A 55,500-nucleotide genomic window follows, 5' to 3' on the forward strand; every position below is an offset into this window, starting at 1 on the left:
GAACAAAAGGGACCCGCCGTAAGGGCGGAAGGGGCCAACAGCGGCGCCACACCGAATGGATAAGCCCGCAACCCAACCCAAGAATCATAGCCCCCGGGATTCCGTGAAGAACCTTTTTTTTACCTGCGCGAATCAGGTAGCAACCGCCCGCATCGGCTGGGTCAGGCGCTTGTTGAAGTCCAGCCAGGCGCCGAGCAGGGCCATGATCGCGACGCCCACCAGGGCGGTGAATATCTGCATGGCAAAGGCATCGCCAGCCATCGCATTGATCATGTCTGCCAAAGGCGCCAGCAGCACCCCCAGGCAGAATACTTCAAGCGAATAACGACCCATGCGCCCGGTTTGCTGCGCCAGCCAGTTCCGCGTCCAGCCATGGCCCGGCAGCAGCTTGGCGGTGACGTAGGCCAGGGCCAGGAAGTGCACCAGGCGCACCGGCGACAGGTCGGTCTTGCTGATCGGGTACAGCAGGTTGCTGAGGCTCGCCGGCATCCACGCATCGTGAATCTCGGGCCAGCGCCAGGACAGGGTGAGGATACCGGCTGCCAGCGAATAGGCGGCTGCGACGAGGAACAACGGCTGACGGCTCAACGGCCGGGTTTGTGCTGGCCGCGGTTGCTGCCCGTACAGGGCAGCGGCACCACCGAGAATGAAGAGGAACTGCCAGGTGACCGGGTTGAAGTACCACACGCCATCGGAAAAATTCGCCAGGTTCCAGCCCAGGCCCGGCGCCACCAGATACACCGCCATCGACACCCCGACCACCGCCAGGGTGTTGCGCATCAGCAGCGGCAGCACCAGCGGCAGGCCGGCCAGCAGCACGATGTACAGCGGCAGCGGGTCCATCAGGTTGGGTTTGAAGCGCAACAGCAGCTCGTCGGTCAGGGCTTGCTGAGGGTTGGTGATGAAGTGGGTAAGGCCCATTTCCTGGACCAGGTCGCGGGTCTCTACGTGGCTGTTGGCGAAGAACACGATGCCCATCAGCATCGCCAGCAGGAAGATGTGCACCACATAGAGTACCCAGGTACGGCGCAGGATTTTCACGCAGGCGATCAGGTAGCCGTCGCGTTGCAGCACCTTGCCGTAGGCCAGGATCGCGGCGTAGCCAGCGAGAAAGACGAAGATTTCCGCAGCATCGCTGAAGCCGATGTTACGCAGGGTGATCTGGCCTAAGGGGGTGTGGGGGACGTGATCCCAGAAAATGAAGATCAACGCCAGGCCTCGAAAGAAATCGATGCGCGGGTCGCGTCCGTTAAGCATGGCAGCGGGCTCTTGAACAGTGGGTTTAATAGTGACAGGTGGACGCCGGCAAACGCTCGCGCCGCACGTCGGGCGGGGGGCAGGGTGGCGGTATTCGCGCGCAAATGCAAAAGTTGCTTATTTCCGAATGTCTCACTTTTCCCCTGGGCAGAAGACCGTCGGTCGCAAAACCCCAACAGCTGTTATTTCTAGCAGTGGACGAATTGCTGGCGACGTGGCCTGCTGAACCCAGGCGCAAGGTTCAGCGAGGCGTAACAGGCAATGGCCAATATCTGGAAGGGATTTTCCACTTACAGCGTGATCGGCATCGCCAATGCCCTGGTCCATTGGCAGCTTTTTTTCGTCCTGCGGGTAGCATTCGATCTAAGTCAGGCCCTGAGTAATTTGCTGGCATTCTGTGTTGCCGCGACTCTTTCCTTTTATGTAAACGCCCTCTACACCTTTGCCGGGCCGCCCTCGATCGGCCGCTACTTGCTGTTCATGCTGTGCCTGGGCGCCGTCAGCCTGGCCGTGGGCTGGCTGGGCGATCATTGGCGGTTGCACGGGATGATCACGGTCGCGAGCTTTTCTCTGATCAGCCTGACCTGCGGCTTCTTGCTGGCCAAATGGGTGGTGTTTCGCAGGTCGGAGCCATGAACGTCTCGCTGATTGTGCCGTTGTTCAACGAGGAACGCGGTGCTGATCCTCAGGCCGCTGCCACCTCCTGCGGCTCGAAACTGTCCGCCCGCGCCATCTGCCACATCCGCGAGTAGAACTCGCCATTGACCTCACCGCTGAGCAATTCACCCGGCTTGAGGAACACATGCATCTGCGAAAACAGCTTGATCTCGGTGGCCGAGATGCGCCGTACCAGGTGCTTGGCTTGCAGTTGCGAAGGGTGATCGAGGCCGGCGGCGGCGAGCATTTCGGCCAGTGCCTTGAGGGTGTTGTGGTGGAAGTTGAATACTCGCTGGGCTTTGTCCGGCACTACCAGGGCGCGCTGGCGCAGCGGGTCCTGGGTGGCAACGCCAGTCGGGCACTTGTTGGTGTGGCAGCTTTGCGACTGGATGCAGCCGATAGCGAACATGAAGCCGCGCGCCGAGTTGGCCCAGTCGGCGCCGATGGCCAGGACGCTGGCGATGTCGAAGGCGCTGACGATCTTGCCGCTGGCGCCCAGTTTGATCTTGTCGCGCAGGTTCAGGCCCACCAGGGTGTTGTGCACGAACAGCAGGCCTTCGCGCAGCGGCACGCCGATATGGTCGGTGAATTCCACTGGCGCCGCACCCGTGCCGCCTTCCTTGCCGTCGACGACGATGAAGTCGGGCAGGATGCCGGTTTCCAGCATGGCCTTGGCAATGCCCATGAATTCCCACGGGTGACCGAGGCAGAACTTGAAACCCACCGGCTTGCCGCCAGACAGCTCCCGCAACTGGGCGATGAACTGCATCATTTCGATCGGGGTGGAGAACGCGCTGTGGCGTGACGGCGAGATGCAGTCTTCGCCCATCATCACCCCACGGGTTTCGGCGATTTCGCGGGTGACCTTGTGCTTGGGCAGGATGCCGCCGTGGCCGGGCTTGGCGCCTTGGCTCATCTTGATCTCGATCATCCGCACCTGCGGATTGCGCGCTTGTTCGGCAAAGCGCTCGGGGTCGAAGCGCCCGTCCGAGGTGCGGCAGCCAAAGTAGCCGCTGCCCAGCTCCCAGGTCAGGTCGCCACCGTGTTCGCGGTGGTAGGGGCTGATGCTGCCTTCACCGGTGTCGTGGGCAAAATTGCCCAGCTTGGCGCCCTGGTTCAGGGCGCGGATGGCGTTGGCGCTGAGCGATCCGAAGCTCATGGCCGAGATGTTGAACACCGACGCCGAGTACGGCTGGGTGCACTGCGGGCCACCGACGATTACCCGAAAGCTCGACGGGTCGCTGAGCGGCGCCGGGCGCATGGAGTGGCCGATGAACTCGAAACCGGACTGGTACACGTCGATCAGGGTGCCGAAGGGCTTGTCCGAGGCTTCGTTCTTGGCCCGCGCATACACCAGCGAGCGCTGCGCCCGGGAAAACGGCAGGGCGTCGCTGTCGGCTTCGAGCAGGTACTGGCGGATTTCCGGGCGAATGCCTTCGACCAGGTAGCGGATATTGCCGAGGATCGGGTAGTTGCGGCGCACTGCGTGACGGCTTTGCAGCAGGTCGCCCAGGCCGATCAGGCTGAGCACGGCGGTCACCAGGGTGAACGGCCACAGCCATTCGTGGTGGAGGAACGGCAGGCTGGCCAGGGTGAACAACACACAGGCAGCGAAGAAGGCGTAGCGGCTGAGAAGTGACAGGCTCATACGGTTTCCTTGCGATGGCACGGTCAGGCTCAGGGCCTGGACAAACCCCGACCTTAGCCCGGTTGGGGTTTAAAGCGCCAGCCCGCAGCGCGCAAGGGCTGCAAGCTTCATCTTGGAAGTGAAAACCATTTGTATTTGCGGATAGATGATATGTTATATAGTATCAATTAATCTTCGTTCATTTTCCCAAGAGGCTTGGCCATGAAACCCGGCATTCACCCCGATTATCGCCCTGTGCTGTTCCACGACACTGCCGCCGATGTGTACTTTCTGATCGGCTCGACCGTCGACACCGACCGCAGCCACACCCATAGCGACGGCAAAACCTACCCCTACGTGGCCCTGGATGTTTCCAGCGCTTCGCATCCGATCTATACCGGCCAGCAACGCAAGACCACGGTTGAAGGCCGGGTGGCTGGCTTTAACAAGCGTTTTGCCGGGTTTGCCGCGCCGCAGGTCAAGTGACCAGGGCGGCGTCGCGAATCAGGCGCTCGCGCCACTCGCCGTGCGCCGCCAGTTCATCGTCCCGGTTGAACTGGACCTTGCCGGCAATCAGCGTCGCCACCGGCGCGCCATCCAGATAAAGCAGGCGATTGCCGCTGACCGCTGGAACCTTGTTGCCGGGCAGCAGGGTGCCGACCAGGTTCAGCGGATCGCTGGCGCTGATCGCCACCAGGCTGCCGTCGAGCGGGCGCCGGCGCACTTCACGTAGCAGCGCCACGGCCTCGGGCAGGGCGAACTGCTCGCCGGCCAGGCCGCTGATAAAGCGCCCGCCACGGATTTCGCCACGGGCTTCCAGGCGGTGGTAACAGCGCAGCAGTTCGCGCCAGCTGGGCAGCCAGTCGGCTTCGCGTTCAAGCAAGCGCCAGCACATCACGCCATAGCGACGCAGCAAGGTGCGGGCGATGTGTTCAAGGTCCTCCTCTCGCTTGGCGCTGGGCTTGCGCAACAGCGCCCAGCGCCCGGCGTCTTCCATACCGCCGAACAATGGCCCGCGACCGCGGCGATGGCTGCGGCCCTGGCGTTTGCTCGCCGGGGTGATCAGCGCGCGCAGGCCGGCAAAGCTGTCGGCGCTGATCAAACCGGCGGCCACCAGTTCCTGCAGGGCGTTTTCCAGTTCGCTGGGCAAAAGGTGGGCGTCGTGCACCAGTTCGTCGAAGAACAACGCGCCGTGTTCGCTCAACACCGTGTGCACGCGTTGGGTGCGCAGGCTCAGTTCACTGCTGTCCAGCGCCGGGCTCAGGGCTCGCCACAAGCCCAGCCGGGCCCGCGGCAACAGCACCAGCGGCGTGCTGCGCAGGGTGCTGGCCGCGGCGCTCGGGGCCAGGCGCGCCCAGGCGTATTTGCCGGCGCGGCAGGCTTCGTCGAGCCAGCGCGGGCTGTAGTCCTTGAGCCGGGTTGGCAGCAGGTCGCTTTCCCAGGCGCCCGCCGCTGCCGGGTAACCTTCGAACTGATCGAGCACGGCGCTCAGCGCGGCCTGGCCTTGCAATCGCGAGCCGGGCGCCAGGTGCTGCCAGTCGAACAGAAAACGCATGAAGTCCTGCAGGCTGACCGGCTCGATTTCCCGGCGCAGGCGTTTGATGGTGTAGCGATGAATGCGCGCCAGCAGGTGTCGTTCGCACCATTGCAGCGGCTGCTGGCCGGGTTGCTGGTTCGGTTGATGATTTGGTTGAAAGTAGTACCCACGCATCACATAGCCTTCGCCTTCAAGGCGGGCCAGGGCCTGCTCGATGGCACTGACTGGCAGTTGCAGCGGTGCGGCAATCTGCGCGCTGGTCAGCGGGCCGAAACCGCTCAGGCGTGCACGCAGCAGTTCTACCAGCGCCGCATCGGCGTCGATGGCCTGATCGAAGCCGGGCAGGGCCGTGACCTCGGGTGTCAGGGGCGCGTGCGGGTACAGGGTGCGCAACAGCATCAGGCGTTCGCGGGCCAGCCACAATGCTTGATCATCAGCGAGTTCCAGACGGCAGGCACGGCCTTGCTCGCCCAACGCCGCCAGCCACTCTTTCCAGCCGTCATTGGCCTCGGCTTCGGCCTGGCTGATACAGGCCAGGCTCATCAAGGCCTCATGCATTTCATCGCTGCGAGTGGGCGTCGGCCAGGCTTCGCTTTGCACGGCGGTGATGGCTTGCGGGTCGAGCGCGCCGAGGTCATCGCTGCTCTGCGCCTCGTTCCAGCGACGATTGAGCACGGCCTGGGTGCGCCGTTCTTCCAGCGGTGCGTCATCCAGGAAGGTATAGGGCCGGGCGTTGAGAATGGCCGAAGCCCGCGGCGAAGGTGCCGGCAGGTCGCGGGCAACCAGCGTGATCTGGCCCTGCTCGATACGCCGCAGCAGCGCCAGCCAGCCTTCGCTGTCCATTGCTTCGTGCAGGCAGTCGTCGAGGGTTTGCTCGACCAAAGGGTGGTCGGGAATCTGCCGCTCGCCGGCGAGGTTTTCCAGGCAGGCAATCTGGTCGGGGAACACCGCGGCAATCAGGTCTTCGCTTTTCATCCGCTGGATTTGCGGCGCCACCTTGCGTCCGCCGACAAAACGCGGCAGGGCCAGCGCAGTGCCGGCATTCCAGCGCCAGCGCACGCCGAACAGCGGCGCATCGAGCAGGGCCTGGATCAGCACCGCCTCGGCGCTGTTGCTGTGCAGGTAACGCCAGACCTCTTCCAGAGCAAAACTGTGGCTGGCCGACAGCGACAGGACAATCGCATCTTCACTGGCCGCAGCCTGCAGTTCGAAGTTGAAGGTGCGGCAGAAGCGCTTGCGCAAGGCCAGGCCCCAGGCGCGGTTGATGCGGCTGCCGAACGGCGAATGGATGATCAGCTGGGTGCCGCCGGACTCGTCGAAAAATCGCTCCATCACCAGGGTTTGCTGCGAGGGCAGGGCGCCGAGCACCTGGCGGGTGTGGGCCAGGTACTCAAGCAGTTGTTCGGCGCTGTCCAGGCCCAGGCCCAGCTCGGCCGTCAGCCAGTCGAGCAGCGGTTGCAACTGGCCGTCGGCATCGGCCAGGCGCTGGTCGATCTCGCCTTGCAAGCGCGCCACGCCTGCAGACAACTCGTCACTGCGCCCCGGCGCTTCACCGAGCCAGAACGGGATGCTTGGCGGCAGGCCGTGGGCGTCCTCGACCCGCACCCGGCCGCTTTCCACGCGCAGGATGCGGTAGGAGGCGTTGCCCAGCTGGAAGATATCGCCGGCGATGCTTTCTACCGCGAAGTCTTCGTTGACGGTGCCGATGTTCAGGCTCTGGGGTTCGAGCACCACGGTGTAGTCGGCGTTATCGGGGATGGTGCCGCCGCTGGTCAAGGCTGTCAGCTGGCTGCCCCGCCGCCCGTGCAAGGTGCCGTTGACCGCATCGCGGTGCAGGTAGGCGCTGCGCACGCCCTGGCGGCCATTGAAGCCCTCGCCGAGCATGCGTAACAGCGCCTGGTAATGGCCCTGGTCCAGATCGGCATAGGGCATGGCCCGGCGCAGGCAGTCGTACAGCGCCTGTTCGTGCCACTCCTGGCTGCTGACTTCGGCGACGATCTGTTGCGCCAACACATCCAGCGGTGCCTGCGGCACGTGCAAGCGATCGAGCTCGCCGCGGCGCACGCAATCAAGTAATGCTGCGCATTCGATCAGGTCATCGCGCGACAAGGGGAACAACCGGCCCTTTGGCGTGCCCTCGACCTGGTGCCCGGAGCGCCCGACCCTTTGTAAAAACGCGGCAATCGAGCCGGGCGAGCCGATTTGACACACCAGCTCGACCTCACCGATATCAATGCCCAGCTCCAGCGATGCGGTGGCCACCAGGACCTGCAGCTCACCGCGCTTGAGCCTTTGCTCGGCATCCAGGCGGTATTCCTTGGCCATGCTGCCGTGGTGCGCGGCCACCGCATCGCGGCCCAGGCGCTCACTCAAATGGCGGGTCAGGCGCTCAGCCAGGCGCCGGGTGTTGACGAACACCAGGGTGGTGCGGTGCTCGCGGGCCAGGGCCGCCAGGCGGTCGTAGACCAGGCCCCAGACATCCGTGGCCATCACCGCGCCAAGCGGCACCGGCGGTACTTCAAGGCCCAGGTCGCGGGGGCGGGCATGGCCGATATCGACGATGGCGCACTCACGACCCTGGCCCACCAGAAACTGCGCCACCCGCTCGACCGGGCGCTGCGTGGCCGACAGGCCGATGCGCCGCAGCGGCCGCCCGCACAGCGCTTCAAGGCGCTCCAGGCTCAGGGCCAGATGGCTGCCGCGCTTGTTGCCGGCCAGGGCATGAATCTCGTCGATGATCACCGTGTGCACGCTGGCCAGGCCCTGGCGCCCGGAGGCCGAGCCGAGCAGCACATACAGCGATTCGGGGGTGGTCACCAGAATATGCGGCGCCTGGTGGCGCATGGCCGTGCGTTCTTTCTGCGGGGTATCGCCGCTACGAACCGCCGTACGGATCTCCAGCGGCTCCAGGCCTTGTTCGGCCAGCACCGCGTTGATCCCGGCCAGCGGTGCCTGCAGGTTGATCTGGATATCGTTGGACAGCGCTTTGAGGGGCGATACGTAGACCACCTGGGTCTGGTCCGGCAGTTGGCCGGCGTCCAGGCCCTGTGCGAACAGCTCGTCGAGGATTGACAGGAAGGCCGTGAGGGTTTTGCCCGAGCCGGTGGGCGCTGCCACCAGCAAGGACTGCCCGCTGCCAATCAACGGCCAGGCCCGGGCCTGGGCGGCGGTTACCGTCGGGAACTGGCGCTGGAACCAGGTGCGGACCGCAGGGTGGAAGGCGTCCAGTTCCGGGTGCTTGCGGGCGGGCAGGTTCATGCACTGTTTATGCGGCCTATGGCGCGGGGTTGCAAGGGGCATTCGTCAGCCCGTGCCAACATTGAAACGCCTCCACCAACATGTGATCCTTGCGCGCTTTCCCGTTCACGAGCATCCCATGAGCAAAACCATCCGCATCGCCGCTGCCCTCCTGCTTGACCCGCAAGGCCGTACCCTGCTGGTGCGCAAGCGCGGTACCCAGGCGTTCATGCAGCCTGGCGGCAAGATCGAGGCCGACGAGCAGCCGGTCAGCGCCCTGGCCCGCGAACTGTTCGAAGAGCTGGGCCTGGCGATCGAGCCGCACGACGCCGAGTATCTGGGCCAGTTCAGCGCCCCGGCCGCCAACGAGCCGGGTTTTGTTGTCCAGGCCGAGATTTTCAAGGTGCACACCGCCATGCCGGTCGAGCCCGCGGCGGAAATCGAAGAGGTGGTGTGGGTCTCGGCGCGCAAGCAGCTGACCCTGGAGCTGGCGCCGCTGACCCGGGACTTGATTCTGCCCCTGTATCGGCAGTTAACTACAGCACCCGCCTGATCTCACTTGCAAAGGAATGCCGATGATCCCCACCCATGAATGGCTGCTGTTTATTGGCGCCGCGCTGCTGATGGTCCTGACCCCGGGGCCGAACATGATCTACCTGATTTCCCGCTCGATCTGTCAGGGCCGCGTGGCCGGGGTGACGTCGTTGCTGGGGGTGGTCGGCGGTTTTCTGGTGCACATGACGGCCGCGGCCATTGGCCTGACTGCCTTGTTCATGGCCGTGCCGCTGGCCTACGACCTGCTCAAGTGGGCCGGTGCCGGTTACCTGCTGTGGCTGGCCTGGCAGGCGGTCAAGCCGGGTGCCCGTTCGCCGTTCGAACCTCGCGAGCTGGCCCCTGACTCACCGCGCAAGCTGGTGCTCATGGGCTTTTTGACCAGCGTGCTCAACCCCAAGGTAGCGGTGTTCTACCTCTCGGTACTGCCGCAGTTCGTCTCGCCGGAAAACGGCTCGGTGCTGATCCAGAGCCTGGCCCTGGGCCTGACCCAGATTGCCGTGAGCTTCTCGGTCAACCTGCTGATCGCCCTGTTCGCCGCCGGCATTGCCGGCTGGTTCGTGCGCTACCCGTTGTGGCTGATGCTGCAGCGCTACGTGATGGGCTTCGTCCTGGCCGGCCTGGCGCTGCGCCTGGTGCAGGAACAACGCCGGGCGGTGTGAGGCTCAACGTACTGCGCTGACACCGTCGAGGGTGGAGAAGGACGTGTCCTTGGCGGTCAGCAAAAAGTCGCGCATGTATGGCGCATCGAGCATGTCGCTGCGCACCGCCGCGTACAGCGTGGCGAACAGGCCTTTCTCACCCAGGCGCTTGGCCTTCACGTAACCGCGCGAGCTGTACTCGTGCAGGGCCCAGTGCGGCATGCCGCAGACCCCGCGGCCGCTGGCCACCAGTTGCATCATCATCACCGTCAGCTCCGCCGTACGCACTTGCGCCGGCTCGACATCGGCCGGCTCCAGGAAGCGGGTGAAGATGTCCAGGCGGTCGCGCTCCACCGGGTAGGTGATCAGGGTTTCCGTGGCCAGGTCTTCCGGCACCATGTACGGCTTGTGTGCCAGCGGGTGCTGGTTGGCCACGGCGAGCATGGCTTCGTAGGTGAACAGTGGCACGTAGGTAATGCCGCTGAGCTCCAGCGGGTCGGAGGTCACCACCAGGTCCAGATCGCCACGGGCCAGGGCCGGCAGCGGGGCGAAGGCAAAGCCCGAGGCCAGGTCGAGCTCGACCTCCGGCCAGGCATCGCGGAACTGGTCGATGGTTGGCATCAGCCACTGAAAACAGCTGTGGCACTCGATGGCCATGTGCAGGCGTCCGGCGGTGCCGCCGGCCAGGCGGGCGATGTCACGCTCGGCGCCGCGCAGCAACGGCAGGGTGGCATCGGCCAGCTGCAGCAGGCGCAGGCCGGCGCTGGTGAAGCGCAGCGGCTTGGTCTTGCGCATGAACAGCGGCATGCCCAGGCGCTCCTCGAGCTCCTTGAACTGATGGGACAGCGCCGATTGGGTCAGGTGCAGGCGTTCAGCAGCCTCGACCAGGCTGTCGGCTTCGCGCAAGGCGTGCAGGGTTTTCAGGTGGCGAATTTCCAGCACCGAGGGGCTCCATGAGTAAACTTTGAGATGAACACGAATTTATTGAGTTTGTCTCATGTTGCTCTGGCTGTCGACAATAGCGTCATCTTTTACAGGGAGGACGTTTTCTCATGGCATTGGCCCACAACCTTGGTTTCCCGCGCATCGGCGCTGACCGCGAACTGAAAAAAGCCCAGGAAGCCTACTGGAAGGGCGACCTTGATCAGGCCGGCCTCGAAGCGGTTGGCCGCGAACTGCGCGCCCGTCACTGGCAGTTGCAGAAAGACGCCGGGATCGAGCTGCTGCCAGTTGGCGACTTCGCCTGGTACGACCAGGTGCTGACCCACTCGCTGACCTTCGGTGCGATCCCCGAGCGCTTCGCCCAGGTTACCGGTGATAGCGGTCTGCCGACCCTCGACACCCTGTTCGCCATGGCCCGCGGCGCCAGCACCTGCTGCGGTGCCAGCCACGGCCAGACCCAATATGCGCAAGAGCTGACCAAGTGGTTCGACACCAACTACCACTACCTGGTCCCGGAATTCAGCGCTGACCAGCGCTTTCTGCTCAGCTGGGAGCAGTTGTTCGAAGAAGTCGCCGAAGCCCAGGCCCTCGGTCATGCGGTCAAGCCGGTACTGATCGGCCCGCTGACCTACCTGTGGCTGGGCAAGGCCAAGGGTGGCGAGTTCGACAAGCTCGACCTGCTTGAGCGCCTGCTGCCGGTGTACGGCGAAATCCTCAGCCGCCTGGCGCGCCAGGGTGTGGAGTGGGTGCAGATCGACGAGCCGATCCTTGGCCTGGACCTGCCGCAGGAATGGAAGAACGCCTTCGAACGTGCCTACCACATCCTCCAGTACTCGCCCCTGAAGAAACTGGTCGCCACCTACTTCAGCGGCCTGGAAGACAACCTCGGCCTGGCCGTCGGCCTGCCGGTGGATGGCCTGCACATTGACCTGGTGCGCGCCCCGGAACAACTGCCGGCCGTGCTCGATCGCCTGCCAACCTACAAGGTACTGTCGCTGGGTGTAGTCAACGGCCGCAACGTCTGGCGCTGCGATCTGGACAAGGCCCTGGAGCAGCTGCAACAGGCCCAGCAACGCTTTGGTGCCAACCTCTGGGTCGCCGGCTCCTGCTCGCTGCTGCACAGTCCCGTGGACCTGTCCCGTGAAGACAAGCTCGATGCCGAGCTGAAAAGCTGGCTGGCCTTCGCCGTGCAAAAGTGTGAAGAAATCGCTGAGCTGGCCAAGGCCCTGGATACCCCGCACCTGCCAGCGGTACAAAACGCCCTGAGCCACAGCCGCGCGGTACAGAAGAGCCGAGCCGAGTCGCCACGCATTCACAAGCCGCAGGTCCAGGCGCGTCTGGCCGCCGTCACCGCTGCCGACAGCCGGCGTCAGTCGGCCTTCGCCCAGCGTATCGAAACCCAGCGTCAGCGCCTGCAATTGCCGGCGTTCCCGACCACCACCATCGGCTCTTTCCCGCAGACTTCGGCGATCCGCCTGGCGCGTCAGGCCTACAAGCAGGGCAAGCTCTCGGCCAACGACTACACCGACGCCATGCACAGCGAGATTCGCCATGCCGTGCAAGTGCAGGAGCGCTTGGGCCTGGACGTGCTGGTGCACGGTGAAGCCGAGCGCAACGACATGGTCGAGTACTTTGCCGAGCAACTGGACGGCTACGCCTTCACCCGCTTTGGCTGGGTGCAGAGCTACGGCTCGCGTTGCGTAAAGCCTGCGATCATCTACGGCGACCTTAGCCGTCCGCAGGCCATGACCGTGGCCTGGATCGAATACGCCCAGCGCCTGACCAGCAAGGTCATGAAAGGCATGCTGACGGGCCCGGTGACCATGCTGATGTGGTCGTTCCCGCGTGAAGATGTGTCGCGCAAGGTTCAGGCCGAGCAACTGGCCCTGGCCATTCGTGACGAAGTGCAGGACCTGGAGGCCGCCGGTATCAAGATCGTGCAGATCGACGAAGCGGCGTTCCGTGAAGGCTTGCCGCTGCGCCGGGCGCAATGGCAGGAATACCTGGGCTGGGCGGTGGAAGCCTTCCGCCTGTGCTCAAGCGGCGTGCGCGATGAAACCCAGATCCACACCCACATGTGCTACAGCGAGTTCAATGATGTGATCGAGGCCATCGCGGCCATGGACGCTGACGTCATCACCATCGAAACCTCGCGTTCGGACATGGAACTGCTGGAGGCCTTCGAAGCCTTCGACTACCCCAACGACATCGGCCCGGGCGTTTATGACATCCACTCGCCACGGGTGCCGGACACGGCCGAGATGGTCAAATTGATGAGCAAAGCGGTCAAGCGCATCCCGGCCGAGCGCCTGTGGATCAACCCGGACTGCGGCCTGAAGACCCGCGCCTGGCCGGAGACGGAAGCGGCCCTGGTCAACATGGTGGCCGCCGCCCGCCAGTTGCGTAGCGAACTGGCCTGAGGCCCGCTGATCGACCCTCGTCGGGCCTACCGCTCGGCGAGTGTCATCAAATGGTCACGGTTTTGTGGCAGCGCGCCCGCATGAAGTTCATCAGACTCCGGTTCTACTGGGGATTTGCATTCTGGTGTTTCGCTCATGCGGGCTTTTGTTTTTTTGCTGGCGCTGATGTGCGCCATTCCTTCTATTGCAGCGTCTAGTTGCGACGTCAATGTGCCCACCGAACGGGTCGAGCTGGCGCAGGTCAGCCTGGCCTACCAGAGCATCGGCCGTGATTCGGACCCGGCCTTGCTGCTGGTGATGGGGCTGGGCGGGCAACTGATCCACTGGCCCGATGAAGTGGTGGTGGCCTTGTGTCAGCAGGGTTTTCGGGTGATCCGCTACGACAACCGCGATGTCGGCCTGTCCAGCTGGAACCAGGCCCCCAACGGCGCCAACCTGACCTTTGAGCTTTTGCGCTACAAGCTTGGCCTGCCGGTAGCCGCGCCTTACACCCTGAGCGACATGGCCGAAGACGGCCTGGGGCTGATGGATGCCCTGCAGGTCGAGCGCTTTCATGTCATCGGCGTGAGCATGGGCGGCATGATCGCCCAGCACCTGGCGGCGCTGGCGCCGCAGCGGGTCGAGAGCCTGACCCTGATCATGTCCAGTTCCGGTGCCCAGGGCTTGCCGGCGCCTAGCCCGGCACTGGTGCAGTTGCTGGCCCGGCGTGGCGCACCGAATCGCGAGGTGGCACTTGAACAGCAGGCCGACCTGCTGGCCGCCCTCGGCAGCCCCGAGGTCGAGGATGATCGCCAGGTGTTGCTTGAGCAGGCAGCGATCGCCTACGACCGCGCCTTCAATCCTGAAGGGGTCAAGCGCCAGATCATGGCGATCCTCGCCGAACAGAGCCGGGTCGAACTGCTCAACAGCCTGCGCCTGCCAACCCTGGTGGTGCATGGCACTGCCGACCCGTTGCTGCCGGTAATGCACGGCGTGCACTTGGCCGCGCACATCAAGGGCAGTCAGCTAAGGCTGATCCCCGGCCTGGCTCATCGCTTTCAGGAGCAGTTCAAGGAACCGTTGCTGGGCGCGGTTTTGCCGTACCTGAAGACGCAGCGGCTGGCCGATACCCATGTGGCGGTGTACTGATCGCAGGTGCAGGAGCGGGCTTGCCCGCGATGAAGTCAGCCTGTCAATGCAACCTCACCCAGACACTCACCAGCACCGTCGCCGCCACCAGCCAGGCCACGGCCGCAAGGGCCAGCGAAGCCTCCAGGCGCAGGCGATCGACCAGCAGGTACAGTGCTACCAGGTAGACGAAGTAGGGAATGATCGACCACATGCCGAACAGGATGGTGGTCTTCAGGTCATCCAGTGAGCGGCCTTTGCCGACAATATAGTGAGCGATCAACGCGAAAGTCGGGAACAGCGGCACCAGGCCGGCAATGTAGTAGTTGCGGGTCTTGGCCAGAGCGGCAAGGATCAGCACCACGGCCGCACCCAGGCAGGCTTTGAGTATCAGGTCCACGACTTGCCCCGTTTCTGCGGCCGGTCAGCCCAGGCCATACTTTTTCACTTTGTCGAACAGCGTGGTCTTGGCCATGCCCAGCTCCTGGCTGGCCTGGCTGAGGTTGCCGCCGGTGCGCTGCAGGGCATCGCCGAGCAGGTTGCGCTCGAAGGCCTCGACCGCTTCGGCAAAGCCCAGGCCCTGGTTGGCGCTGGCACCGGCCTTTTTGAATGCCGGCAGACCCAGGGCATAGCGCTCGGCGACGTTGCGCAGTTCGCGCACGTTCCCCGGCCAGTCATGGGCCATCAGCCGCGACAGGGTCTGGCTGTCCAGTTGCGGAACCTCCCGGTCGAAGCGCAAGGACGATTGCTGCAGGAAGTGTTCGAACAGTTGCAGGATGTCTTCGCGACGCTCGCGCAGTGGCGGCAGTTCCAGGGTCACCACGTTCAGGCGGTAATACAGGTCGCTGCGGAACTGCCCGCTCTGGCCGAGGGCGTCGAGGTCGGACTTGGTCGCGGCGATCACCCGGCAGTCCACGGCAATGCTCTGGTTCGAGCCCAGGCGCTCCAGGGTGCGCTCCTGCAGCACGCGCAGCAGCTTGATCTGCAGGTTCAGCGGCATGCTTTCAACCTCGTCGAGAAACAAGGTGCCGCCGTTGGCGTGTTCGATCTTGCCGATCCGGCGCTTGCCGGCGCCGGTAAAGGCATTGGCCTCGTGGCCGAAAATCTCGCTCTCGAACAGGTTCTCCGGCAGGCCGCCGCAGTTCAGGGCCACGAACGGCGCGCCCTGGCGGCGGCTGAAATCATGCAGGCAACGGGCGACCAGTTCCTTGCCGGTGCCGGTCTCGCCTTCGATCAGCACATTGGCCGAGGTATCGGCAACGTTGGCGATCAGTTCGCGCAGGTTCTGCATGGCCGACGAACGGCCGATGATCCTTCCTTCAAGGGTGCTTTGCCCGGCCAGTTGCCGGCGCAGGGCAAACACTTCGCGGGACAGCCCGCGTTGTTCCAGGGCCCGGCGCACCACTTCGACCAGGCGTTCAGGGGCGAAAGGTTTTTCCATGAAGTCGTAGGCGCCGTTGCGCATGGCGCCGACCGCCATGTCGATGTCGCCGTGGCCGGTGATCAGCACCACCGGCAGGCTACGGTCGCGGGCCTTGAGGCGGCTGAGCAGTTCCAGGCCATCGATGCCGGGCAGGCGGATATCGCTGACTACGATGCCGGCAAAATCATCGCCGATACGCTGCAGTGCTTCTTCGGCGCTGCCGACGCCTTCACAAGCGATGTCTTCCAGGGCCAGCGCCTGCTGGCAGCCGAGCAGCACATGCGGGTCGTCTTCGACGATCAGGACAGTAAGGGGCGCTTGGTTCATAGGGACTCGGCTGGTTCTGTGGGGGCATTGACCAGTGGCAGGCTGAGCACGAACGCAGTGCCGCCGCTGGCGGGGTGTTCGACGCTGAGGCTGCCCTTGGCGGCGGCGGCGAGGCTGGCAGACAAGGTCAGGCCCAGGCCCAGGCCGTGCTCTCCCGGTTTGGTGGTGAAAAACGGTTCAAACAGGTGCTTGCGCGCTTCGTCATCGATGCCGTGACCGTTGTCGCGCACGCGCAGGCGGTACTTGTCGCCCTGCAGCTCGCCTTCCAGCCACAACTGCGGCATGGGTTGCGCGGCCATGGCATCGAGGGCGTTGCCGATCAGGTTGACCAGGATCTGCTCCAGGCGGGTCTGGTCGATGGCCAGCTTCTGGTCTTCGTAGTTGCTATGCAACTGCAGGTGACAGCCGGCGATGCGGTTGCCCAGCACCTGCAGGCTGGCCTCGACGGCTTTGCCCAGCGAGGCCTTGCCGCTGTCTTCGCCGCGGCGGGCAAAGGAGCGCAGGCTGGCGGTGATGCGGCCCATGCGGTCGATCAGGTCGTTCATGGTGCGCAGGTTGGTGCTGACGGTTTCCAGCGCGCCACGTTCGAGGAAGCGCACGCTGTTGCCCGATAAAGTGCGCAGGGCGGCCAGCGGCTGGTTCAGCTCGTGGGCGATGCTGGTCGACATCTGGCCGATGGCGGCCAGCTTGCCGGCCTGGACCAGTTCGTCCTGGGCGTGGCGCAGGGTCTGTTCGGCATGCCGGCGTTCGCGGATCTGGCCCTTGAGCCGTTCGTTGCTGGCGCGCAGGTCGGCAGTGCGCTCGGCGATCTTGCGTTCCAGCTGGCTGTTGGCTTCTTCCAGCGCTTCACGGGCGGCCAGGCGGGTGGCAATAACCTTGCGCCGCTCGTTCCAGGCAATCAGCAAAATCGCCAGCAGGGCAAAGGCGACGCCGACCAGGATGCCCTGGACCATGGATTCGCGGCGCAAGTCCTGCAAGGGAGTAAGCAAGGTGAAGTGCCAGGGCGTGTCGCTCAGGCGCCGGGTTTGCGCCAGGTACGCTACTTCGCGGCGACCGTCACCGAGTTCGGCATTGGCCGGGAAGCTCAGCTTCTCGACACCGTCGGCGATTTTCTCCCGCGACAGCGGTTGCAGTTCATTCAGCGGCCACCAGTAATACTGCAGGCTGCGCGCCAGGCGCTCCTTGATTTCCGGGGTCAGCGGGCGTACCGACTTGAGCCGCCGCGCCGGGTCGCTGGAAAGGATGATGATACCGTTCTCGTCGCTGACGAACGCCTCCAGGCGCGCCCGTTGCCAGCGTTCTTCCATGGCCTCAAGGCGCACCTTGATCACCGCCACGCCAATGATCTTGCCGTGTTCTTCCAGGCCATGGGCGAGGAAGTAGCCTGGCTCACCGGTGGTGCTGCCGATGCCGTAGAAGCGCCCTGGCTGCCCGCGCACGGCGTCCTGGAAATAGGCGCGAAACGACAGGTCTTCGCCGAGGAAGCTGTCGACATCGCGCCAGTTGCTGGTGGCCTGGACCCGGCCGCTGGTGTCGAGGACGAAGATCGCCCGGCTGCGGCTGCGGCGGTTCAGGCCTTCGAGGTATTCGTTGACCGCCTGGCGGTGTTCGCCATCGGCTTCGGTGAGCAGGCTGGAAACGCTGTTTTCAAGCTCCAGCAGGCTCGGCAGGTAGGTGTATTTGCTGATCTCGCTCTCGACCGCGCGCGCGTGCAACTCGAGCTGGCGCTCGCCGTTCTCGCTCAAGGTGCGGATGCCGTTGTGTTCGCTGATCATGAAACCGGCCACGCCCAGGCCGATCATCAGCAGGATGATCAGTGGCGGTAACAGCAGCTGGCGAATCAGACGGGGTTTCACGGCAAGGGCAGGCTTGGCAGGGCGAAAGAGCGTAGGGTCGCATTTCATCACAGTAGCCTTGGTACGGCCAGCACGCTCTGCCGGCGTACACCGGACAGAGCGTGATGATCACCTCAGTGTTGCAGGATCTTGCTGAGGAAGTGCTGGGTACGCTCGTCGCGCACGCTCTGGTCACCAAAGAACTCTTCCTTGGTGCAGTCTTCGATGATGTTGCCCTTGTCCATGAAGATCACCCGGTTGGCGACCTTGCGGGCAAAGCCCATTTCGTGGGTCACGCACATCATGGTCATGCCTTCGTTGGCCAGCTGGACCATGACGTCCAGCACTTCGCTGACCATTTCCGGGTCCAGTGCCGAGGTCGGTTCGTCGAACAGCATGACGATCGGGTCCATGGCCAGGGCGCGGGCAATGGCCACGCGCTGCTGCTGGCCACCGGACAGCTGCCCCGGGTGCTTCTTGGCGTGGGCGCTGAGGCCGACGCGCTCGAGCAGGGCCAGGCCCTTCTTGGTCGCTTCAGCTTCGCTGCGGCCCAATACCTTGCGCTGGGCAATGGTCAGGTTTTCGGTGATGGTCAGGTGCGGGAACAGCTCGAAGTGCTGGAACACCATGCCGACCCGCGAGCGCAGCTTGGGCAGGTTGGTCTTGGGATCGGCAATCGAGGTACCGTCGACCACGATGTCACCCTTCTGGAAGGGTTCCAGGGCATTGACGCACTTGATCAGGGTCGATTTGCCCGAGCCCGACGGACCGCAGACGACAACCACCTCGCCTTTCTTGACCTCGGTGTTGCAGTCGGTCAGAACCTGGAAGTCCCCGTACCACTTGTTGACGTTCTTGATGGAGATCATACGGTTATCCTTTTCTGCAGACGCTTGACCAGGAAGGAAGCGGAGAAGCTGATGACGAAGTACACGGCGCCGGCAAATACCAGGAACTCGTTGGAGCGCCCGATGATGTCGCCACTGGCCCGTGCCGAGTTGAGGAAGTCGACCAGGCCGACGGTGTAGACCAGCGAGGTGTCCTGGAACAGGATGATGCTCTGTTGCAGCAGCAGCGGGGTCATCTTGCGAAACGCCTGGGGCAGGATGATCAGGCGCATGGTCTGGCCGTAGGTCATGCCCAGAGCCTGGGCGGCGCCCATCTGGCCCTTGGAGATCGACTGTACGCCGGCGCGGACGATTTCACAGAAATACGCCGCCTCGAACATCATGAACGCCACGACGCAGGAGGTGAACGCCCCGATCGGAGTGTCTTCGCCGGTGATCCAGCGCAGTACGAACGGCACCGCCAGGTAGAACCAGGTGATCACCAGCAGCAGCGGGATGGAACGGAAGTAGTTGACATAGGCACCGGCTACATTCGCCAGCAGCTTGCTCGACGACAGGCGCATCAGGGCGAGGATGGTGCCCAGCACGATACCGCCGACAATGCCCATGACCATCAGTTGCAGGGTCATGACCATGCCGTTCCACAGGCCCGGCAGGGCAGGGATGATTCCACTGAAGTCCATTATTTACCCCCCACGGAGATCAGGCCCGGCACGGCGACTTTCTTCTCGACCAGGCGCATCAGCAACATCAGGCCCATGTTCAGGGTGAAGTAGATCAGGGTCGCCAGGGTGAAGGCTTCAAACAGGTTGGCCGAGAACTCGGCGGTCTGTTTGGTTTGTGCCAGCAGTTCCATCAGGCCGATCAGCGAGGCCACCGAGGAGTTCTTGAACACGTTCAGGAATTCCGAGGTCAGCGGCGGAATGATGATCCGGTAGGCTTGCGGCAGCAGCACGTTCCAGTACACCTGCGGCAGGCTGAAACCCATGGCGCGGGCAGCGGCTTCCTGGCCGCGGGGCAGCGCCTGGATACCGGTACGCACCTGCTCGCAAACACGGGCGGCGGTGAACAGGCCCAGGCAGACGATCACGCTGATCAGCGCCGAGGTGGTCGGGTTGAGGTCCTGCTTGTACCACTCCTGCAGGTTCTCTGGCAGCAGGTCGGGCACCAGGAAGTACCAGATGAACAGCTGCACCAGCAGCGGTACGTTACGAAAGAGTTCCACGTAGGCCGTGGCAATGCCCGATACCAGACGGTTCGGCACGGTACGCATGACGCCGAGTATCGAACCCAGCAGCAAGGCAATGATCCAGGCGGCGATGGCAATGGCGATGGTCCAGCCCAGGCCGGTGATGTACCAGTCCAGATAGGTTTCGCTGCCCACGCCAGTGGACTTGAAGAATACGCCCCAGTCCCAGTTGTAATTCATCGGGGTCTCCCCTCAGATCGGTTGTTTCACGGGCACCTTCGAGCATCCGGGGGTGCGCAAGGCACCCTCGGATGAAAGGTTAGACACTAACTAGCTGGGGATCAGGACTTCTTTTCGTCTGCAGCTTTGTCGGTAGGATTGGCGATCAGCGCCTTGAGCTCGTCGCTCATCGGGAACTGCAGGTTCAGGCCTTTAGGAGGGACTGGCTGGTTGAACCACTTGTCGTAGATCTTGTTGATCTCGCCCGACTTGTAGAGGCCGACGATGGCATCGTCGACGGCTTTCTTGAACGCCGGGTCGTCCTTGCGGACCATGCAGCCGTAGATTTCATAGGACTGCGGCGTGCCGGTCACTACCCAGTCGGCCGGTTTCTTGGCCTTGGCCATTTCGCCTGCGAGCAATGCGTCATCCATCATGAAGGCTACGGCGCGACCGGACTCCAGCATCTGGAACGACTCGCCATGGTCCTTGGCCGAGATGACATTCATCTTCATCTGCTTGTCGGCGTTCATCGCTTTGAGGATGCGCTCCGAAGTGGTACCGGCGGTGGTTACCACGTTCTTGCCAGCCAGATCCGGGAAGTCTTTGTAGACGGGTTGGCCGTCCTTGACCTTGGTCAGCAGGCGGGTGCCCACCTCGAAGATACCGACCGAGAAGGCGACCTGCTGCTGGCGCTCGACGTTGTTGGTGGTCGAGCCACACTCGACGTCAACGGTGCCGTTCTGGACCAGCGGGATACGGGTCTGGGAGGTTACGAGGTTGTATTTGACCTTCAGGTCCGGCTTGTTCAGGTCCTTTTTCAGGGCCTCGACGATTGCCAGCTGGATGTCATGGGAGTAACCGACGGGTTTGCCCGAAGCGTCGGCGATGTAGGAGAACGGAATGGAAGCGTCGCGGTGCCCCAGGGTAATGGTGCCCGACTCGTTGATCTTTTTCAGGGTGCCGGTCAGTTCGGCAGCGAAGGCTGGCGCGCTGATCAAAGCGGCCGCAATAGCGGCGCCCAACAGATGGGGAACGATACGCATCAAAATTTCCTCGACGTTGTTTTTTTTATGGAGCCGTTGGCGGGCTCTTTCGTTCAGCGAACACTGCAGTGAAGCGTTTTGCGCATTCGGGTACTGAGTGTAGAGCATGACTCGTGCCAAGCCCTGATTTCGATCATAACGCCATGAAAAATCGGGGGATTAATCTTTTTTGACGATTTGCGCGAGGTAGGATTCGTCCGGATGGCCGAATGAGGTGAGGTTTAGTGTTCGGAAATCCGAATGGATGGTCGCATCGCGGGGCAGGTCCCCGCGATACTATTCAGCTATCAGGCCGCTTGAACCCGCGCGCGATTCAGCTCCAGGCGCTGAAGATAGTCCTGCAAAGCCTGTTGTTCAGCCGCAGTAGTGAACAGCCCCAGCTTGCTTCGGCGCCAGAGGATGTCGTCGGCATTCACCGCCCATTCCTCGCTGCACAGGTAATCCACCTCACGGGTGAACAAGCCGCCGCCAATCGCCTCACCCAGGTCTTCCGGGCCCTGTACGCCTTCGAGCAGGCGCCACACGCGGCTGCCGTAGGTGCGCGCCCAGCGCTTGGCGATTTCGGCCGGCAACCAGCCACAGCGGGCCAGAATGGCATCTACCAGCGCCTGCGGGGTGCTCATGTCTTCACCGCCCGGCAGGGGAGCGCTGGCGGTCCAGCTGCCGCGCATCTGGGTGAAGAACGGCGCCAGTTCGCTCATGGCCGATTCGGCCAGTTTGCGGTAGGTAGTCAGCTTGCCGCCGAACACCGACAGCAGCGGGGCCTCACCGGTGCTGGCCGACAGCGCCAGGGTGTAATCGCGGGTAACGGCCGAGGGGTTGTCGGACTCGTCGTTGCACAGCGGGCGAACACCGGCATAGGTGTGGAGGATATCGGTGCGGCTGAGCTGGTGGTTGAAGTGCTCGTTGACCACTTTCAGCAGGTAGTCGGTCTCGCCCTCGGTGATAGCTACCTTGGCCGGATCGCCGGTGTATTCGCGGTCGGTGGTACCGATCAGGGTGAAGCGCTCCAGGTACGGAATGGCGAAGACGATGCGCTGGTCTTCGTTCTGCAGGATGTAGGCATGTTCGCCGTCGTACAGCTTCGGCACGATCAGGTGGCTGCCCTGGATCAGGCGGATGCCGTACGGCGCGTCGAGCTTGAGGTCGTCCTGGATGAACTTGGCCACCCACGGGCCTGCGGCATTGACCAGCGCGCGGGCCTGGATCGACTGCTGGCTGCCGTCGGCGTTTTCCAGCTGCACGTTCCACACGCCATCGACCCGGCGGGCGCTGATGCAGCGCGTGCGGGTACGGATATCGGCGCCTTTTTCACGGGCGGCCATGGCGTTGAGCACTACCAGGCGGGCGTCATCGACGGCGCAGTCGGCGTATTCGAAACCGCGGGTGATCGCCGGCTTGAGCGGGTTGCCCGGGCGGAAGCGCAGGCTGTTGGAGGCGCCGAGCTGCTTGCGCTTGCCCAGGTGATCGTAAAGGAACAGGCCGGCGCGGATCATCCACGCCGGGCGCAGGTGCGGGCGGTGCGGCAGCACGAAGCGCATCGGCTTGACGATGTGCGGTGCCTTGGCCAACAGCACTTCGCGTTCGGCCAGGGCTTCGCGCACCAGGCGGAATTCGTAATGTTCGAGATAGCGCAGGCCGCCATGGATTAGCTTGCTGCTGGCCGAGGAGGTGTGGCTGGCCAGGTCGTCCTTTTCGCAAAGGAACACCGAAAGACCGCGTCCGGCTGCATCGGCGGCAATCCCCACACCGTTGATGCCGCCGCCGATTACGGCGAGGTCATAGATTTCGGCAAGGGCGGGCGATGGCAAGCTGGAGTGGGACACGGGTGGCCTCCTGAAGGTCTTTCCGACATCGAATCTGAACATTGATGTTCACTTTCGAAAATACTAGCGCAATGAAATGCCGCTCGCCAGTCACTTCCCATAGAAAATACTGATCAGATGACAAATAAATGAAAAATAACGAACATTCGAGCTGCCATCATTGCGATGGCAGCTTGCGCCGGGTCAGACCACTTCGAGACGGATCTTGTACTGGTTGAGCAATTGGGTAAGGGCCGGTACCGGCGCCTGGTCGGTCACCAGGCAGTCGATCAGGCTGATCGAACCCAGGCGTACCATGGCGTTACGGCCGAACTTGCTCGAGTCGGCGGCCAGGATCACCTGCCGGGCATTGGCGATGATCGCCTGGGATACCCGAACTTCCTGGTAGTCGAAATCCAGCAGGCTGCCGTCTTCATCGATGCCGCTGATGCCAACCAGAGCGAAATCGACCTTGAACTGGTTGATGAAGTCGACACTGGCCTGGCCGACTACACCGCCGTCGCGGCGCACATTGCCGCCGGCCAGCAACACTTCGAAATCGTCCTTGGCACTGAGGATTGACGCCACGTGCAGGTTGTTGGTGATGATCTTCAGGTGGTTGTGGTTGAGCAGGGCGCGGGCGATGGATTCGGTAGTGGTACCGATATTGATGAACAGCGAGGCGTGATCGGGAATCTGCGCGGCAATCGCTTCGGCGATGCGCTGTTTTTCATCGCGCATCTGGTCGGCGCGCATGGCATAGGCGGTGTTTTCGATGCTGGAGTCGTAGGCCGCGCCACCGTGGTAACGGCGTAGCAGGTTGACCTCCGCCAGCTGGTTGATATCACGGCGAATGGTTTGCGGGGTTACGACGAACAGCTGCGCCATTTCTTCGATACTGACATAGCCGCGTTCGCGGACCAGTTCGAGGATTTGTTGTTGGCGAGGGGGCAGATTCATGGGCGGTCCTTTGGGGCAGCCGGGCAAATTGCGCCATGAAAACAGCTCAAGCTACAAGCTGCAAGCCACAAGATGATTCGCGTCTTACACGCTTGCAGCTTGTGGCTTACAGCTTGCTTCTACTGCTTACTCTTCGTGCGGTTCCCAATCGCGGGTGCGATCCACGGCCTTCAGCCAACCGGCATACAGCTTCTCTTTGGCTACTTCATCCAGTTGCGGGCTGAACTCGCGCTCGATGATCGCCTTGCCGCGCAGTTCATCCAGGCCGCTCCAGAAACCGCAAGCCAGGCCCGCCAGGTAGGCAGCGCCGAGGGCGGTGGTTTCGCGCATTTGCGGGCGCTCGACGCAGGTGCCGAGGATGTCGGCCTGGAACTGCATGAGGAAATTGTTGGCGACAGCGCCGCCATCGACCCGCAGTTCGCTCAGGCGCTGGCCGCAGTCTTGCTGCATGGCGTCGAGCACGTCACGGGTCTGGTAGGCAATCGACTCCAGTGCGGCGCGGATGATGTGGTCGACCTTGACCCCACGGGTCAGGCCGAACAGTGCGCCACGGGCGTAAGGGTCCCAGTACGGAGCGCCCAGGCCGGTGAAGGCCGGCACCAGGTACACGCCGTTGCTGTCCTTGACCTTGCTGGCGAAGTACTCGGTGTCGTGGGCATCGTTGACGATCTTCAGCTCGTCACGCAGCCACTGCACGGTAGAGCCGCCGTTGAACACCGCGCCTTCCAGGGCGTAGGCCACTTCGCCGCGCGGGCCGCAGGCGATGGTGGTGAGCAGGCCGTGGGAAGAGGTAACGGCCTTGTCGCCGGTGTTCATCAGCAGGAAGCAGCCAGTGCCGTAGGTGTTCTTGGCCTGGCCGGGCTCCACGCACATCTGGCCGAACAGCGCGGCCTGCTGGTCGCCGGCGATACCGGCAATGGCGATACCGCTCTTGGTGCGGCCGTAGACCTCCGAAGAGCTGCGTACCTCGGGCAGCATCTGCCGAGGGATGTTCAGCACCTCGAGCATCTTCTCGTCCCACTGCAGGGTGTGGATGTTGAAGAGCATGGTGCGCGAGGCGTTGGTGTAGTCGGTGACGTGCACCTTGCCGCCGGAGAATTTCCAGATCAGCCAGCTATCGACGGTGCCGAACAGCAGGTCGCCACGCTCGGCGCGCTCGCGGGCGCCTTCGACGTTGTCGAGGATCCACTTGAGCTTGGTGCCAGAGAAGTATGGGTCGGTGACCAGGCCCGTGGTTTCGCGGATGTATTCCTGCAGGCCGTCACGCTTGAGCTGTTCGCAGATCTCGGTGCTGCGCCGGCATTGCCAGACGATGGCGTTGTACACCGGGCGGCCGGTTTCCTTGTCCCAGACCACGGTGGTTTCGCGCTGGTTGGTGATACCGATGGCGGCAACCTGGTCGTGGCTCAGGCCGGCCTGGGCCAGGGCCTCGACCATGGTCGCGCTCTGGGTGGCGAAGATTTCCATCGGGTCGTGCTCGACCCAGCCGGCTTGGGGGTAATGCTGTGCGAATTCGCGCTGCGAAGTGCCAACCACGTTGGCATCACGGTCGAAAATGATGGCCCGCGAACTGGTCGTGCCCTGGTCCAGGGCAATGATGTAGTTCTTGTTCTGGGTGTCTGTCATGTCGTTGGCCTTGCACTAAATAGGGTGGAGATCAGGGCGGGGCGAGCCTGGCTCGCCACTGCAGGCATCAGGATGCCTGGGTCTTGCCCTGAGGGTTGGCGTCGGTCTGGGCACTTTCGCTCTCGGCAACCGGCAGGTTGCGGGCGATCACACCGCGGTACAGGGCGGCCCCAAGGCTCGCTCCTATGATCGGCGCAAAAATTGGAATCAGGAAATAGGGAATATCACGACCGCCAGTAAAGGCGACTTCGCCCCAGCCAGCGAGGAAGGTCATCAGCTTGGGCCCGAAGTCCCGCGCCGGGTTCATTGCAAAGCCGGTCAGCGGGCCCATGGCGCTACCGATCACGGCAATCAGCAGGCCGATCAGCAGGGGTGCCATGGCGCCGCGAGGCAAGCCGTTGTTGTCATCGGTCAGGGCCATGATCACCGCCATCAGTACGGCGGTGATGATCACTTCAACCAAAAAAGCCTGGCCGGTGGACAGCGCCGGGTGCGGGTAGGTGGAGAACACCGAGGCCAATTCAAGGCTGGCCTGGCTACCGCGGATCATTTCGTGGGCCTGTTCGAAATCGAAGAACAGGTTGCTGTACAGCGTGTAAACCAACGCAGCGCCACAGAAGGCGCCGGCGATCTGGGCAACGATGTAGAACGCCAGTTTGTGCTTCTCGAAACCGGCGAACAGGCACAGGGCGATGCTCACGGCCGGGTTCAGGTGCGCGCCGGAAACCCCGGCGGTGAGGTAGATCGCCATGCTCACGCCGACGCCCCAGATGATGCTGATTTCCCACAGGCCGAAGCTGGCACCCGCCACCTTGAGCGCAGCGACGCAGCCAGTGCCGAAAAAGATCAGTAGCGCGGTGCCGAGAAATTCGGCCATGCACTGGCTTGAAAGTGTTGGTTGTCGCAGAGCAGTCGTCATTCGTTACCTCGGTTCTTGTTGTTGTGAGGCGCACTGAGCGCTCGACAAAAACCCGACAGAAATCCCCATTTCGGTCGGGCAACGGCAGGAAATGCACCTTAACGGGGCATAGCTATATTCAGAATCGAAAAAATATAGACAAGAAACGCTTATGTCAAAGGTCGAAAGTGAACCACCATTCACAATCTGACTATTGGTGGCGGTGATGGGCGTTGGTTGCGCTTGGGGTTTTGCCCTAAAGTAGCCAGCGAAATGGCATTCACCCCTCTGCTTGGAGTCCTGCATGACCCCCGCCCTGGATCTGCTGAAAAAGCTTCGCGCCGAACACCGCATCCACAGTTACGAACATGACCCCAAGGCTGCTTCCTATGGCCTCGAAGCGGCGGAGAAGCTCAACCTTGAGCCTGCGCGGGTGTTCAAGACCTTGCTTGCCAGTAGTGAAAAGGGTGAGTTGCTGGTGGCGGTTGTGCCGGTGGTCGGTAGCCTGGATCTGAAGGGCCTGGCTCATGCCGCGGGGGTGAAAAAGTGTGAAATGGCCGATCCGGCGGCGGCCCAGCGCTCGACTGGTTACCTGCTGGGCGGGATCAGCCCGCTGGGGCAGAAAAAACGCCTGCGCACCTTCATTGATGAAACTGCTCAATCCTTCGAAACAATTTTCGTCAGTGCTGGCCGCCGGGGTCTGGAAGTCGAGCTTGCCGCGGCAGTACTGGCCGAGCATACCCTGGGCAAATTCGCCGCCATCGGCCGCGACTGAATCTGTATGCTGAAAATCACTTGATTCTGTCTCTGTCGGTCTTCGCTGTCTGGCGGGCATGCTCTATGCCCGCCACTGAGAGATTCGCCTCATGCAGCTTGAATTCCATCAGGTCGATGCCTTCAGCGACCGTCCTTTTTCCGGCAACCCGGCCATGGTCTATCGCCTGGACAGCTGGCTCACCGACGAGCTGATGCAGCAGATTGCCGCCGAACACAACCTGGCCGAAACCGCGTTTGTTGTCCCCCATGCCGAAGGCTGGCAGATTCGCTGGTTCACCCCGACCACCGAAGTGCCGCTGTGTGGCCATGCGACCCTGGCCAGCGCTCACGTGCTGCTGGAGGTTTATAAAGCGTCGGCAGATCGGCTGCTGTTCCAGAGTAAATCCGGCCCGTTGAGCGTCAGCCGCGACGGCGGGCGTTTACAGCTGGATTTCCCGCGGGTCGAGCCGCAACCCTTGCATGCAACAGTGCCGGTTGCCGAGGCCCTGGGCTGCCCGGTGCTGGAGGTGTGGAAAACCAGCGAACTGCTGGTTCGGGTCGAATCCGAGCAGGTGTTGCGTGCCTGTACCCCGGACATGGCGGCGCTGGCGCAGTTGCCGGGGCTGGGAGTGATCGTTACTGCGCCGGGTAACGAGCATGACTTTGTTTCGCGCTACTTTGCGCCGGGTATTGGCATTCCTGAAGACCCGGTGACCGGCTCCACCCACTGCAGCCTGATCCCGTACTGGGCACAGCGCCTGGGCAAGAACGAACTACACGCCTTTCAGTGCTCCAGCCGCGGAGGCGAGCTGTTCTGCCGGCTGGAGGGGGACCGGGTGAAAATTGGCGGGTATGCCAAACGGGTTGCCAGTGGGGTTTTGACGCTGGACTGACAAGGCCCACTCCCGCAGGTGGAAACGCAGACCTTGTGGGAGCCGGCTTTGCCGGCGATGGGCTGCAAAGCAGCCCCGCTGTCGAGCGCCGAGCTATACCGCCGAGCTATATCGCCGAACACCGTTCTCCGCCACCGGCAGTTGCGCCGCCACGCTGCCAGGCACGGCAAACACCACCAGGTGATCCGCCGCCACTTCGATCCCCACTTCGCTACCGACCTGATGGTCGTTGTGGCTTGGGAAGATCGCTTCCAGCTGGCTGCCGGTTGGCAGTTGCAGGCGATAGAGGGTCGAAGCGCCAAGGAAACTCTTGCCGACGATCAGGGCTTTGAGTTCGCTGTGCGGGGCATGGATGATGTCATCCGGGCGCAACAGCACATCCACGGCGCTGCCGGGCGTCAGGGTATAGGCACGGTTGCCGCGCAGCTCGCCGAGCTCGGTGCGTACCGATTCCGGGCTGGTCAGCTGGCCGCGAATGAAATAGCCCTGGCCAATGAAGCTGGCCACGAACGGTGTCAGCGGTTCGTGGTAGAGGTTGTAGGGGGTATCCCATTGCTCCAGGCGACCTTCCTTGAACACGCCCACATGATCGCTGACAGCGAAAGCTTCTTCCTGGTCGTGGGTGACCAGAATTGCGCTGGTGCCGCGGCTTTTGAGGATGTCGCGCACTTCGTGGCTAAGGCGCCGGCGCAGCTCGACGTCAAGGTTGGAGAACGGCTCGTCGAGCAGCAGCAGTTGCGGCTCGGGTGCCAGCGCGCGGGCCAGGGCCACACGTTGCTGCTGGCCGCCGGAAAGCTCGTGCGGGTAGCGTTTGCCCAGGCCGCCGAGCTTGACCAGCTCGAGCATCTCGTCGACCACCTGGCGCTGCTGCGGGTGCTTGCCGATACCGAAGGCAATGTTCTCGGCCACGGTCAGGTGCGGGAACAGCGCGTAGTCCTGGAACACCATGCCGATCCGGCGTTTCTCCGGTGCCAGGGTGAATCCGGCCTTGGAGATGACCTCGCCGCCCAGCTGGATCTCGCCTTCGTGCACCGGCTCGAAGCCGGCGATGGCGCGCAGGGTGGTGGTCTTGCCGCAGCCTGAGGAACCCAGCAGGCAACCGATGTCGCCGGCGTTCAGGTGCAGGTTGAGGTTCTGGACGATGCGCTGCTCGCCATAGCCACAGGCGAGCTCGCGCAGGTTAAGCAGTAAAGGTTGACTCATGCGTGGTGATAGGCCGGTTCAACAAGAAATTCGAGAAGCGCCTTCTGTGCATGCAAGCGGTTTTCGGCCTGGTCCCAGGCGACCGAGCGGGGGTCGTCGAGCAGGTCCAGGCTGATTTCCTCGCCGCGATGAGCGGGCAGGCAGTGCATGAACAGGGCATCGGGTGCTGCCAGGTCGAGCAGTTCGCGGGTTACCTGGTAAGGCGCGAACAAGGCCAGGCGCCGTGCAGTTTCCTCTTCCTGACCCATGGAAGTCCAGACATCGGTGCTCACCAGGTGGGCACCCTGCAATGCATCCTTGGGGTCACGGAAGATATGCACGCGGTCACCAGCCTGGGCCAGGAACTGTGGATTGGGCTCGAATTCGGCCGGGCAGGCGATGCGCAACTGGAAGTCGAACTGAATGGCTGCTTCTATATAGCTGTTGCACATGTTGTTGCCGTCGCCAATCCAGGCCACGGTCTTGCCCTGGATGGCGCCGCGGTGTTCAAGGAAGGTTTGCATGTCGGCCAGCAACTGGCACGGGTGCAGGTCGTCGGACAGGCCGTTGATCACTGGTACCCGCGAGTTGGCGGCGAACTCGGTCAGGGTGCTGTGGGCAAAGGTGCGGATCATCACCGCATCGAGCATGCGCGACATGACGATGGCGCAGTCGCCGATCGGCTCGCCACGGCCCAACTGGGTGTCCCGTGGCGAGAGGAAGATGGCCTGGCCGCCGAGCTGGATCATGCCGGCTTCGAACGACAGGCGGGTGCGGGTCGAGGACTTTTCGAAGATCATCCCCAGCACGCGGTTTTTCAGCGGTTCGAACAGTACGCCGCGGTTACGCAGGTCCTTCAGCTCGATACCTCGACGGATCACACTGAGCAGTTCTTCGGGTGTGAAATCCATCAGGGAGAGAAAGTGCCTAGCGCTCATGTTTGACTACCTTTTTGCAACAGACCGCAGATCAGCCATACCGGTTTTTCAAAACAACGGAGGTGACCTGCGGCGAAAGCCGCACGGGGCGACGAATTAGGGGAAGACGCAATACTATAATTAAATGTCGCGTCATACCAAGAGGGGGTTTCGTCGCCGATGTTTCAGGCAGTGTCGTAACCCATTGGATAGAAGCTTTTTTTATACGTTACACAAGGGTTTTACACTGCCTGCCAGCGCCTTGGCAAACCCGGCAGCGGGCCCATAGCGAATCGCTGCGCTTGATGGCTGAAGATTCACGCGACAAACCTCGCTGGTCGCCACGCCGGGTCAGGCTCATAGTCAGGTGATCCCAGACACCCGAGCAAGAGGTGGCCATGAACAAGACCCAGCATCACCGTGCCTGTCATCTATGTGAAGCGATCTGCGGCTTGACCCTGGAAATCACCCATGAGGACGATGCTACCGCGCGCATCACTTCGATCAAGGGCGACCCCGAGGACAGCTTCAGCCGCGGTCACATCTGCCCCAAGGCGGTGGCCTTGCAGGATATCCAGAACGATCCGGACCGGTTGCGTGCGCCGCACAGGCGAGTCGGCGACAGCTGGCAGGCAATCAGCTGGGAGGAGGCATTCGAGCTGGCCGCGCAAAAGCTCTGGGCCATCCAGCAGGCTCACGGGCAGAACGCCGTGGCCGTCTATCAGGGCAACCCCAGCGTGCACAACTACGGGCTGATGACCCACAGCAACTACTTTCTCGGCCTGCTCAAGACCCGTAACCGCTTTTCGGCAACCTCGGTGGACCAGTTGCCGCACCACCTGACCAGCTACCTGATGTACGGCCATGGCCTGCTGCTGCCGATTCCGGACATCGATAACACCGAGTTCATGCTGATCCTTGGCGGCAACCCGCTGGCCTCCAACGGCAGCATCATGACCGTGCCGGATGTCGAGAAACGCCTCAAGGCGATCCAGGCCCGTGGCGGCAAGCTGGTAGTGGTCGATCCGCGCCGCAGCGAAACGGCGGCAATGGCCAACCAGCATGTGTTCATTCGACCCGGTGGTGATGCGGCGCTGCTGTGTGGGTTGCTCAACACCCTGTTTGCCGAGGGCTTGACCCGTCCGTCGGCGTTACCGGTCGATGGCCTGGACGAGGTGCAAACGGCCATTGCGCCGTTCACCGCCGAGGCAATGAGCCCGCTGTGCGGTGTCGACGCCACGGTCATTCGCCAGTTGGCCCGGGACTTTGCCGCTGCTGACAAAGCAGTGTGTTACGGGCGTATGGGCGTCTCGACCCAGGCCTTCGGCACCTTGTGCCATTGGCTGGTGCAATTGATCAACCTGGTCAGCGGTAACCTCGACCGGGTGGGTGGCGCATTGTGTACCGAGCCTGCGGTGGACCTGGTGGCAAGTACCTCGGGCGGGCACTTCAATGTCTGGCAGAGCCGGGTCTCGGGGCTGCCCGAGTATGGCGGCGAATTGCCGGTGGCGGCCCTGGCCGAAGAGATGCTGGTCGAAGGCCAGGGACAGGTTCGCGCACTGGTGACGGTGGCAGGCAACCCGGTGCTGTCCACGCCCAACGGCCAGCAGCTGGAGCGCGCGCTGGACGGTCTTGAGTTCATGCTCAGCATCGACCTGTACATCAACGAGACCACCCGCTACGCCGACCTGATCCTGCCGTCCACCTCGGCACTGGAGAACGATCATTACGACACCACCTTCAACCTGTTCGCGGTGCGTAATGTCAGCCGCTTCAACCGGGCCATCCTGCCCAAGCCCGAAGGCGCCTTGCATGACTGGGAGATCTTCGTCGGCCTGGCCAAGGCTTTTGCCGCCCTCAGTGACAAACCGCTGAAGCCGACCTTGCCCCCGGCGCAAATGATCGACATCGGCCTGCGCCAGGGCCGTTATGGCGACGCCTCGACGTTCAAACTATCGCTGGAGACCCTGGACCAGCACCCTCATGGCGTCGATCTGGGGCCGCTGCAGCCCAACCTTGCTGCGCGCCTGAAGACGGCCAACCAACGGATTCAGGCCGCACCCCAGGAGATTCTCGGCGACTTGCAGCGCTTGGCCGGGCAGCCGCCGCTGGCGGCGGATCAACTGCTGCTGATCGGGCGCCGTCATGTGCGCAGCAATAATTCCTGGATGCACAACTACCATCGTCTGGTGAAAGGCAAACCCCGTCATCAGTTGTTGATGCACCCGGACGACCTGGCCGGCCGCCAGTTGCAGGATGGCCAGCGCGTGCGCGTCAGTTCACGGGTCGGCGAAATCGAGGTCGAGGTACAGGCCAGCAGCGACATGATGCCGGGGGTGGTCAGCCTGCCCCATGGCTTTGGCCACGCCCGTGCCGGGGTGCGCATGGAGATCGCCCGGGGCCAGCCCGGCGCCAGCGCCAATGACCTCACCGATGAGCGCCAGCTGGATGCGGTGTCGGGCAATGCGGCGCTCAACGGCGTGCCGGTACAGGTGGTTGCGGCCTGATATCGGCAAGGCCGAGCGTCCTGCTCGGCTTTCCGATACAATGCGTCACCGTGCCGACAACCAGGTCGGAAAGTTCAGCCGCGAGGTGCTTCATGGATATCATCGAAACAATCAAAGAGCAGATTGCCAACAACACCATTCTGCTTTACATGAAAGGCTCGCCGAATGCCCCGCAGTGCGGTTTTTCGGCCAAGGCGGCGCAAGCCGTGATGGGTTGCGGCGAGAAATTCGCTTACGTGGATATCCTGCAGAACCCGGAAATCCGCGCCAACCTGCCAAAATACGCCAACTGGCCAACCTTCCCACAGCTGTGGGTTGCCGGTGAGCTGGTCGGCGGTTCGGACATCATGACCGAGATGGCTGCCAACGGCGAACTGCAGACCCTGATCAAGGAAGCAGCAGCCAAGGCTAAATCTGCCGAGGCTTGATTCCAGGATATTGGTCATAAAAAAGCCCCGCAGTGCGGGGCTTTTTTGTGCCTGTAGGGCAGGGCTATGAACTTATTCGCCCATCTGCGACTGCAGGTAGTTCTCCAGGGAGACCTTGTCGATCAGGCTCAGCTGGGTTTCCAGCCAGTCGATGTGCTCTTCCTCGGCTTCGAGGATGTCTTCGAGCAGTTCACGGCTGCCGAAGTCGCCGACGGTTTCGCAGTGGGCGATGGCGGCCTTGAGGTCAACCAGGCCTTTTTGCTCGATCTTCAGGTCGCACTCGAGCATTTCCTTGGTGTGTTCACCAATCAGCAACTTGCCCAGGTCCTGGACGTTGGGGATGCCTTCGAGGAACAGAATACGCTTGATCAGTTTGTCAGCGTGTTTCATCTCTTCGATGGATTCTTTGTACTCGTGCTTGCCGAGCTTCTCCAGACCCCAGTCTTCGTACATGCGCGCATGCAGGAAGTATTGGTTGATTGCGACCAGCTCGTTTCCGAGGATCTTGTTGAGATGCTGGATGACGCTAACGTCGCCTTTCATGATGGGGTCCTGCCCTGTAAGTGTGTCTATAAAGGCAAGTCTGAGCCCCGCAACTTCCAGTGTCAAACCTAAGTTATTGAATAATAAATGAAAATTAATCGGAATAAGAATGTTTGTGTTCCGCGTTAGACCCCTAACTACTTGAATTACAGGCATAAAAAAACCGGACACTGGGTCCGGTTCTTGGAATTTGCTGAATTATGCTGCAGTAAATTCTACAGGATAGGGCAGGGCAGCCTGGCTGACCTGAAGCTCGGTGAGGGTTTCGCGCACCACCTGCTTGGCCAGGCAGGCACATTTGCCACACTGGCTCGCCACATTGGTGGCGCTTCTGACTTCCTTGTAGCTGCAGCATCCTTCATAGATCGCATCGCGGATCTGTCCGTCGGTCACACCAACACAAAGACACACATACATAGGGCTGACCATCGCTGGTTAAGGCTCAATGCGAAGAAGCTTAATGTTAATGAGAATGCTTGTCAAAACTCTTTCTGTAATGGGCGGACTAGAGCGACCGACGGCATATTGTCGAGCATTCGGACTGAAATTCGGCGAGCAGCGCCGGGCGGTGTATGATGGTCGGCCATTTCGATGCCGGGCCAGTGCATGCTGGCCTGTGCAAGATGATTCCACCCCATCAGGAGATATCGCATGAGCGTACTCGTTGGCAAAAATGCCCCGGACTTCACCGTTCCAGCTGTTCTGGGCAACGGCGAAATCGTCGACAGCTTCAACCTGGCTTCGGCTATCAAGGGCAAGTACGGCCTGGTGTTCTTCTACCCGCTGGACTTTACCTTTGTCTGCCCGTCCGAGCTGATCGCCCTGGACCACCGCATGGCTGAATTCAAGGCGCGCAACGTTGAAGTGATCGCGGTGTCGATCGACTCGCACTTCACCCACAACGCCTGGCGCAACACCCCGATCAATGCCGGCGGCATTGGTCAGGTCCAGTACATCATGGCTGCTGACATGAAGCACGACATCGCCAAGGCCTACGACGTAGAGTCCGAAGGTGGCGTAGCTTTCCGTGGCGCCTTCCTGATCGACGACAAGGGCGTTGTCCGCTCGCAGATCGTCAACGACCTGCCACTGGGCCGTAACATGGACGAGCTGCTGCGTCTGGTCGACGCCCTGCAATTCCACGAAGAGCACGGCGAAGTCTGCCCTGCCAACTGGAAAAAAGGCGACAAGGGCATGACCGCTTCGCCAGAAGGCGTTGCTGCTTACCTGAGCGAGAACGCTGGCAAGCTGTAATTTGCCAGGCATAAAAAAACCGGCCTTGATGGCCGGTTTTTTTATGCACGGTGCACAGGCTTCAGTCGTTGAAGTCCTGCCAGCCGCCCATTTCTTTCCAGCGGTTGACGATCCCGCAGAACAGCTCGGCAGTCTTCTCGGTGTCGTAACGCGCCGAGTGCGCCTCACGGCCATCGAAGTCGATGTCGGCGCTCTGGCAGGCACGCGCCAGCACGGTCTGGCCATAGGCAAGGCCGGCAAGAGTCGCGGTGTCGAAGCTTGAGAACGGATGAAACGGGTTGCGTTTCATGTCGTGGCGGGCCACGGCGGCGTTGAGGAAGCCCAGGTCGAAGCTGCTGTTGTGGCCGACCAGGATCGCCCGTTTGCAGCCATTGGCCTTGAGCGCCTTGCGTACGCCACGGAAGATATCGGTCAGCGCCGACTCTTCGCTCACCGCCATGCGCAGCGGATGGTCGAGCTTGATCCCGGTGAACTCCAGGGCCGCTTGCTCGATGTTGGCGCCTTCGAACGGCTCGACGCGGAAGAAATAGGTGTGTTCCGGGAACAGGAAGCCTTTTTCATCCATGCCGATGGTGACTGCGGCGATCTCCAGCAGGGCATCGGTGGCGCTGTTGAAACCGCCGGTCTCGACGTCGACCACTACCGGCAGGTAACCGCGAAAGCGTTCAGCCATCGGATGGCGCGGACCGCCGCCATGACCTTCCTGGTCGTCTTCGTACTGATCTTCGCTCACGCAGTTTCCTCCAGCAGGCGCCAGCGCAGTTGCTCACCGGCGCGCAGCGGGATAACGGTCTGCTCACCGAACGGCAAGCTGTTTGGGGCGGTCCAGCTGTCGCGGACCAGGGTAATGCTATCGGTGTTTGCCGGCAGGCCGTAGAAGGCCGGGCCGTGCAGGCTGGCGAAGCCTTCGAGCTTGTCCAGCGCGTTGCGCTGCTCGAATGCCTCGGCGTACAGCTCGATCGCGGCATAGGCGGTGTAGCAACCGGCACAGCCACAGGCGGCTTCCTTGGCGTGCTGGGCATGCGGCGCCGAGTCGGTACCGAGGAAGAACTTGCTGCTGACGCTGGTGGCGGCGTCCAGCAAGGCCACCTGGTGGGTGTTGCGCTTGAGGATCGGCAGGCAATAGAAGTGCGGACGAATACCGCCCACCAGCATGTGGTTGCGGTTGTACAGCAGGTGCTGGGCGGTGATGGTCGCGCCGACGTTGGCCGGGGCCTCGTTGACGAACTGCACGGCTTCGCTGGTGGTGATGTGTTCGAACACCACCTTGAGGGTCGGGAAGCGTTCGACCACACGGCGCAGGTGCTCGTCGATAAACAGCTTCTCGCGGTCGAACACGTCGATCTCGGGGCGCGTGACTTCACCGTGCACCAGCAGTGGCATGCCGACCTCGGCCATGGCTTCGAGCACCGGGAAGATCTTGTCGACACTGGTCACGCCGGAATCGGAGTTGGTTGTCGCGCCGGCCGGATACATCTTGGCGGCATGGACAAAACCGGTGGCCTTGGCCGCGCGGATTTCCTCGGGCTGGGTGCGGTCGGTGAGGTACAGCACCATCAGCGGCTCGAAACGGCTGCCGGCAGGGCGTGCAGCGAGGATGCGCTCGCGGTAGGCACCGGCTTGGGCGGCGTTGCGCACCGGTGGTACCAGGTTGGGCATGATGATTGCGCGGGCAAAGGTGCGCGCAACGTCACCGACGGTATGCGGCAATACAGCGCCATCACGAAGATGGATGTGCCAGTCGTCGGGACGCAGGAGGGTCAGGCGGTCGGACATTGGGGATTCCAGGCGGGTCGAACTCAAGGTGAATGCTACCGGAAAAGCCGGTTACGAGCACTCGCTATCAAGTTTTGCCACGCCCGACCGATAGCGTGCAGGTATACCGTGAAAATCTGTGGAGCCGCCCGTGCGCCAGCGTTATCTAGCCCTGCTCAGTGTGTTTGCCAGCATGCCCGCCATGGCACTCACTTTCCAGACCCGTCTGGAGAACGTCGAGTGGAAGGTCGAAGGCGATCAGTTCGAATGTCGGCTGGTTCAACCTATTGCCGATTTCGGCAGCGGCGAGTTCGTTCGTCGTGCCGGCGAGCAGCCAACCTTCCAGCTGCGTTCAAGCAGCAATGTACTGGGTGCCGGTTCTGCCACCCTGCTGGCGGCAGCTGCGCCGTGGCAGCCCGGACGTGGCGACATCAACCTGGGGGCGGTGCGCATGGCTCGCAGTGGCGTGCTCTTCACCAGCTCCCAGGGCCAGGCCAGCCGCCTGATCAACGGTTTGCTCGATGGCCGCAGCACCGTGGTGCGCAATTTTGCCGGTGAAGCCGGGCGGACCATGGAAGTACGGGTATTGCCGGTCAAATTCAGCAAGGCCTATGGCGATTACCAGGCCTGTGCGGCAAAACTGTTGCCGATGAACTATGACCAGGTGCGTCAGGCGCGGGTCGGCTTCCCGGGGGGCGGCATTGACCTGGATGCCGATGCCCGGGCACGCCTGGACGTGATCCTCGACTTTCTCAAGGCCGACCCGACCGTCAACCATATCGAGCTCGACGGTCACTCCGACAACAGCGGCAACCGCCTGACCAATCGCGACCTGTCGCGGCGCCGGGCGCTGGCGGTGATGGAGTACCTCAAGGCCCACGGCATTCCCGAAGAGCAGATCACCGTGCGCTTCCATGGCGAGCGCTATCCGCTGGCGCGCAACAACAGCGCAGCCAATCGTGCGCGCAACCGCCGGGTGAACATTCAGCTCGATCGGGTCGCGCCTGTCGAGAAGCCGGTAGAAAAACCCGTTGAGCCTGCGCCCAAACCGACCGCCGCCCCTGCTGGCGCAGTCGACTCCGGGAAGCCCGTAGCCAAGTCTTGAGGTGCGACCGTCCGTCGCGCTCTCGACAGTTCCTGTCGCTTTGTCGTCACAAGCTGTCGCCCCACTGTAAATTTTGTCGCAAGGCCGGTAGAATCGACGGCTTTCCGTACAACCCCGTGGAGTGATGGCATGGCGGACGTAAAAAAGGTCGTACTGGCGTATTCCGGCGGCCTTGATACTTCGGTGATTCTCAAGTGGCTGCAGGATACCTACAACTGTGAAGTGGTGACCTTCACCGCTGACCTTGGACAAGGCGAAGAGGTCGAACCGGCCCGCGCCAAGGCCCAGGCCATGGGCGTCAAGGAAATCTACATCGATGACCTGCGCGAAGAATTCGTACGCGACTTCGTGTTCCCGATGTTCCGCGCCAACACCGTCTACGAAGGCGAGTACCTGCTGGGTACTTCCATCGCTCGTCCGCTGATCGCCAAGCGCCTGATCGAAATTGCCAACGAAACCGGCGCCGATGCCATTTCCCATGGCGCCACCGGTAAAGGCAACGACCAGGTCCGTTTCGAGCTGGGTGCCTACGCGCTCAAGCCAGGCGTCAAGGTCATCGCGCCATGGCGTGAATGGGACCTGCTGTCCCGTGAAAAACTGATGGACTACGCCGAGAAGCACGGCATCCCGATCGAGCGTCACGGCAAGAAGAAGTCGCCGTACTCGATGGACGCCAACCTGCTGCACATCTCGTATGAAGGCGGCGTGCTGGAAGATACCTGGACCGAGCACGAAGAAGACATGTGGCGCTGGACCAAGTCGCCAGAATCCGCCCCGGACGTTCCGACCTACCTGGAGCTGACCTACCGCAACGGCGACATCGTTGCCCTGGACGGCGTTGAAATGTCGCCGGCCACCGTACTGGCCACCCTCAACCGCATCGGCGGCGAGAACGGCATCGGTCGCCTGGACATCGTCGAAAACCGTTACGTCGGCATGAAGTCCCGCGGCTGCTACGAAACCCCGGGCGGCACCATCATGTTGCGTGCCCACCGGGCGATCGAGTCGATCACCCTGGACCGTGAAGTCGCTCACCTCAAAGATGAGCTGATGGCCAAGTACGCCAGCCTGATCTACACCGGGTACTGGTGGAGCCCTGAGCGTCTGATGCTGCAACAGATGATCGACGCTTCGCAGGTCAACGTGAACGGCGTGGTACGCCTGAAATTGTACAAAGGCAACGTTATCGTTACCGGCCGCAAGTCGGACGACTCGCTGTTCGACGCCAACATCGCCACCTTCGAAGAAGATGGCGGCGCGTACAACCAGGCGGACGCAGCGGGCTTCATCAAGCTCAATGCCCTGCGCATGCGTATTGCTGCGAACAAGGGCCGCAAGCTGGTCTGAGGTTTGTTGTGCAGAAAAGCCCCGGCAAGCGCCGGGGTTTTTTTTGCCCGTAATTTTATTGAACAGGGGGCGATGGGGCGTTCAACGGCCGCGTCAGCAAGACGGTTTGCGAGCCGGTGTCGAGATTGCACAAGATCCATTTGCTGTTCGGCGCGGGCGAGGATTTGAGTGCATGCAAGGCGAAATATTTTATTAACACGGCCGCGGCTGGCCCGCGCAGAGAAATGGTGATGACCGTGCCAGCGCTAACACTTTCAGGCGCTTGTAGTGTTTTCATTGTTTCTGCGGGCGCTGCTGTCGGTGTATCTGCCGGGTTGAAAGTAACCGTGTCGGGTGCAGCGGGCGCAATAGCTGTCTTTGAGTCGATGGCGACAGGCGTTGGAATATTGCTCGGCTCCGGCTTGCTCACTTCGGGTGAGTAAAGGGATTTGTAATTGAAGTTCAGGGTCAGGAAGAACAACACCGTAAGGAAAAATGGGAATCCCACCAGAAACCAGGTGTAGATGCCCTGGCTGTCTTCCCCCAGAAATGGCAGCGAGGCCAATGCCGAGGCTTCGATGATGCCCGCGAAAATCGCAATGATCGTCAAAGGGCTTTTCGGCTCGATTTTGCTCATCCAGGGTTCCTTGTGCCTAACGAGGCAAATTCGCGGTGGATGCGAGGTTTATCATGCGCTGTGGGATGCAGGGCAGCATGTTGAGTTTCTCAGTCGGGCCATATGTCCAACGCGGATATGTAACGATCACACACAAATTGTAATATTGTTTTTTATCAAACAAGCCTATAGGACATTTCCTTCAAGTATTAAGGCTAAGTTTCATAGGCTGTTTCAATATCTGGTGCTAACGTGATTGAGGAAGTGTAGGGCGTTCTGCGATTATCGATTATTGTTAGTTCCGTTAGGAATTATTGGTTTGGTTAGTTTGTAGGATAATTCTTTAATGGCTGTAGGTTGTGTCTTTGTATGCATTTGCTTGTTAATGGCGCAATACAATATGTCATGCAACTAGGCTATTGTGCTGGCTCAAAAAAATAGAACAGCAAAAAATTGGATTTTGCCCATGAATAAAGTCCTGATCGTGGATGATCATCCGGTCATTCGCCTGGCTGTACGCATGTTGATGGAGCGGCATGGTTATGAAGTCATTGCCGAGACGGATAACGGCGTGGACGCATTGCAGCTGGCACGCGAGCATGGTCCGGATATCGTCATCCTGGATATTGGCATCCCCAAACTTGACGGTCTCGAGGTAATCGCCCGGCTGACCGCCAACAATGCCAGCATCAAGGTGCTGGTACTGACCTCGCAGGCGCCCGGGCATTTTTCCATGCGCTGCGTGCAGGCTGGGGCTGCGGGATATGTCTGCAAGCAGCAGGACCTGACCGAGTTGCTCAGTGCCATCAAGGCGGTGCTTTCCGGGTATAGCTACTTTCCCAACCAGGCGCTGCATTCGGTACGCTCGAACCTGGGGGGCGCCAGCGAGGCGGATATGGTTGAGCGCTTGTCAGGCCGGGAGATGATGGTTTTGCAGCAGCTGGCCCGTGGAAAAACCAACAAGGAGATTGCCGATGGCATGTTCCTGAGCAACAAGACGGTGAGTACCTACAAGACACGGTTACTGCTCAAGCTCAATGCTCGTTCGTTGGTCGACCTGATCGAACTGGCCCAGCGCAACGGGCTCGTTTGAAACGACCAGAAACAACAAAGCCTCCATCAAGGAGGCTTTTGTGATCTGTCGATATCGATCCTTCAGAGGTCGAAGTCGTAATCGGCCAGCTGTTTCTGCAGGCGACGCTCTTCTAGCAGGTTGTCGATGGTGCGGCGTTTGCTCAGGTTGGTTTTTGCCACTTCAACAACCGGATCTTCGTCTGCATCGTCAGTGACGATGTCATCTTCTACAAGCAGGTCTTCTTTATCGGTGCTCATAAGTCACTCCAAGCCAAGAGGGCCATTGGCGCACCTTATAGCGAGAATTTCTGAGCGGGTAAAAAAGATTTTTTCAATCGATAGAGCAGGTTTTCACTATCTTCTCAATCGTCCGAGGTTTTCTGCTTGTACTCGCACAGATCTTCGATCCGACAACTACCGCAACGCGGCTTGCGTGCCTGGCATACATAGCGACCATGCAGGATCAGCCAGTGGTGGGCATCCAGCAGAAAAGGCTTGGGCACGAACTTCATCAAGGCCTTTTCAACCTCCAGAACGGTCTTGCCCGGGGCAAGCCCGGTGCGATTGCTGACCCGGAATATATGCGTATCCACGGCCATGGCCATCTGCCTGAAGGCGGTGTTGAGCACTACGTTGGCGGTCTTGCGGCCAACCCCGGGCAGGGCTTCCAGTGCTTCGCGGGTTTGCGGTACCTGGCTGCCATGCTGCTCTATCAGCAGGCGACAGGTTTCGATGACGTTTTTCGCCTTGCTGTTGTACAGGCCGATGGTCTTGATGTACTCCGACAAGCCTTCGATGCCCAAGGCATGGATCGCTTCGGGGGTATTGGCGACCGGATACAGTTTAGCCGTGGCCTTGTTCACGCTGACGTCGGTCGCCTGCGCCGAGAGGATGACCGCAATCAGCAGTTCAAAAGGGTTGGTGTAGGCCAGCTCGGTTTTCGGCTCGGGGTTGTCTTCATGCAGCCTGCGAAAGATTTCCAGGCGTTTGGCGGCATTCATGGGGTCAAAGCTTTCCTTGACGACGTGAAGGGGTTCGCCGTTGGCAAACCCGGTTATACAGGGCCAGTATCAGGCCCAGAAGAATCAGGGCGCCGGGCAACAAGCTGACCAGACGCAGGTTGACCAATTCGCCGAGCAATTGGCGCGTCAGTCCCAAGGCTACGCACAGCGCGGCAAAGCCTGCCAGTGTGGTCGCAGTAGTTCGCCAGCGGGCATCGTGACCCAGGGCAACCTCGAACACCAGGCATTGTACGGTGATCAACGCCGGATAGGGGGCCAGGGCCAGTGCCAACGGCAGGGCCCAGGCGCGTAAGGCCAGCTCCAGGCAGGTGACCAGCAGGGCGGCCAGCAGCACACTGGCGATAAGCTTGGCATTGCCGTCCAGCCGTTCGCGCAGGGGCGTCATGCACAGGCGGTGCACGCCGATGATCAACACGCTCAACAGCGCAATGGCACTGGCCTGCAGCAAGGTCTGGGTGGCGCCCAGCAGGGGGGCCAGGCTTACGGCCGCAAGGCACTGCCTATTCATTGGGGCCTCCAGGGAACAGCTGTTGGCGATGCTCGTCGAAATAGCGCAGGGCATCGTGAGTCGCCTGAATCACTGCGCGCGAGGTGACGGTGGCGCCGGCCAGCTGATCGAACTTACCGCTGTCGCGCTTGAGTGCCCAGGCAGCATCCGGCAGGGTTTGCCGGCTACTGCCGAGAAAGCCTTGCAACCAGTTATTGCCGGGCTCAACCATCTGGCCGCCCAAGCCTGGGGTTTCCTGCTGCTGCAACACCTTGAGGCCGATCATACGACCACTGTCATCAATAGCAATCAGCAGGTCCAGCGGGCCGCCGTAGCCCCGGGCCTGGCTATGCAGCACGACAGCGCGGGGTTGGCCTTTCAAGGTCGCCAGATAACCGGCAAGCAGGCGGCTGTGATCCAGGATGGCATCCGCCAGGCGCAGGGGTTGTTGCAGTGGTTGGTTGTCGTAGCTCTGTTCTGGCAGCACGCTCAGCCAGCGCTGGGCCTTGAGCTGTTGTGCGGCGACGGTGATACGCGGGGCGGTGAACTGCTGCCAGAGTACCGTGGCACCGATGGTCAGCACGGCAAGGGTCAGTACTAGCAGCGTGGAGCGTTGCGCTGAAGTATTCATGGCGTCTGTCCACGTTCTGCCCAGCGCTCCAGCGCAGGGACGCAGAGGTTCATCAGCAGTACTGCGAACGCGGCGCCATCCGGATAGCTGCCCCAGGTCCGAATCAGATAGATGAGCAAGCCGGCGCCGACGCCAAACAGCAGCTTGGCTTTCGGGCTTTTCGGCCCTGATACCGGCTCGGTGACAATGAAGAACGCCGCCAGCATGGTCGAGCCTGACAGCAGGTGCAGCAGCGGCGAGCCGTTGGAGTCCGAGCCCGAGCCGTTCCAGCACACCAGGCTGATCACGAACAAGCTGGCAAGCAAGCCGACCGGGGCATGCCAGCTGATCACCTTGCGTTGCAACAACAGCAAGCCACCGAGCAAAAACGCCAGGTTGACCGCTTCGCTGCCTCGGCCGCCAAACTGACCGAAGCCTGGATGATTGGCGAACAGCTCATTGATGGTCAGGCTGCGGTTGTTGCGCAGTCCGTCCAGTACCGTGGCTTGCGCCCAGGCATCCGGCTGATTGCCAAGATCCAGACCGAACACTTGTTGCAGCGTGTCTGCCAGGTCCAGTACCTGGGTGACTGGCCACTGAGTCATGTGCTGCGCAAACGACAGCAACACCAGTGCGTAGCCTACCATCGCCGGGTTGAACAGGTTCTTGCCGACGCCGCCGTACAGCTGCTTGCCCAGGGCAATGGCACCGAAGGCGGCAATCATCGGTAGCCACCAGGGGGCGTAGACGGGCAGTGCGGCCGCCAGCAGCACGGCAGTCACCAGGGCACTACCGTCGTTCAGGGTCGGCAGGCTCGGTCGCTGCTGCAGTTTCAGCAGCGCAGCTTCGGTGGCCAGCGCTGCACTGGCACACAGCAGCAGGTTCAGTAGTAGCCCCCATCCGTGCAGCCACAACAGGGTCAGCAGCCCTGGCGCACAGGCCAGTAGCACCAGGGCCATGGTGCTGCGCAGGCGCTCGCTGTTATCAGCCACGGCCATCGCCGGCTGCCGGTTGCAACGCTTGCAGGCGGGCCTGGGCCTGCTGCGCTTCGCGCTCAAGCTCTATCAATTGTGCTTGCTGGGCGTCATTGGGCGCCTCACCAAAGGCGCTGCGGGCCTTGCTCAGTTGTGCCCGGCTCATGGCGGCGGCGATTTTTGCCTGTTTCAGTGCCGCATCGGCGGCTGCGGTTTTCTGCGCCTTGACCCGCTCGATGGCGGCTTTGATCGGGTCGTCGCTAACTGTGCTCGTGGCTGTGGCTGTGGCTGCGGCGCTGGCTGCACGCTGGCTGCGGGCCAGGCGCTCGGCTTGCTTGCGGGCTTCTTCGCGCTGCAGGCGGTTGTTGCGCTGCTCAAAGCGACGCCGCGCATGGTTGCGCTTGTGGCTGCGGGCTGCGAGGGCTTCGGCGTCCTCTGCCAGGCCGCCGACAATCGGCACAATGTTGCTGTTGGCGGTCAATGGCAGCAGGTCGATGCAGTCTACCGGGCAGGGCGCAATGCACAGGTCGCAACCGGTGCATTCGGCGCTGATCACGGTGTGCATCAGCTTGGCCGCACCGATGATGGCGTCCACCGGGCAGGCCTGGATGCATTTGGTGCAGCCGATGCATTCGGCTTCACGGATATAGGCGACTTGCGCCGGTGCACGGCCGCGCTCGTGGTCGAGTTCGATCACCGGCACGTGCAACAGCTTGGCCAAGGCAGCGATGGTTTCACTGCCTCCGGGTGGGCATTTGTTGATCGCTTCGCCCGCCGCCAGGCCTTCGGCGTAAGGCCGGCAACCAGGATGGCCACATTTGCCGCATTGGGTCTGCGGCAACAGGGCGTCGATGCGTTGAATCAAGCTCATGGGTTGAATAGTCCGTTGAATCCGAGAAACGCCATGGCCATGATCCCGGCGCCGATCAGCTCGATCGGCAGGCCGCGAAAGGCCAGAGGGATGTCGTCGTGGTCGCTGCGCAGGCGCAGGTCGCTGAACAGGCTCAGGGCCAGCCAGAAACCCAGGCCACCGCCCAGGCTCCAGCCCAGGGTTTGCACAATCCCATAGCTGCCTTCACTGGCTTGCAGACTCAAGCCTAGCAGCGCAACGTTACCCACCATCAGGGGCAACAAACCGTCGAAGGGCAGGGTTGGCAGCAGGCGTGTCAGCAGTGCGAGCAGCGGCTTGATCGGTAACACGCACAGCCCCAGGAACACGAACAGGCGCAGGTATTCAAGCTGCAGGGGCAGCAACGCCAGGTGATAAATCAGTTGCCCAAGCCCGACCGCCACTAGCAGCGACACCAGGGTCACCAGGCCCAACGCATGCACCTGGCGCCGATCCGGATCGGTGTCGCTGCGCAGCAAGGGGTCGATGGCCAATCCCTGGTGCAGGACCAGGTTGTTGATCAGCGCGGCGCTAACCAGGGCCAGGAAGAATTCGCTCATGAGGGGGCCGAATGCTGAGGCTGTCCGCCATTATCCGGCAATGACGCGAAGATGAGAACGCCCCGGCCGCAATCGGCCGGGGCGTGAGCCTTACTTGATGCGCTGGCCCGGCTTGGCGCCGCTGTCAGGGCTGAGCAGGTAGATCTCTTCACCGCCGGGGCCGGCGGCCATGACCATGCCTTCGGAGATGCCGAAACGCATTTTACGCGGCTTGAGGTTGGCGATCATCATGGTCAGGCGACCTTCGAGCTTGGCCGGGTCCGGGTAGGCCGACTTGATGCCGGAGAACACGTTGCGCTGCTCGTCACCGATGTCCAGGGTCAGGCGCAGCAGCTTGTCGGCGCCCTCGACGGCTTCGGCCTTGAGGATCAGGGCGACCCGCAGGTCGACCGCGGCGAAGGTGTCGAAGTCGATTTCGGCCGACAGCGGATCCTTGGCCAGTTCGCCATTGCCGGTGAGCACGCTGGTCTGGCTGGCGGCCAGGTCTTCCTTGGATGCTGCGGTCATGGCTTCGACCTTGGCCGGGTCGATGCGGCTCATCAGCGCCTTGAACGGGTTGAGCTGATGATTGCTCAGGCGGGTCTGGTGATCGGCCCAGGTCAGTGGCGCGACATTGAGGAACGCCTCGGCGTCAGCGGCCAGCACCGGCAGCACCGGCTTGAGGAAGATCACCAGCTGGCGGAACAGGTTAATGCCCTGGGCGCAGATCGCCTGGACTTCGTCCTGCTTGCCTTCCTGCTTGGCCAGCGACCACGGTGCCTTGTCGGCAATCCAGGCGTTGGCGCGGTCGGCCAGGGCCATGATTTCGCGCATGGCGCGGGCAAAGTCGCGGCCTTCATAGGCTTCGGCGATACCCGGGGCGGCGGCGAGGAAGGCCTCGGTCAGCTCCGGTGCGGCGTCGCCGGTCACCATGACGCCGTCGTTACCCTTGTGGATGAAGCCTGCGCAGCGGCTGGCGATGTTGACGACCTTGCCGACCAGGTCGGAGTTGACCTTCTGGATGAAGTCTTCAAGGTTCAGGTCGAGGTCGTCGACGCCGCGGCCCAGCTTGGAGGCGTAGTAGTAGCGCAGGTATTCCGGCGCCAGGTGATCCAGGTAGGTGCGGGCCTTGATGAAGGTGCCGCGCGACTTGGACATCTTCGAGCCGTTGACGGTCAGGTAGCCGTGCACGTTGATGCCGGTCGGCTTGCGGTAGCCGGCGCCTTCGAGCATGGCGGGCCAGAACAGGGCGTGGAAGTTGACGATATCCTTGCCGATGAAGTGGTACAGCTCGGCTTTCGAATCCTTGTTCCAGAACGCGTCGAAGTCCAGCTCCGGGCGGCGGGCGCAAAGGTTCTTGAAGCTGGCCATGTAGCCGATCGGGGCGTCCAGCCAGACGTAGAAGTACTTGCCCGGCTCATCGGGGATCTCGAAGCCGAAGTACGGCGCGTCACGGGAGATGTCCCATTCCTGCAGGCCGGCATCCAGCCATTCGGCGATCTTGTTGGCCACCGCGTCCTGCAGGGTACCGCTGCGGGTCCATTGCTGGAGCATGGCCTGGAAGTCCGGCAGCTTGAAGAAGAAGTGCTGTGAGTCCTTGAGTACCGGGGTTGCACCGGAAATCGCCGACTTGGGGTTCTTCAGCTCGGTTGGCGCGTAGGTGGCACCGCATTTTTCGCAGTTGTCGCCGTACTGGTCTTCAGCCGCGCACTTGGGGCAGGTGCCTTTGATGAAGCGGTCGGCCAGGAACATTTTTTTGTCCGGGTCGAAGTACTGGGTGATCGAACGGGTAGCGATGTGCCCGGCGTCACGCAGCTTGAGGTAGATCTGGCTCGACAGCTCGCGGTTTTCTTCGGCGTGGGTCGAGTGAAAGTTGTCGAAGTCGACCAGGAAATCGGCGAAATCCCCGCTGTGCTCGGCCTGGACGGCGGCAATCAGCTGCTCGGGAGTGATGCCTTCCTTCTCGGCGCGCAGCATGATGGCCGAGCCGTGGGCGTCGTCAGCGCAGACATAAATGCACTGGTTGCCGCGAAGCTTCTGGAAGCGCACCCACATGTCTGTCTGGATGTACTCGAGCATATGGCCAAGGTGAATGGAACCATTGGCATAGGGCAGGGCGCTGGTGACGAGAATCTGACGTGGCTCGGACATGGGGGCTCGGCTACTTTTTTCGGCTACTTGAGATGAAACGGTGATCGGCCACTATAAAACGCCGGGAAATATATTTCACCCCATGGACGTATCTGAACAGGGATGACGGGTTAGCATAGTGGCCTGTTTTGCTCAGTCTTAATCACGGGAGTCTCCATGAGTGCCGTCACTCGCGCAGCCGTCGAAGCCGTTCTTCGCCAGTACACCGACCCATACCTGAACCAGGACCCGGTCAGCGCCGGCTGTGTCCAGGCCATCGATATCCAGGGCGATCGCGTCAGCGTGCAGCTGCAACTGGGCTATGCCGCCGGCCTGTTCAAGAATGGCTGGGCGCAGGTGCTGCAAACGGCCGTCGAAGGTATCGACGGGGTTGCCTCGGCGCGGGTCGAAATCAACTGCGTGATTGCCGCACACAAGGCCCAGGCACAGATTCCAGGTCTGGCCAACGTCAAGAACATCATTGCCGTGGCCTCGGGCAAGGGCGGTGTCGGAAAATCGACCACCGCCGCCAACCTGGCCTTGGCTCTGGCCCGTGAAGGTGCGCGGGTAGGGATTCTCGATGCCGATATCTATGGCCCAAGCCAGGGCGTGATGTTCGGCATCGCCGAAGGCACCCGGCCGCAGATTCGCGAGCAGAAGTGGTTCGTGCCGCTCAAGGCCCATGGTGTCGAGGTCATGTCCATGGCCTTTCTGACCGACGACAACACGCCGATGGTCTGGCGCGGGCCGATGGTTTCCGGGGCGCTGCTGCAACTGGTGACCCAGACCGCCTGGGACGACCTCGATTACCTGGTGATCGACATGCCGCCGGGCACCGGCGACATCCAGCTGACTCTGGCGCAGAAAGTCCCGGTGGCCGGCTCGGTCATCGTTACCACGCCGCAGGACCTGGCGCTGCTCGATGCCAAGAAGGGCGTGGAGATGTTCCGCAAGGTCAACATCCCGGTGCTGGGCGTGGTCGAAAACATGGCCGTGCACATCTGCTCGAACTGCGGCCATGCCGAACATCTGTTCGGTGAGGGCGGTGGCGAGAAGCTGGCGGCGCAATATGGTGTCGAGCTGCTCGCCTCGCTGCCGCTGTCGATGCTGATCCGTGAGCAGGCCGACAGCGGCAAGCCGACGGCGATTGCCGAGCCGGAAAGCCAGATTGCCATGGTCTACCAGGAACTGGCCCGCCAGGTCGGTGCGCGGATCGTGCTGCAGGAAGCGGCGGCGCCGGCGATGCCGAATATCACCATCAGCGAAGATTGATGGTGGCTTCATCGCCGGCAAGGCCGGCTCCCACAGAATTGTAGCCAGAACCTGTGGGAGCCAGCCTTGCTGGCGATGGGCTGCAAAGCAGCCCTGTTCTGAATGGCTGAATCGCAGGCATAAAAAAAGCCCCACCTGTAAAGGGTGGGGCTTTCTTCAAGCTGTAAAGCGGAAGTTAGATAACTTCTACTTCTTCAGCCTGCATGCCTTTCTGACCGCGGGTAGCGATGAAAGAGACCGCTTGGCCTTCTTTCAGGCTTTTGAAGCCGTCAGCTTTGATGGCTTTGAAGTGTACGAACAGGTCGTCACCGGATTGTGGGGTGATGAAGCCGAAGCCTTTTTCATCGTTGAACCACTTAACGGTACCGGTTTGGCGATTGGACATGGTCTGTCTCCTTGGACAAAGTTAACTACGACTCAGGAAACGCCCTGGCCGAGACTGAGTGCAAAGAGGCAGAAAATTCATGAAGATGGGTTGATCGAAATCTTGCATCAGGTAGATATTCTCAGTGACACGTGCAGCACAGTGGCGTCACCTTAACCCTTTTTCCAGAACGTGCCAATGGTCTTGTGAAGCTTTCTCATAATTCATGACTGACGGTGCTTGAGGGGCCCGTGCAAGCCCCGTGATACGCGGATCCGACGGTTGATGCTGCATGGAACTTTGAACCCGGCGCCGGGCCCGGTAAGATGCCGCACAGAATTTTTTCACCACGCAATTTCAGGACACCCCGCCATGAGCATCAAATCGGACAAGTGGATTCGCCGCATGGCGCAGGAACACGGCATGATCGAGCCGTTCGTCGAGCGCCAGGTGCGCGGTGAGAGCGACAACCGGCTGATCTCCTTCGGCGTCTCCAGCTACGGCTACGACGTGCGTTGCGCCGACGAGTTCAAGGTGTTCACCAACATCAACTCGGCGACCGTCGATCCGAAAAACTTCGATGCCGGCAGCTTCGTCGACGTTAAAAGCGACGTTTGCATCATTCCGCCGAACTCCTTCGCCCTGGCCCGTACCGTCGAATACTTCCGCATTCCGCGCAACGTGCTGACCATCTGCCTGGGCAAGAGCACCTACGCTCGCTGCGGCATCATCGTCAACGTCACCCCGCTTGAACCCGAGTGGGAAGGTCACGTGACCCTGGAGTTCTCCAACACCACCACACTGCCGGCGAAAATCTACGCCAACGAAGGCGTGGCGCAGATGCTCTTCCTCGAATCCGACGAAGAATGCGAAGTGTCCTATAAGGATCGTGGCGGTAAATACCAGGGCCAGCGCGGCGTTACCCTGCCACGCACCTGAGGCGACAAGGCGAGGGAATTCCTTGCCGCCGGCAGACTCCAAGAAGTTGAACCGTTCCGCCCGGCAACACGCCAGGCGGACGTCAACCAGGAGCAGCCCATGAAACTCGACCCGACCATCAGTGCCAAGCTGGCCGTGCTGCAGCCCAACAGTGTTGGGGTGTTGGCCTGGTCGCTGCTGGCCCATCCGCACCCGCATATCCTGCAGGCAGGTGGTGTGCCCGGTCAGCCTGATCCAGACACGCCAAGCCCTGCACAGCCGGGGGATACCCCGCCAATGGAGCCGGGCGAGCCCACCTTGCCCGACGAGCCACCACCGGCCCCGGTTGCCTGACCGCTACTTGAGGTTGCCGCTCAGGAACTGACGCAGGCGCTCGCTTTTCGGATTGCCCAGCACTTCGTCCGGCGGCCCCTGTTCCTCCACCAGGCCCTGGTGGAGGAACATCACCTGGCTCGCCACCTTGCGTGCGAAGGCCATTTCGTGGGTGACCATGATCATGGTCCGGCCTTCTTCGGCCAGGCCCTGGATCACCCGCAACACTTCGCCGACCAGCTCCGGGTCCAACGCCGAGGTCGGTTCGTCGAACAGCATGACTTCCGGCTCCATGGCCAGTGCCCGGGCGATAGCCACCCGTTGCTGTTGGCCGCCGGAAAGAAATGCCGGGTATTGATCGGCCACCCGCGGTGCCAAGCCGACTTTGTCCAGGTAACGGCGAGCACGCTCCTCGGCCTCGTGCTTGCTCACGCCCAGCACCCGTCGCGGCGCCATGGCGATGTTGTCCAATACGCTCAGGTGGCTCCACAGGTTGAAGTGCTGGAACACCATGGCCAGGCGCGTGCGCAGGCGCTGCAGCTCGTCCGGGTCGGTGACGTGCAGGCCGTGATGGTCCTGGGTCATGTGCACCGGCTTGCCGTCGAGGGTCATGCTGCCTTCATTGGGTTGCTCGAGGAAGTTGATGCAGCGCAGGAAGGTACTCTTGCCCGAGCCGCTGGCGCCGATCAGGCAGATCACGTCGCCGGTCCTGGCCTTGAGCGAAACGCCTTTGAGCACATGGTGCTCGCCGTAGCGTTTGTGCAGGTCTTCGATGGTCAGTTTGTACATGCGCAAGCTCTAAAGGTAAGGGTTCAAGGCGACAACAGGTAGCCGCTGCGGTAGGCCTGATTGCCTGCCACATGGGCGATGACCATGCCAGCGGTGGCCATGCGCCGCAGCGAACGGGCATAGAGCAGGCCGGGCTGGCTGTTGCGCACCGGGGTGACCCGGTCGCTGAGCGGGTCGATGACTTCGGCGATCAGTTCATCGGCCTGCAGGTACTGGCCCGGCTTGGCGTGGAACACCAGCAAACCGCCCAGCGGCGTAGCCACGGGCTCCACCCCCGCCAGCGGCGTTGCCGGGTAGCTCAGGGCGGGCAGGGCGGCGGGTTCGCCTTCGATGGCGCCATAACGCGTCAGGTATTCCAGAATCGCCGCGCAGTCCTGTTCCGCTAACGGGTGGCTGACATCGCCCTGGCCACGCAATTCGACGGTCACCGAAAAACTGCCCTGGGGGATCGGGAACTGCTTGGCGAAGCGCTGCTGCAATTGCCACCAGACCAGGGTGAAACATTCATCAAAGGACTGACCGCCCGAGTCGGTGGCCAGCAGGCTGGCCTGGGCGCCGAGGTAGCGCGACAGCGGCTCGACCTGCGGCCAGGCTTCAGGGGTGGTGTACAGGTGCGCCACGGCTTCGAAGTCGCAGTGCAGGTCGAGCACCATCTCGGCGTCGCAGGCCAGGCGTTGCAGGGTCAGGCGCTGGGATTGCAGCGGGGTATGGGCGGCATGGGCATCCAGGGCGCGGCGCAGACTTTCGCGGATCAGCGCGATGTTGTGCTGCGGATCCTGGGTCAGGTGATCGGCAATCTGGTCGCCGATCTGGTCGCTCAAGTCAACGAAGTGGCGGTTGAAGTTCTCGCCGCTTTGCAGCTCGTAACGGCCCAGCGGCACATCCATCAGTACCTGTTCCAGGCCTACCGGGTTGGCGATCGGTATCAGCACGATTTCGCGGCGCAGCAGGCCCTGGGCCTCAAGTTCGGCCAGGCGTTGCTTGAGGTGCCAGGCCACCAGCATGCCGGGCAGTTCATCGGCATGCAGCGAGGCCTGGATGTAGATCTTGCCGGCGTCCCGGGGGCCGAAGTGAAAGCTGTGGATCTGGCGGGCAATGCCTGGAACCGGCGCCAGAATGTCGTGGGTCGAGTGATGCATATCAGTCCTAGTGTGTCGGTCCTAGAAAAGCCAGCCAGCGACGTTCGGCGAGGCGGAACAGCCCTACCAGGGCGAAGGTCACGCACAGGTAGATCAGCGCGGCAATGCCGAACGACTGAAAGGTCAGAAATGTGGCCGAGTTGGCGTCGCGGGCGACCTTGAGGATGTCTGGCACGGTGGCGGTGAAGGCCACCGTGGTGGAATGCAGCATCAGGATCACTTCGTTGCTGTAGTACGGCAGCGAGCGGCGCAGCGCCGACGGCATGATGATATAAGCATAAAGTTTCCAGCCGCGCAGGCCGTAAGCCTTGGCGGCCTCGACTTCACCGTGGTTCATGCTGCGGATCGCCCCGGCGAAAATCTCCGTGGTGTAGGCGCAGGTGTTGAGGGCGAAGGCGAGGATGGTGCAGTTCATCGCATCGCGAAAAAAGCTGTCGAGCAGCGGTTGCGCGCGCACCGCTTCCAGGCTGTAGATCCCGGTGTAGCAGATCAGCAACTGGATATACAGCGGCGTGCCGCGGAACAGGTAGGTGTAGAACTGCACCGGCCAGCGAACCCAGAAACGCGTCGAAACCCGCGCAATCGACAGCGGGATCGAGACCACGAAGCCAATCGCCAGGGCTGCGGTGAGCAGCCACAGGGTCATGGCCAGGCCGGTGATGTGGGTGCCGTCGGTGTAGAGAAAGGCGCGCCAGTATTCCTGCAAGAGTTCGATCATCGGATGGCCTCCCGGGTGCCGACGTTATAGCGCCGTTCCAGCCAGCGCAGGGCAATGTTGGAAGCGCTGGTGATCAACAGGTAGATGAACGCCGCGACCACCAGGAAGTAGAACAGCTGGTAGCTGCTCTTGCCGGCGTCCTGGGCGGCCTTGACCAGGTCGGCCAAGCCGATGATCGACACCAGCGCAGTGGCCTTGAGCATCACCATCCAGTTGTTGCCGATGCCCGGCAGGGCGAAGCGCATCATTTGCGGGAAGACCACGAAGCGAAAGCGTTGCAGGCGCTTGAGGCCATAGGCGGTGGCCGCTTCGACCTGGCCCCGCGGCACGGCGAGGATGGCGCCGCGAAAGGTTTCGGTGAAATAGGCGCCGTAGATGAAGCCCAGGGTGATGACCCCGGCGGCGAACGGGTCGATCTCGATGTATTCCCATTCCATGGCGTCGGTGAGGCTGGTCAGCCAGGTTTGCAGGCTGTAGAAAATCAGCAGCATCAGCACCAGGTCAGGCACGCCGCGAATCAGCGTGGTATAGGCCTGGGCAATCAGGCGCAGCGGGCGCAACGGCGAGAGTTTGGCACTGGCGCCGAGCAGGCCCAGGCCAACGCTGACCAGCAGCGACATGAAGGACAGTTGGATGGTCATCCAGGTGCCCTGCAGCAGCAAGGGGCCGAAGCCCTTCAAGCTGAAAGCCGAGAGCCCCAGGAACTGCAGCAGGTCTTCGAACATGAAACGAACCTATGCCAGTGGACGCGATCATGCGGGAACCGGCATTGCCGGTTCCCGCACCGGTTATTTGCCGCTGTAGAGGTTCAGGTCACCGAAGTGCTTTTTCTGGATCGTGGCGTAGGTGCCGTCGTCGTGTAACGCTTTGATACCTTTATCCAGGAGCGCCTTGAGCTCAGTGTTACCTTTTTTGATACCGACTGCGGTCTTGGACGGCAGCAATTCGCTCTCGACCGGCTGGCTGACTTCGTAGTCGACGCCTTTTGGCGATTTGAGGAAGCCCAGTTCGGCCTGGAGCATGTCCTGGATCGAGGCATCCAGGCGTCCGGAGGTCAGGTCGGCATAGACCTGGTCCTGGTTCTGGTAGGCCTGGGTCTTGACCCCGGCCTTGTCCAGCACGGCCTTGGCGTAGGCTTCCTGAATGGTGCCTTGCTCGTAGCCGACGGTCTTGCCCTTGAGCGAGGCCGGGTCGGCAGTCAGGCCCGAGCCTTTCTTGAATACCAGGGCGGTGGGGCCGGAGAACAGTTCATTGGAGAAGTCGATGACTTTCTCGCGCGCCGGGGTAACGGTCATCGACGAAATCACACCATCGAACTTGTTGGCCTTGAGCCCCGGAATCATGCCGTCGAAGTCACTTTCCACCCACTTGCACTTGACCTTGAGCTCAGCGCAGATGGCATTGCCCAGGTCGATGTCAAAGCCCACCAGAGAACCGTCGGCGGCTTTCGATTCGAACGGTGCATAAGACGGATCGACGCCGAAGCGCAGCTCCTTGTATTCCTTGGCCAGGGTATTGCCCGCAGCCAGACACAACGCGAGTGCGGAAAGCGTCAGCCATGCTTTTTTCATTGTGTGTCCTTGGATTCGCAAAGTGTTGGGGTGGCAAAGGGCCGTTACCGGTCAATGCCAGACAACACAGTGATAGCAAGTTTCACACCATATTCCAGGCCGGCGCCCACATTCTGTAGGCGCCGGCCTTGTCAGCGATGGGCCGCAGCGCGGCCCTGAACTACTTTAGTAACGCGCATCCACCGGCTTGCCACCTTTGGGCCAGTCCTTGACCTTGTCCGGGAAGTCCGGCCGGGGCTGCTGCGAGAACCAGGCCGCGACATCCACCGCCTCCTGATCACTCAAGCCCCCCTGGCCGAGCGGGAACTTCTCGTGAAAGCCAATCGGCATATTGCGTTTTACGAACGCCGCAGCGGTATAGGTGCGGGCCATGCCGGCGCCGATATTGAACGATTGGTCGCCCCACAGCGGCGGGTACACCAGGCTGCCGTCTTCACGGGCCAGGCCCTCGCCATTGCTGCCATGGCACACCGCGCACTGCTCGGCATACACCTGCTTGCCGTTGTCCAGGTCCGGCTTGATCGCCGTGTCGATCTTGCCGACCCCGCGCCCGGCCACCTTGTCGCCCGGCTGGGTGTTCATCTTCATCCAGTCGAAATAGGCCACCATCGCCTGCATGTCCGCCGATTGCGGCGGGATTGGCTTGCCGTTCATCGAGCGCCGGAAGCAGCCATTGATGCGCTCTTCAAGGGTGACTTCCTTGCCTGCACGCGGTGCGTAGCTGGGGAAGAACGCCGAGACGCCGACAAACGGCGAGCCGTCGGCCACGGTGCCGGCGTTGAGGTGGCAGCTGGTGCAGTTGAGTGCGTTGCCGACGTTGTCCGGCAGCAGCTCACGGGTTTGCAGGTGCAGGCGCATGCCGCGGATCACCTGGTCGGCATTGGCTGCGGCGAGCAGGTTGGCCAGGCGCGGGGTTTCAAACGCGCTGGAGTCGGTGGTCTGCGGGTTGAGCTGGTCACGCAGGGCTTTGACCTGCTTGGCGGTGATCGGCGAACTGTTGTTGCCCCAGCGGCCGCGCACGAAGGTCAGGATTTCGGCGATCTCTTCATCGGCCAGGCGGGCGAAGCCTGGCATGGTGTAGACCCGCGAATGGGTGGCGGTCTGTGCGGTTTCCCAGCCAGTAAGGGTGATGTGCAGCAGGGAGGTCGGGTTGGCCGAGGCGATGCTCGGGTTGCCGGCCAATGGCGGAAACAGGCCCGGGACCCCACGGCCGTCGGGGCGGTGGCAATCGCTGCA

The 55,500-nt window shown here is 62.0% G+C and carries 53 protein-coding genes and 1 pseudogene (1 of these 54 only partly in view); 17 read left to right on the top strand and 37 right to left on the bottom strand.

Translation table 11 applies throughout. The annotated features are described in order from the left end of the window. Positions 1-132 precede the first annotated feature (132 nt). Entirely contained in the window at positions 133-1,257 is a 1,125-nt protein-coding gene (locus ABIE20_RS21970; RefSeq protein WP_429507297.1) for an OpgC family protein, read from the bottom strand. Between the two features lie 261 nt (positions 1,258-1,518). On the opposite strand from ABIE20_RS21970, the gene ABIE20_RS21975 reads away from it, so the two are divergent. Further along, positions 1,519-1,893: a GtrA family protein gene (locus ABIE20_RS21975; RefSeq protein WP_258607850.1), complete on the top strand. Its 375-nt coding sequence runs from the start codon at positions 1,519-1,521 to the stop codon at positions 1,891-1,893. A 49-nt stretch (positions 1,894-1,942) separates the two neighbouring features. Here ABIE20_RS21975 and ABIE20_RS21980 read toward each other — a convergent pair whose 3' ends face one another. Continuing rightward, positions 1,943-3,562, bottom strand: a complete 1,620-nt coding sequence (locus tag ABIE20_RS21980) for an FMN-binding glutamate synthase family protein (RefSeq protein ID WP_429507298.1) — start codon at positions 3,560-3,562, stop codon at positions 1,943-1,945. A gap of 201 nt (positions 3,563-3,763) precedes the next feature. Between ABIE20_RS21980 and ABIE20_RS21985 the strand changes: the two genes are divergently transcribed. Next, positions 3,764-4,027 carry a type B 50S ribosomal protein L31 gene (locus ABIE20_RS21985; RefSeq protein WP_045197685.1) on the top strand — a complete coding sequence of 88 codons (264 nt, stop codon included), beginning with the start codon at positions 3,764-3,766 and terminating at the stop codon, positions 4,025-4,027. On the opposite strand, the gene ABIE20_RS21990 is transcribed toward ABIE20_RS21985, so the two are convergent. Continuing rightward, positions 4,020-8,336 carry a DEAD/DEAH box helicase gene (locus ABIE20_RS21990; protein ID WP_429507300.1) on the bottom strand — a complete coding sequence of 1,439 codons (4,317 nt, stop codon included), beginning with the start codon at positions 8,334-8,336 and terminating at the stop codon, positions 4,020-4,022. The two genes, ABIE20_RS21985 and ABIE20_RS21990, sit on opposite strands and share 8 nt — an antisense overlap. Positions 8,337-8,454: 118 nt before the next feature. Here ABIE20_RS21990 and ABIE20_RS21995 point away from each other — a divergent pair, with 118 nt between their 5' ends. Further along, a complete protein-coding gene (locus ABIE20_RS21995) occupies positions 8,455-8,868 on the top strand; it encodes an NUDIX hydrolase (RefSeq protein WP_429507302.1) in 414 nt (137 codons plus the stop codon). 22 nt (positions 8,869-8,890) lie between these two features. Continuing rightward, a complete protein-coding gene (locus ABIE20_RS22000; protein WP_429507304.1) occupies positions 8,891-9,529 on the top strand; it encodes a LysE family translocator in 639 nt (212 codons plus the stop codon). A 3-nt stretch (positions 9,530-9,532) separates the two neighbouring features. Here the strand turns inward: ABIE20_RS22000 and metR are convergent, their stop codons facing one another. Then, positions 9,533-10,450 (bottom strand): transcriptional regulator MetR, encoded by a 918-nt coding sequence (metR, locus tag ABIE20_RS22005; protein WP_045197692.1) that lies wholly within the window; start codon positions 10,448-10,450, stop codon positions 9,533-9,535. A gap of 110 nt (positions 10,451-10,560) precedes the next feature. On the opposite strand from metR, the gene metE reads away from it, so the two are divergent. Together metE and ABIE20_RS22015 are read left to right on the top strand one after the other, a co-directional pair. Further along, positions 10,561-12,870, top strand: coding sequence for a 5-methyltetrahydropteroyltriglutamate--homocysteine S-methyltransferase (metE, locus tag ABIE20_RS22010; RefSeq protein WP_429507306.1), 2,310 nt, complete (start codon positions 10,561-10,563; stop codon positions 12,868-12,870). Positions 12,871-13,005: 135 nt separating this feature from the next. Next, positions 13,006-13,998: an alpha/beta fold hydrolase gene (locus ABIE20_RS22015; protein ID WP_429507307.1), complete on the top strand. Its 993-nt coding sequence runs from the start codon at positions 13,006-13,008 to the stop codon at positions 13,996-13,998. Positions 13,999-14,041: 43 nt separating this feature from the next. Here ABIE20_RS22015 and ABIE20_RS22020 read toward each other — a convergent pair whose 3' ends face one another. From ABIE20_RS22020 to ABIE20_RS22070, 11 genes are all read right to left on the bottom strand, one after another. Then, a complete protein-coding gene (locus ABIE20_RS22020) occupies positions 14,042-14,368 on the bottom strand; it encodes a GlpM family protein (RefSeq protein ID WP_429507418.1) in 327 nt (108 codons plus the stop codon). A gap of 33 nt (positions 14,369-14,401) precedes the next feature. Further along, positions 14,402-15,727, bottom strand: coding sequence for a sigma-54-dependent transcriptional regulator (locus tag ABIE20_RS22025; RefSeq protein ID WP_429507309.1), 1,326 nt, complete (start codon positions 15,725-15,727; stop codon positions 14,402-14,404). Next, the gene (locus ABIE20_RS22030; protein WP_429507311.1) at positions 15,724-17,631 is read right to left on the bottom strand and encodes a sensor histidine kinase; all 1,908 of its coding nucleotides are present in this window, start codon (positions 17,629-17,631) and stop codon (positions 15,724-15,726) included. The genes ABIE20_RS22025 and ABIE20_RS22030 overlap by 4 nt, the downstream gene beginning before the upstream one ends. A gap of 65 nt (positions 17,632-17,696) precedes the next feature. Next, entirely contained in the window at positions 17,697-18,431 is a 735-nt protein-coding gene (locus ABIE20_RS22035; protein ID WP_429507313.1) for an amino acid ABC transporter ATP-binding protein, read from the bottom strand. After that, positions 18,428-19,096: an ABC transporter permease subunit gene (locus ABIE20_RS22040; protein WP_429507420.1), complete on the bottom strand. Its 669-nt coding sequence runs from the start codon at positions 19,094-19,096 to the stop codon at positions 18,428-18,430. Before ABIE20_RS22040 ends, ABIE20_RS22035 begins: the two co-directional genes overlap by 4 nt. Beyond that, the gene (locus ABIE20_RS22045) at positions 19,093-19,839 is read right to left on the bottom strand and encodes an amino acid ABC transporter permease (RefSeq protein ID WP_045197710.1); all 747 of its coding nucleotides are present in this window, start codon (positions 19,837-19,839) and stop codon (positions 19,093-19,095) included. Before ABIE20_RS22045 ends, ABIE20_RS22040 begins: the two co-directional genes overlap by 4 nt. 101 nt (positions 19,840-19,940) lie before the next feature. Next, positions 19,941-20,864 carry a glutamate/aspartate ABC transporter substrate-binding protein gene (locus ABIE20_RS22050; RefSeq protein ID WP_429507315.1) on the bottom strand — a complete coding sequence of 308 codons (924 nt, stop codon included), beginning with the start codon at positions 20,862-20,864 and terminating at the stop codon, positions 19,941-19,943. Positions 20,865-21,151: 287 nt separating this feature from the next. Next, complete coding sequence (gene glpD, locus ABIE20_RS22055) at positions 21,152-22,690, bottom strand: glycerol-3-phosphate dehydrogenase (protein ID WP_429507316.1); 1,539 nt, start codon at positions 22,688-22,690, stop codon at positions 21,152-21,154. 183 nt (positions 22,691-22,873) lie between these two features. After that, positions 22,874-23,629: a DeoR/GlpR family transcriptional regulator gene (locus ABIE20_RS22060; RefSeq protein WP_010221027.1), complete on the bottom strand. Its 756-nt coding sequence runs from the start codon at positions 23,627-23,629 to the stop codon at positions 22,874-22,876. Positions 23,630-23,755: 126 nt separating this feature from the next. Next, the gene (glpK, locus tag ABIE20_RS22065) at positions 23,756-25,255 is read right to left on the bottom strand and encodes a glycerol kinase GlpK (protein ID WP_429507318.1); all 1,500 of its coding nucleotides are present in this window, start codon (positions 25,253-25,255) and stop codon (positions 23,756-23,758) included. 67 nt (positions 25,256-25,322) lie between these two features. Further along, positions 25,323-26,174 carry an MIP/aquaporin family protein gene (locus tag ABIE20_RS22070; RefSeq protein WP_095162265.1) on the bottom strand — a complete coding sequence of 284 codons (852 nt, stop codon included), beginning with the start codon at positions 26,172-26,174 and terminating at the stop codon, positions 25,323-25,325. Between the two features lie 283 nt (positions 26,175-26,457). Between ABIE20_RS22070 and ybaK the strand changes: the two genes are divergently transcribed. Then, entirely contained in the window at positions 26,458-26,928 is a 471-nt protein-coding gene (gene ybaK, locus ABIE20_RS22075; RefSeq protein WP_429507320.1) for a Cys-tRNA(Pro) deacylase, read from the top strand. A gap of 91 nt (positions 26,929-27,019) precedes the next feature. Continuing rightward, positions 27,020-27,802: a PhzF family phenazine biosynthesis protein gene (locus tag ABIE20_RS22080; protein ID WP_429507322.1), complete on the top strand. Its 783-nt coding sequence runs from the start codon at positions 27,020-27,022 to the stop codon at positions 27,800-27,802. 93 nt (positions 27,803-27,895) lie between these two features. Here ABIE20_RS22080 and ABIE20_RS22085 read toward each other — a convergent pair whose 3' ends face one another. Together ABIE20_RS22085 and argF are read right to left on the bottom strand one after the other, a co-directional pair. Further along, positions 27,896-29,005, bottom strand: a complete 1,110-nt coding sequence (locus ABIE20_RS22085; protein WP_429507324.1) for an ABC transporter ATP-binding protein — start codon at positions 29,003-29,005, stop codon at positions 27,896-27,898. Beyond that, complete coding sequence (gene argF, locus ABIE20_RS22090; protein WP_429507326.1) at positions 29,002-29,922, bottom strand: ornithine carbamoyltransferase; 921 nt, start codon at positions 29,920-29,922, stop codon at positions 29,002-29,004. Before argF ends, ABIE20_RS22085 begins: the two co-directional genes overlap by 4 nt. A gap of 377 nt (positions 29,923-30,299) precedes the next feature. On the opposite strand from argF, the gene ABIE20_RS22095 reads away from it, so the two are divergent. Next, a complete protein-coding gene (locus ABIE20_RS22095) occupies positions 30,300-32,408 on the top strand; it encodes a molybdopterin oxidoreductase family protein (protein WP_429507327.1) in 2,109 nt (702 codons plus the stop codon). 92 nt (positions 32,409-32,500) lie between these two features. Further along, complete coding sequence (gene grxD, locus ABIE20_RS22100) at positions 32,501-32,836, top strand: Grx4 family monothiol glutaredoxin (protein WP_123564607.1); 336 nt, start codon at positions 32,501-32,503, stop codon at positions 32,834-32,836. A gap of 72 nt (positions 32,837-32,908) precedes the next feature. Here grxD and bfr read toward each other — a convergent pair whose 3' ends face one another. Both bfr and ABIE20_RS22110 read right to left on the bottom strand, forming a co-directional pair. Further along, entirely contained in the window at positions 32,909-33,379 is a 471-nt protein-coding gene (gene bfr / locus ABIE20_RS22105; protein ID WP_045197734.1) for a bacterioferritin, read from the bottom strand. 198 nt (positions 33,380-33,577) lie between these two features. Further along, the gene (locus ABIE20_RS22110; protein ID WP_010221037.1) at positions 33,578-33,796 is read right to left on the bottom strand and encodes a bacterioferritin-associated ferredoxin; all 219 of its coding nucleotides are present in this window, start codon (positions 33,794-33,796) and stop codon (positions 33,578-33,580) included. 234 nt (positions 33,797-34,030) lie between these two features. Between ABIE20_RS22110 and ABIE20_RS22115 the strand changes: the two genes are divergently transcribed. After that, the gene (locus ABIE20_RS22115; protein ID WP_010221038.1) at positions 34,031-34,633 is read left to right on the top strand and encodes a peroxiredoxin; all 603 of its coding nucleotides are present in this window, start codon (positions 34,031-34,033) and stop codon (positions 34,631-34,633) included. A 61-nt stretch (positions 34,634-34,694) separates the two neighbouring features. Here the strand turns inward: ABIE20_RS22115 and rnt are convergent, their stop codons facing one another. Together rnt and pyrC are read right to left on the bottom strand one after the other, a co-directional pair. Continuing rightward, positions 34,695-35,306 (bottom strand): ribonuclease T, encoded by a 612-nt coding sequence (gene rnt, locus ABIE20_RS22120; protein ID WP_267954172.1) that lies wholly within the window; start codon positions 35,304-35,306, stop codon positions 34,695-34,697. Positions 35,307-35,362: 56 nt separating this feature from the next. Further along, positions 35,363-36,409: a dihydroorotase gene (gene pyrC / locus ABIE20_RS22125; RefSeq protein ID WP_429507329.1), complete on the bottom strand. Its 1,047-nt coding sequence runs from the start codon at positions 36,407-36,409 to the stop codon at positions 35,363-35,365. 130 nt (positions 36,410-36,539) lie between these two features. On the opposite strand from pyrC, the gene ABIE20_RS22130 reads away from it, so the two are divergent. Together ABIE20_RS22130 and ABIE20_RS22135 are read left to right on the top strand one after the other, a co-directional pair. After that, a complete protein-coding gene (locus tag ABIE20_RS22130) occupies positions 36,540-37,493 on the top strand; it encodes a flagellar protein MotY (protein ID WP_429507330.1) in 954 nt (317 codons plus the stop codon). Between the two features lie 129 nt (positions 37,494-37,622). Beyond that, positions 37,623-38,840, top strand: coding sequence for an argininosuccinate synthase (locus tag ABIE20_RS22135; RefSeq protein WP_429507332.1), 1,218 nt, complete (start codon positions 37,623-37,625; stop codon positions 38,838-38,840). Between the two features lie 55 nt (positions 38,841-38,895). Here ABIE20_RS22135 and ABIE20_RS22140 read toward each other — a convergent pair whose 3' ends face one another. Further along, entirely contained in the window at positions 38,896-39,456 is a 561-nt protein-coding gene (locus ABIE20_RS22140; protein WP_429507333.1) for a hypothetical protein, read from the bottom strand. A gap of 445 nt (positions 39,457-39,901) precedes the next feature. On the opposite strand from ABIE20_RS22140, the gene ABIE20_RS22145 reads away from it, so the two are divergent. Further along, positions 39,902-40,528 (top strand): response regulator, encoded by a 627-nt coding sequence (locus ABIE20_RS22145; protein ID WP_429507335.1) that lies wholly within the window; start codon positions 39,902-39,904, stop codon positions 40,526-40,528. A 62-nt stretch (positions 40,529-40,590) separates the two neighbouring features. Here ABIE20_RS22145 and ABIE20_RS22150 read toward each other — a convergent pair whose 3' ends face one another. From ABIE20_RS22150 to metG, 8 genes and pseudogenes are all read right to left on the bottom strand, one after another. Beyond that, complete coding sequence (locus ABIE20_RS22150) at positions 40,591-40,767, bottom strand: PA3496 family putative envelope integrity protein (RefSeq protein WP_429507336.1); 177 nt, start codon at positions 40,765-40,767, stop codon at positions 40,591-40,593. A gap of 104 nt (positions 40,768-40,871) precedes the next feature. Next, positions 40,872-41,510 (bottom strand): endonuclease III, encoded by a 639-nt coding sequence (gene nth / locus ABIE20_RS22155; protein WP_429507337.1) that lies wholly within the window; start codon positions 41,508-41,510, stop codon positions 40,872-40,874. A 4-nt stretch (positions 41,511-41,514) separates the two neighbouring features. Next, entirely contained in the window at positions 41,515-42,039 is a 525-nt protein-coding gene (locus tag ABIE20_RS22160; protein WP_429507339.1) for an Rnf-Nqr domain containing protein, read from the bottom strand. Further along, complete coding sequence (locus ABIE20_RS22165) at positions 42,032-42,649, bottom strand: RnfABCDGE type electron transport complex subunit G (RefSeq protein ID WP_429507340.1); 618 nt, start codon at positions 42,647-42,649, stop codon at positions 42,032-42,034. The genes ABIE20_RS22160 and ABIE20_RS22165 overlap by 8 nt, the downstream gene beginning before the upstream one ends. Then, a complete protein-coding gene (locus ABIE20_RS22170; protein WP_429507342.1) occupies positions 42,646-43,626 on the bottom strand; it encodes an RnfABCDGE type electron transport complex subunit D in 981 nt (326 codons plus the stop codon). Before ABIE20_RS22170 ends, ABIE20_RS22165 begins: the two co-directional genes overlap by 4 nt. Before the next feature lie 7 nt (positions 43,627-43,633). Beyond that, positions 43,634-44,473 (bottom strand): annotated as a pseudogene (rsxB, locus tag ABIE20_RS22175) (electron transport complex subunit RsxB); the annotation flags it as partial. Further along, on the bottom strand, positions 44,470-45,051 hold the full coding sequence (locus ABIE20_RS22180; RefSeq protein ID WP_429507343.1) for an Rnf-Nqr domain containing protein: 582 nt from the start codon (positions 45,049-45,051) through the stop codon (positions 44,470-44,472). The gene ABIE20_RS22180 and the pseudogene rsxB, both read right to left, overlap by 4 nt. A gap of 90 nt (positions 45,052-45,141) precedes the next feature. Continuing rightward, positions 45,142-47,181: a methionine--tRNA ligase gene (gene metG / locus ABIE20_RS22185; RefSeq protein ID WP_429507345.1), complete on the bottom strand. Its 2,040-nt coding sequence runs from the start codon at positions 47,179-47,181 to the stop codon at positions 45,142-45,144. Between the two features lie 156 nt (positions 47,182-47,337). Here metG and apbC point away from each other — a divergent pair, with 156 nt between their 5' ends. After that, positions 47,338-48,432, top strand: a complete 1,095-nt coding sequence (apbC, locus tag ABIE20_RS22190) for an iron-sulfur cluster carrier protein ApbC (RefSeq protein ID WP_429507347.1) — start codon at positions 47,338-47,340, stop codon at positions 48,430-48,432. 175 nt (positions 48,433-48,607) lie between these two features. Here apbC and ABIE20_RS22195 read toward each other — a convergent pair whose 3' ends face one another. Beyond that, positions 48,608-48,817, bottom strand: a complete 210-nt coding sequence (locus ABIE20_RS22195; RefSeq protein WP_010221054.1) for a cold-shock protein — start codon at positions 48,815-48,817, stop codon at positions 48,608-48,610. 351 nt (positions 48,818-49,168) lie between these two features. Here ABIE20_RS22195 and dcd point away from each other — a divergent pair, with 351 nt between their 5' ends. Further along, positions 49,169-49,735: a dCTP deaminase gene (dcd, locus tag ABIE20_RS22200; protein WP_028943496.1), complete on the top strand. Its 567-nt coding sequence runs from the start codon at positions 49,169-49,171 to the stop codon at positions 49,733-49,735. A 99-nt stretch (positions 49,736-49,834) separates the two neighbouring features. Beyond that, on the top strand, positions 49,835-50,068 hold the full coding sequence (locus ABIE20_RS22205) for a hypothetical protein (RefSeq protein ID WP_429507348.1): 234 nt from the start codon (positions 49,835-49,837) through the stop codon (positions 50,066-50,068). A gap of 3 nt (positions 50,069-50,071) precedes the next feature. Here ABIE20_RS22205 and ABIE20_RS22210 read toward each other — a convergent pair whose 3' ends face one another. The 6 genes from ABIE20_RS22210 to ABIE20_RS22235 form a co-directional block, all read right to left on the bottom strand. Then, on the bottom strand, positions 50,072-50,836 hold the full coding sequence (locus ABIE20_RS22210; protein ID WP_045197766.1) for an ABC transporter ATP-binding protein: 765 nt from the start codon (positions 50,834-50,836) through the stop codon (positions 50,072-50,074). 23 nt (positions 50,837-50,859) lie between these two features. Further along, a complete protein-coding gene (locus ABIE20_RS22215) occupies positions 50,860-51,975 on the bottom strand; it encodes a succinylglutamate desuccinylase/aspartoacylase family protein (RefSeq protein ID WP_429507350.1) in 1,116 nt (371 codons plus the stop codon). 7 nt (positions 51,976-51,982) lie between these two features. Next, the gene (locus tag ABIE20_RS22220) at positions 51,983-52,693 is read right to left on the bottom strand and encodes an ABC transporter permease (protein WP_429507352.1); all 711 of its coding nucleotides are present in this window, start codon (positions 52,691-52,693) and stop codon (positions 51,983-51,985) included. Then, positions 52,690-53,418, bottom strand: coding sequence for an ABC transporter permease (locus ABIE20_RS22225; RefSeq protein WP_429507353.1), 729 nt, complete (start codon positions 53,416-53,418; stop codon positions 52,690-52,692). The genes ABIE20_RS22220 and ABIE20_RS22225 overlap by 4 nt, the downstream gene beginning before the upstream one ends. 63 nt (positions 53,419-53,481) lie before the next feature. After that, positions 53,482-54,264 (bottom strand): transporter substrate-binding domain-containing protein, encoded by a 783-nt coding sequence (locus tag ABIE20_RS22230; protein ID WP_429507354.1) that lies wholly within the window; start codon positions 54,262-54,264, stop codon positions 53,482-53,484. 165 nt (positions 54,265-54,429) lie between these two features. Continuing rightward, a protein-coding gene (locus ABIE20_RS22235) for a c-type cytochrome (protein ID WP_429507356.1) crosses the window boundary here: on the bottom strand, positions 54,430-55,500 show its 3' portion. 969 nt of this gene lie beyond the right edge of the window; the window shows 1,071 of its 2,040 coding nt (coding positions 970-2,040); its start codon lies beyond the right edge, outside the window; it ends in the stop codon at positions 54,430-54,432.

Source organism: Pseudomonas sp. 2835 (genome assembly GCF_050435905.1).
In the GTDB taxonomy this organism is placed as follows: Bacteria; Pseudomonadota; Gammaproteobacteria; order Pseudomonadales; family Pseudomonadaceae; genus Aquipseudomonas.

Excerpts from the sequence above, each read along its gene's own strand:
- ABIE20_RS21970 (WP_429507297.1), bottom strand. The coding sequence starts at position 1,257 with ATGCTTAACGGACGCGACCCGCGCATCGATTTCTTTCGAGGCCTGGCG.
- ABIE20_RS21975 (WP_258607850.1), top strand. The coding sequence starts at position 1,519 with ATGGCCAATATCTGGAAGGGATTTTCCACTTACAGCGTGATCGGCATC.
- ABIE20_RS21980 (WP_429507298.1), bottom strand. The coding sequence starts at position 3,562 with ATGAGCCTGTCACTTCTCAGCCGCTACGCCTTCTTCGCTGCCTGTGTG.
- ABIE20_RS21985 (WP_045197685.1), top strand. The coding sequence starts at position 3,764 with ATGAAACCCGGCATTCACCCCGATTATCGCCCTGTGCTGTTCCACGAC.
- ABIE20_RS21990 (WP_429507300.1), bottom strand. The coding sequence starts at position 8,336 with ATGAACCTGCCCGCCCGCAAGCACCCGGAACTGGACGCCTTCCACCCT.
- ABIE20_RS21995 (WP_429507302.1), top strand. The coding sequence starts at position 8,455 with ATGAGCAAAACCATCCGCATCGCCGCTGCCCTCCTGCTTGACCCGCAA.
- ABIE20_RS22000 (WP_429507304.1), top strand. The coding sequence starts at position 8,891 with ATGATCCCCACCCATGAATGGCTGCTGTTTATTGGCGCCGCGCTGCTG.
- metE (WP_429507306.1), top strand. The coding sequence starts at position 10,561 with ATGGCATTGGCCCACAACCTTGGTTTCCCGCGCATCGGCGCTGACCGC.
- ABIE20_RS22015 (WP_429507307.1), top strand. The coding sequence starts at position 13,006 with ATGCGGGCTTTTGTTTTTTTGCTGGCGCTGATGTGCGCCATTCCTTCT.
- ABIE20_RS22025 (WP_429507309.1), bottom strand. The coding sequence starts at position 15,727 with ATGAACCAAGCGCCCCTTACTGTCCTGATCGTCGAAGACGACCCGCAT.
- ABIE20_RS22030 (WP_429507311.1), bottom strand. The coding sequence starts at position 17,631 with ATGAAATGCGACCCTACGCTCTTTCGCCCTGCCAAGCCTGCCCTTGCC.
- ABIE20_RS22035 (WP_429507313.1), bottom strand. The coding sequence starts at position 18,431 with ATGATCTCCATCAAGAACGTCAACAAGTGGTACGGGGACTTCCAGGTT.
- ABIE20_RS22045 (WP_045197710.1), bottom strand. The coding sequence starts at position 19,839 with ATGAATTACAACTGGGACTGGGGCGTATTCTTCAAGTCCACTGGCGTG.
- ABIE20_RS22050 (WP_429507315.1), bottom strand. The coding sequence starts at position 20,864 with ATGCGTATCGTTCCCCATCTGTTGGGCGCCGCTATTGCGGCCGCTTTG.
- ABIE20_RS22060 (WP_010221027.1), bottom strand. The coding sequence starts at position 23,629 with ATGAATCTGCCCCCTCGCCAACAACAAATCCTCGAACTGGTCCGCGAA.
- glpK (WP_429507318.1), bottom strand. The coding sequence starts at position 25,255 with ATGACAGACACCCAGAACAAGAACTACATCATTGCCCTGGACCAGGGC.
- ABIE20_RS22070 (WP_095162265.1), bottom strand. The coding sequence starts at position 26,174 with ATGACGACTGCTCTGCGACAACCAACACTTTCAAGCCAGTGCATGGCC.
- ybaK (WP_429507320.1), top strand. The coding sequence starts at position 26,458 with ATGACCCCCGCCCTGGATCTGCTGAAAAAGCTTCGCGCCGAACACCGC.
- ABIE20_RS22080 (WP_429507322.1), top strand. The coding sequence starts at position 27,020 with ATGCAGCTTGAATTCCATCAGGTCGATGCCTTCAGCGACCGTCCTTTT.
- ABIE20_RS22085 (WP_429507324.1), bottom strand. The coding sequence starts at position 29,005 with ATGAGTCAACCTTTACTGCTTAACCTGCGCGAGCTCGCCTGTGGCTAT.
- argF (WP_429507326.1), bottom strand. The coding sequence starts at position 29,922 with ATGAGCGCTAGGCACTTTCTCTCCCTGATGGATTTCACACCCGAAGAA.
- ABIE20_RS22095 (WP_429507327.1), top strand. The coding sequence starts at position 30,300 with ATGAACAAGACCCAGCATCACCGTGCCTGTCATCTATGTGAAGCGATC.
- grxD (WP_123564607.1), top strand. The coding sequence starts at position 32,501 with ATGGATATCATCGAAACAATCAAAGAGCAGATTGCCAACAACACCATT.
- bfr (WP_045197734.1), bottom strand. The coding sequence starts at position 33,379 with ATGAAAGGCGACGTTAGCGTCATCCAGCATCTCAACAAGATCCTCGGA.
- ABIE20_RS22110 (WP_010221037.1), bottom strand. The coding sequence starts at position 33,796 with ATGTATGTGTGTCTTTGTGTTGGTGTGACCGACGGACAGATCCGCGAT.
- ABIE20_RS22115 (WP_010221038.1), top strand. The coding sequence starts at position 34,031 with ATGAGCGTACTCGTTGGCAAAAATGCCCCGGACTTCACCGTTCCAGCT.
- rnt (WP_267954172.1), bottom strand. The coding sequence starts at position 35,306 with ATGGCTGAACGCTTTCGCGGTTACCTGCCGGTAGTGGTCGACGTCGAG.
- pyrC (WP_429507329.1), bottom strand. The coding sequence starts at position 36,409 with ATGTCCGACCGCCTGACCCTCCTGCGTCCCGACGACTGGCACATCCAT.
- ABIE20_RS22135 (WP_429507332.1), top strand. The coding sequence starts at position 37,623 with ATGGCGGACGTAAAAAAGGTCGTACTGGCGTATTCCGGCGGCCTTGAT.
- ABIE20_RS22140 (WP_429507333.1), bottom strand. The coding sequence starts at position 39,456 with ATGAGCAAAATCGAGCCGAAAAGCCCTTTGACGATCATTGCGATTTTC.
- ABIE20_RS22145 (WP_429507335.1), top strand. The coding sequence starts at position 39,902 with ATGAATAAAGTCCTGATCGTGGATGATCATCCGGTCATTCGCCTGGCT.
- ABIE20_RS22150 (WP_429507336.1), bottom strand. The coding sequence starts at position 40,767 with ATGAGCACCGATAAAGAAGACCTGCTTGTAGAAGATGACATCGTCACT.
- nth (WP_429507337.1), bottom strand. The coding sequence starts at position 41,510 with ATGAATGCCGCCAAACGCCTGGAAATCTTTCGCAGGCTGCATGAAGAC.
- ABIE20_RS22160 (WP_429507339.1), bottom strand. The coding sequence starts at position 42,039 with ATGAATAGGCAGTGCCTTGCGGCCGTAAGCCTGGCCCCCCTGCTGGGC.
- ABIE20_RS22165 (WP_429507340.1), bottom strand. The coding sequence starts at position 42,649 with ATGAATACTTCAGCGCAACGCTCCACGCTGCTAGTACTGACCCTTGCC.
- ABIE20_RS22170 (WP_429507342.1), bottom strand. The coding sequence starts at position 43,626 with ATGGCCGTGGCTGATAACAGCGAGCGCCTGCGCAGCACCATGGCCCTG.
- ABIE20_RS22180 (WP_429507343.1), bottom strand. The coding sequence starts at position 45,051 with ATGAGCGAATTCTTCCTGGCCCTGGTTAGCGCCGCGCTGATCAACAAC.
- metG (WP_429507345.1), bottom strand. The coding sequence starts at position 47,181 with ATGTCCGAGCCACGTCAGATTCTCGTCACCAGCGCCCTGCCCTATGCC.
- apbC (WP_429507347.1), top strand. The coding sequence starts at position 47,338 with ATGAGTGCCGTCACTCGCGCAGCCGTCGAAGCCGTTCTTCGCCAGTAC.
- ABIE20_RS22195 (WP_010221054.1), bottom strand. The coding sequence starts at position 48,817 with ATGTCCAATCGCCAAACCGGTACCGTTAAGTGGTTCAACGATGAAAAA.
- dcd (WP_028943496.1), top strand. The coding sequence starts at position 49,169 with ATGAGCATCAAATCGGACAAGTGGATTCGCCGCATGGCGCAGGAACAC.
- ABIE20_RS22205 (WP_429507348.1), top strand. The coding sequence starts at position 49,835 with ATGAAACTCGACCCGACCATCAGTGCCAAGCTGGCCGTGCTGCAGCCC.
- ABIE20_RS22210 (WP_045197766.1), bottom strand. The coding sequence starts at position 50,836 with ATGTACAAACTGACCATCGAAGACCTGCACAAACGCTACGGCGAGCAC.
- ABIE20_RS22215 (WP_429507350.1), bottom strand. The coding sequence starts at position 51,975 with ATGCATCACTCGACCCACGACATTCTGGCGCCGGTTCCAGGCATTGCC.
- ABIE20_RS22220 (WP_429507352.1), bottom strand. The coding sequence starts at position 52,693 with ATGATCGAACTCTTGCAGGAATACTGGCGCGCCTTTCTCTACACCGAC.
- ABIE20_RS22225 (WP_429507353.1), bottom strand. The coding sequence starts at position 53,418 with ATGTTCGAAGACCTGCTGCAGTTCCTGGGGCTCTCGGCTTTCAGCTTG.
- ABIE20_RS22230 (WP_429507354.1), bottom strand. The coding sequence starts at position 54,264 with ATGAAAAAAGCATGGCTGACGCTTTCCGCACTCGCGTTGTGTCTGGCT.